General features: G+C 70.4%; 27 protein-coding genes and 2 pseudogenes (1 of these 29 running past the window's edge). 8 read left to right on the top strand and 21 right to left on the bottom strand.

Going from position 1 to position 57,671, the window contains the following annotated elements; all coding sequences use genetic code 11:
- The 7 genes and pseudogenes from D7Y11_RS07510 to D7Y11_RS07480 all read right to left on the bottom strand — a co-directional run.
- On the bottom strand, positions 1-1,573 hold the 5' portion of the coding sequence (locus D7Y11_RS07510) for a penicillin acylase family protein (protein ID WP_158641901.1). The gene continues 689 nt to the left of window position 1, outside the view; 1,573 of the gene's 2,262 nt are visible here — the first part of the coding sequence; the start codon lies at positions 1,571-1,573; its stop codon lies beyond the left edge, outside the window.
- 365 nt (positions 1,574-1,938) lie between these two features.
- Positions 1,939-2,964 (bottom strand): annotated as a pseudogene (locus D7Y11_RS44150) (MFS transporter); the annotation flags it as partial.
- A gap of 128 nt (positions 2,965-3,092) precedes the next feature.
- Positions 3,093-7,628 (bottom strand): type I polyketide synthase, encoded by a 4,536-nt coding sequence (locus D7Y11_RS07500; protein ID WP_158629072.1) that lies wholly within the window; start codon positions 7,626-7,628, stop codon positions 3,093-3,095.
- Complete coding sequence (locus D7Y11_RS07495; protein WP_121753508.1) at positions 7,621-10,944, bottom strand: non-ribosomal peptide synthetase; 3,324 nt, start codon at positions 10,942-10,944, stop codon at positions 7,621-7,623. Before D7Y11_RS07495 ends, D7Y11_RS07500 begins: the two co-directional genes overlap by 8 nt.
- Positions 10,945-10,946: 2 nt before the next feature.
- Positions 10,947-16,919, bottom strand: a complete 5,973-nt coding sequence (locus tag D7Y11_RS07490; protein ID WP_121753509.1) for a type I polyketide synthase — start codon at positions 16,917-16,919, stop codon at positions 10,947-10,949.
- Positions 16,920-16,958: 39 nt separating this feature from the next.
- Entirely contained in the window at positions 16,959-21,617 is a 4,659-nt protein-coding gene (locus D7Y11_RS07485) for a type I polyketide synthase (protein ID WP_121753510.1), read from the bottom strand.
- 44 nt (positions 21,618-21,661) lie between these two features.
- The gene (locus D7Y11_RS07480) at positions 21,662-27,043 is read right to left on the bottom strand and encodes a non-ribosomal peptide synthetase (RefSeq protein WP_158629073.1); all 5,382 of its coding nucleotides are present in this window, start codon (positions 27,041-27,043) and stop codon (positions 21,662-21,664) included.
- A gap of 741 nt (positions 27,044-27,784) precedes the next feature.
- Between D7Y11_RS07480 and D7Y11_RS07475 the strand changes: the two genes are divergently transcribed.
- The 3 genes from D7Y11_RS07475 (at position 27,785) to D7Y11_RS07465 (ending at position 29,650) form a co-directional block, all read left to right on the top strand.
- Positions 27,785-28,627 carry a hypothetical protein gene (locus tag D7Y11_RS07475; protein WP_126933348.1) on the top strand — a complete coding sequence of 281 codons (843 nt, stop codon included), beginning with the start codon at positions 27,785-27,787 and terminating at the stop codon, positions 28,625-28,627.
- A gap of 94 nt (positions 28,628-28,721) precedes the next feature.
- Positions 28,722-29,441, top strand: coding sequence for a YcnI family protein (locus D7Y11_RS07470; protein WP_126933347.1), 720 nt, complete (start codon positions 28,722-28,724; stop codon positions 29,439-29,441).
- Positions 29,442-29,449: 8 nt separating this feature from the next.
- Positions 29,450-29,650 carry a hypothetical protein gene (locus D7Y11_RS07465; RefSeq protein WP_126933346.1) on the top strand — a complete coding sequence of 67 codons (201 nt, stop codon included), beginning with the start codon at positions 29,450-29,452 and terminating at the stop codon, positions 29,648-29,650.
- Here D7Y11_RS07465 and D7Y11_RS07460 read toward each other — a convergent pair.
- The 7 genes from D7Y11_RS07460 to xdhC form a co-directional block, all read right to left on the bottom strand.
- A complete protein-coding gene (locus D7Y11_RS07460; protein ID WP_306770421.1) occupies positions 29,644-30,603 on the bottom strand; it encodes a hypothetical protein in 960 nt (319 codons plus the stop codon). The two genes, D7Y11_RS07465 and D7Y11_RS07460, sit on opposite strands and share 7 nt — an antisense overlap.
- 353 nt (positions 30,604-30,956) lie before the next feature.
- A complete protein-coding gene (locus D7Y11_RS07455; protein WP_233607222.1) occupies positions 30,957-32,693 on the bottom strand; it encodes a hypothetical protein in 1,737 nt (578 codons plus the stop codon).
- Between the two features lie 127 nt (positions 32,694-32,820).
- Positions 32,821-32,997 (bottom strand): hypothetical protein, encoded by a 177-nt coding sequence (locus D7Y11_RS44145; RefSeq protein ID WP_233607221.1) that lies wholly within the window; start codon positions 32,995-32,997, stop codon positions 32,821-32,823.
- Positions 32,998-33,027: 30 nt separating this feature from the next.
- Positions 33,028-34,176, bottom strand: a complete 1,149-nt coding sequence (locus D7Y11_RS07450; protein ID WP_126933344.1) for a methanobactin export MATE transporter MbnM — start codon at positions 34,174-34,176, stop codon at positions 33,028-33,030.
- 17 nt (positions 34,177-34,193) lie between these two features.
- Positions 34,194-35,060, bottom strand: a complete 867-nt coding sequence (locus tag D7Y11_RS07445) for an MbnP family copper-binding protein (RefSeq protein ID WP_126933343.1) — start codon at positions 35,058-35,060, stop codon at positions 34,194-34,196.
- 84 nt (positions 35,061-35,144) lie between these two features.
- Positions 35,145-38,978 (bottom strand): xanthine dehydrogenase molybdopterin binding subunit, encoded by a 3,834-nt coding sequence (gene xdhB, locus D7Y11_RS07440; RefSeq protein WP_126933342.1) that lies wholly within the window; start codon positions 38,976-38,978, stop codon positions 35,145-35,147.
- Entirely contained in the window at positions 38,975-39,805 is an 831-nt protein-coding gene (xdhC, locus tag D7Y11_RS07435) for a xanthine dehydrogenase accessory protein XdhC (protein ID WP_126933341.1), read from the bottom strand. Before xdhC ends, xdhB begins: the two co-directional genes overlap by 4 nt.
- 146 nt (positions 39,806-39,951) lie before the next feature.
- Here xdhC and D7Y11_RS07430 point away from each other — a divergent pair.
- Both D7Y11_RS07430 and D7Y11_RS07425 read left to right on the top strand, forming a co-directional pair.
- Positions 39,952-40,397: pseudogene (locus tag D7Y11_RS07430) on the top strand (DUF2383 domain-containing protein).
- A gap of 168 nt (positions 40,398-40,565) precedes the next feature.
- A complete protein-coding gene (locus D7Y11_RS07425) occupies positions 40,566-41,405 on the top strand; it encodes a hypothetical protein (protein WP_120575679.1) in 840 nt (279 codons plus the stop codon).
- 12 nt (positions 41,406-41,417) lie between these two features.
- Here D7Y11_RS07425 and D7Y11_RS07420 read toward each other — a convergent pair whose 3' ends face one another.
- From D7Y11_RS07420 to D7Y11_RS07410, 3 genes are all read right to left on the bottom strand, one after another.
- Complete coding sequence (locus tag D7Y11_RS07420) at positions 41,418-42,512, bottom strand: hypothetical protein (protein ID WP_121754004.1); 1,095 nt, start codon at positions 42,510-42,512, stop codon at positions 41,418-41,420.
- 12 nt (positions 42,513-42,524) lie between these two features.
- The gene (locus D7Y11_RS07415) at positions 42,525-43,082 is read right to left on the bottom strand and encodes a DUF2378 family protein (protein ID WP_120575681.1); all 558 of its coding nucleotides are present in this window, start codon (positions 43,080-43,082) and stop codon (positions 42,525-42,527) included.
- A 132-nt stretch (positions 43,083-43,214) separates the two neighbouring features.
- Positions 43,215-45,104 (bottom strand): M4 family metallopeptidase, encoded by a 1,890-nt coding sequence (locus D7Y11_RS07410; protein ID WP_120575682.1) that lies wholly within the window; start codon positions 45,102-45,104, stop codon positions 43,215-43,217.
- 258 nt (positions 45,105-45,362) lie between these two features.
- On the opposite strand from D7Y11_RS07410, the gene purL reads away from it, so the two are divergent.
- Positions 45,363-49,259, top strand: coding sequence for a phosphoribosylformylglycinamidine synthase (purL, locus tag D7Y11_RS07405; RefSeq protein WP_121754006.1), 3,897 nt, complete (start codon positions 45,363-45,365; stop codon positions 49,257-49,259).
- 30 nt (positions 49,260-49,289) lie between these two features.
- On the opposite strand, the gene D7Y11_RS07400 is transcribed toward purL, so the two are convergent.
- Entirely contained in the window at positions 49,290-51,182 is a 1,893-nt protein-coding gene (locus D7Y11_RS07400; protein WP_121754014.1) for a glycoside hydrolase family 18 protein, read from the bottom strand.
- 561 nt (positions 51,183-51,743) lie between these two features.
- Here D7Y11_RS07400 and D7Y11_RS07395 point away from each other — a divergent pair.
- The gene (locus tag D7Y11_RS07395; protein ID WP_121754007.1) at positions 51,744-53,165 is read left to right on the top strand and encodes a FadR/GntR family transcriptional regulator; all 1,422 of its coding nucleotides are present in this window, start codon (positions 51,744-51,746) and stop codon (positions 53,163-53,165) included.
- Between the two features lie 97 nt (positions 53,166-53,262).
- On the opposite strand, the gene msrB is transcribed toward D7Y11_RS07395, so the two are convergent.
- Entirely contained in the window at positions 53,263-53,685 is a 423-nt protein-coding gene (gene msrB, locus D7Y11_RS07390) for a peptide-methionine (R)-S-oxide reductase MsrB (RefSeq protein WP_120581381.1), read from the bottom strand.
- Between the two features lie 215 nt (positions 53,686-53,900).
- Between msrB and D7Y11_RS07385 the strand changes: the two genes are divergently transcribed.
- Positions 53,901-54,320 carry a CBS domain-containing protein gene (locus tag D7Y11_RS07385; protein ID WP_120581382.1) on the top strand — a complete coding sequence of 140 codons (420 nt, stop codon included), beginning with the start codon at positions 53,901-53,903 and terminating at the stop codon, positions 54,318-54,320.
- A gap of 71 nt (positions 54,321-54,391) precedes the next feature.
- Here the strand turns inward: D7Y11_RS07385 and thrS are convergent, their stop codons facing one another.
- Positions 54,392-55,594: a threonine--tRNA ligase gene (thrS, locus tag D7Y11_RS07380; protein ID WP_120581383.1), complete on the bottom strand. Its 1,203-nt coding sequence runs from the start codon at positions 55,592-55,594 to the stop codon at positions 54,392-54,394.
- Positions 55,595-55,848: 254 nt separating this feature from the next.
- Entirely contained in the window at positions 55,849-57,651 is a 1,803-nt protein-coding gene (locus D7Y11_RS07375) for an OPT/YSL family transporter (protein WP_126933355.1), read from the bottom strand.
- Positions 57,652-57,671: the final 20 nt, after the last annotated feature.

Raw genomic sequence — 57,671 nt, 5'->3', positions numbered from 1 at the left:
CGAAGCGCAGGTCCCACGCCTTCAGCGCGTCCACCGCCTGGCGCTGGAGGTCGTCCGCCGGGAGCGCCGCCGCCAGGAAGTAGGGGCGCAGCGTCTCCGCGGGCAGCGAGTACGTCTGCGCCTGGATGTCCCGCATGGACTCCACGGTGTGCTGCGTGCCCGCCTCCAGCAGGTCGGTGATGCGCTTCGCGCGGTAGCCGGGGAACCAGTTGTGCGCGATGAGGTGCGGGTAGTCGTCGGACGTAATCTTGTTGTTCGCCGTGGCCGCGTAGCCCGCGGGCGGGTTGAAGGACGCGGGCAGTTCCTCGAAGGGGATGAAGCCCGTCCACTCGGATTCGCCCGTCCAGCCCGGCATGGGGATGAGGCCCTGGTGTCCCTGGCGGATGGGAATCTTCCCCGTGGCCTGGTAGCCCACGTTGCCGGCCGTGTCCGCGTAGACGAAGTTCTGGCCCGGCCCCTCCCAGCACTTCATGGCGGCGCGGAAGGACTCCCAGTCCGTCGCCAGGTTGAGCTTGAGCACGGCGTTGATGAGCGGCTGGCATTCCCGGTGCGCCCACCTGAGCGACAGGGGCTCGCTGTCCTTCAGGTCCTCCGCCATGACGACATTCATCAGCGGGCCGTGGCGGGTGCTCCGCACCTCCAGCACCACGGGCGCGCCGCCCTTGACGGGGATCTCCTCGCGGCGCACCTCCAGGTCGTGCCAGACGTCCTGGTAGAGGTACTTCTTGGGCGCCTTCGGGTCGTCCAGCTTCTCGATGTAGAAGTCCTGGGTGTCCGGCCCCAGGTTGGACATGCCCCAGGCCACCTTCCCGTTGTGGCCGACAATCAGCATGGGCACGCCGGGCAGAGAGAAGCCCACGTGCTGGAAGCGGCCGCCGTGCAGGCCGTTCTCGTACCAGGTGGACGGCATGCTCAGCGGGATGTGCACGTCGTTGGCGAGCAGCGGCTGGCCGCTCTTCGTGCGCTGGCCGTGCACCACCCAGTTGTTGCTGCCGGAGACGATGTTGGGGTCGCCCAGCACATCGTCCACGCTGTCCAGGCCGGACATCGCCTTCACATTCTTCAGGCCCGGCAGGCGCGCCTCCTTCGGAACGATGAGCGGCGTCTCCGGCGCGTTCTGCGGCAGCAGCGCGTTGGCCACGTCTTCGCCCACCGCCGCCACCAGCCGCGCGCGGAAGAGCTCGATGCGGTGATTGCCGCCCAGCATCAGCGCCAGCATGTTGCCGCGCGCGAGCGAGTCCACGGGCGTCCACGGCGCGGGCGCCGTGGCCATCACGGTGAACTCGTAGGGCAGCGGCTCCGCGGCGATGCGCGCGTTCATGCCCGCGCTGTAGGCCTCCAGGATGGCGCGCGCCTCCGGGTCCACCTGCGCCCAGGCCTTTTCGGCCATGTCGCGCAGGCCCATGGTGAGCAGGAACGTGTCCGCGCCCACGCCCATGGGGCCCAGCAGGGTCCCGAGCCGTCCGTCCACCAGCCGGCGGCCCATCTCCAGCTGCCACAGCCGGTCCTGCCCGTGCACGTAGCCCTGGGCGAAGAACAGGTCGTGCTCGTCACTGGCGAAGATGTGAGGCACGCCCCACGTGTCGCGCAGCACCTCCACCTTGCCGTGCAGGCCGGGCAGGGTGAGCGTGCCTTCCTCGCGCGTCCAGCGGCGGCGGGCGGCGTGTCCGGGAGCGCGTCCGGCAGCTCCTTGTCCAGGTTGCGCAGGCGCGGGTTGAGCCACCCGACCGTGACGTTCGCGAGCGTCAGCAGGCCCAGGACGATGAAGATGACGGCGATGCCGCGCCCCGGGCCCACGCCCAGCAGGCGGCCCATGGTGCTGGCGAGCACGCCCCCCTCGCGCATGGCGGGCTCGAAGATGTCATCCGCGAGCGGCCCCGCGATGAGGCTCGCGAACGGCGACACGCAGAGGATGACCATCCGCTTCACGGCGGCGGCGCGACCCTGGAGGTCCGAGGGAATCTTGCGCTGCCAGATGGACTGGATGCCCGCCATCACGGGGGGCATGGTGAACAGATAGAGCGCGGCGGCGGCGGCGACCAGCGGCACGCTGGGCGACGGCGCGGCCATGAAGAGCACCACGCCCGAAAACGCATGGAAGCCGAGGATGCCGTACAGCGGGTTCTTGGGGCCGCCCCACACGCCCATGCCGATGCCGCCCAGGAGCGCGCCCACGCCCGCGATGGACGCGATGCGGCCCAGCGTGGAGATGTCCGTGAAGGCGAGCACCAGGGGGGTGATCAACAGCACCACCAGGTCCATGCACAGCACGGCCACGCCGGTGAAGGCCATCAGGGACAAGAGCCCCTTGCGCGCGCTGATGAAGCTCCAGCCCTGCTTCATCTCCGTGAGCAGCGACCCCTTGCCCTGCTGGCCCGCCTCGGAGGCGACGGGCCGAGGGAAGCGGACCATCAGCAGGGTGGTGACGGCGATGAGGAAGCTGCAGACGTCCACCGTCAGCACGCCCACCAGGCCCACGCTGTCGATGAGCGCTCCCGCGATGATGGGGGAGAGGATCTGGCTGGCGCCGCTGGCCACCTCCGCCATGGCGTTGGCGCGGCCCAGGTGCTGCTTGGGCACGATGAGCGTCACGGTGGCGAAGAAGGCCGGCCAGCGGAAGGCGCCGAAGCACGAGCCCAGGGAGACGGGCAGGTAGAAGTGCCAGGTCTCGAGCTTGAACATCCCCCGGTCGCTGGCCATCAACATGCCGAAGATGAGCAGGGTGGTGAAGCCGTTGCCCAGGTCCGCCAGCAGCATGGCGCGGCGGCGGTCCCACCGGTCGATGAGCGTCCCCGCGATGGGGGACAGCACCACCATGGGGGCGAGCGCGAAGAAGGACAGCAGCGCGAACTGCGTGGTGGAGCGCGTGTCGAGGAAGACCTTCGCGCCCACGCCGAAGGACGTGAGGCCGGAGCCGAGGATCGAGATGAGCTGGCCGAACCAGGTGATCCAGAAGACCCGCATGGGCTGGGTGATGGTCAGGCGTTGCGCGAGGCTCATTCCAAGTCTCTTTCTCCTGGGGGGCAGGAGGGTCAAGGGCCCGCGCACCGTACTACGGGAGTGCGCGCGGGCCCGGCGTTGCTAGGGGGATTTCAGCTCTGCTCCAGCTCCGCGAGCATGGCTTCCAGGGCTTCGGGGTCGAGCTGACTGGCGCTCGCCTCCACGATGGCCACCGTCATCACCTCCACGGTGGGGGACTCGAAGAGGGCGCGCATGGACAGCTCGACCTGGAAGGCCTCGCGGATGCGCGACAGCAACTGCACGCCCAGCAGCGAGTGGCCGCCCAGCTCGAAGAAGTTGTCGGTGATGCCCACCGACTCCAAGCCCAGCAGGTCCTGCCAGAGCGCGGCGACCTTCTCCTCGGTCTCGTCGCGCGGCGCGACGAAGGCGTTGGCGAGCGGGGGACGCGGGTGCTTGCCGCTGGCGCTTCCGCCCGCGCGGGAGGTGGAGGCACCGTCGCGAGCCACCTGACGCCGCGCCTCCAGTGACCCGAGCGACGCGAGGAAGCGTCCTCCGGTGGGCTGGGTGAGCAGCGCGCGCAGGAGGCGGAAGCCCTCGGTGGGGGAGATGACGGCGTCGGGCCGGAAGCCCTCGCCCACGCCCCACACGTCCCAGTCCACGGTGTACCAGCGGGTGCCGCCCAGCCGGGCCTGCCGGGCCGCCACCGCGTCCATGCCGGAGTGCGCCGCCGCTACCGCGCTGACCGCCATGCCGCCCAGCACCACGGTGAGGGAGGACTGCACGATGACGAAGTCCGGCTGCCGTGACGACAGCGCCTCCGCCAGCTGCGTGAGGCCTCCGAAGCGGCCGGACAGCAGCGGAGTGGTGGCCTCCGGCGTGGCCTCGGCCACGGAGATGCGGGTGGCCATGCCGCCGTCGCCGGCCGCGTAGAAGACGCCGTCGATGCGGCCGAACTTCGACTCCGCGACCTGGAGCGCCTTGTCGAGCTGACCGGGGATGCCCGCGTCCGCGCGCAGCGCCAGGACCTGTGCGCCTGAGCGCTCCAATGCGCGCATGCGGTCGATGGCCTTGGACGTCGCGTCCTGCGCGTCATGGCCCGCGCGCCACGCGTCCCATTCTCCGGGAGCGGGCAGCGTGCGGCGAGACAGCAGCACGAGCTTCGGCTTCACCGCCTGCGTGAGCTGCTCCGCGAGCGCAAGGCCCACGCGGCCCAGACCCCCGACGATGACGTAGACCCCACCGTCCTTGAGTCCGGCCTGCTCCGTGGAGGCCGGGACGTCGATGGTCTCGAACGCCTCGACGTGCCGGTACGGACCGCGCAGCGCGACCACGGGGTCCTTGCCGGCGGCCAGCTCCGTCACCATCCGCTCCAGCCACGGGCCGGACGCGGACTCGTCCGGCGCGGGCCAGGTGACGTCGACGGCGCGCACGGTGAGGCCGGGGTACTCCTGCGGCAGCACGCGGCTGGCACCGACCGCGGCCGCCTGCCAGGGCAGCAACGGCTCTTCACCCGTGACGTCCTGGGCGCCGGTGGTCACCACGTCCAGCATCACGGGCGTCTTCGCCGCGCCCGGGCCCACGGCCTTCGCCAGCGCGAGCAGTCCGTGGACGGACGTCGCGAGCCCCGACTCCAGGTCGCGCGGCTCCTTCACCAGCGGCCACAGGTAGGCGATATGCGCGGGCGTCCAGTCCTCGCCACGCAGGCGCTCCAGGTGCTCGCTCAGCGCGTCGGGCGAGGCCACATCCACGGCGAAGCGCTTCGTCACTGGATCCGACGCGCCCTGTCCCGCGACGAGCGACACCACGTCCGCGCCCGCCTGGCGCAGCCGCTCCGACACGCGTGCAGCCACCGGCGTGTCCGCTTCCAGCACCAGCCAGCGCTGGCCGGAAAGCGACGGCACTTGCGGCGAGGCGCGCGTGCGCGGCCACGCGGGGACGGTCAACTCCACGCCCTGCGTCGTCACAGTCCGCGCGGCGGCGGCGCGAGGCAGCGCGGGCGGCGGGCCCTTGAGCAGGTCGTAGCGCTCGCGCTGGAAGGGGTAGGCGGGCAGGGGGATGCGGCGGCGGGCCTCGCCCTTGTAGGCGCGGCCGGCAGTCGACTTCGCGCCCGCGAGCCACAGCTTCGCGAACGCATCCGTGGCGTGCGTGAGCGCGTCCTGTTGGGCGTCGCGCGGCGCGGGCAGCGTCGAGAGGATGGCCGGGAAGGTGCCTTCGGCGGCGTTGCGGCGCACCAGCGTGGCCAGCGCGTTGCCGGGGCCGAGCTCCAGGAAGACGTGCTCGGGGTCGTTCAACAGCAGCGTCGCCGAGTCCTGGAATCGCACGGCGTCGCGCAGGTGACGCGCCCAGTACGCCGGGCTCACCGCGTCCTCGCGCGTCACCCAGGTGCCGGTGACGTTGGACAGGTAGAGGTCCTTCGGCTCCTTGCGCGCGACCTTCGCCACCGACTGGCGGAACTCCTCCACGATGGGGTCCATCATGTGGGAGTGGAACGCGTGCGACGTGTGCAGCCGCGACACCTCCACCTTCTGCGCCTCCAGCTTCGCCTGGAGCGCGTCCACCGCGTCGGTGGGGCCCGCCACGACGGTGAAGCCCGGCGCGTTCACGGCGGCCACGGAGATGCGCGCATCCATCAGCGGTGCCAGAGCCTCCGGCGTCATCCGCACGGACAACATGGAGCCCGAGGGCAGCGACTGCATCAGCCGGCCGCGCGTGGCCACCAGCGCCAGCGCGTCGTCCAGGCTGAACACGCCGGACAGGCACGCGGCCACGTACTCACCGATGCTGTGGCCCACCATCGCCTGCGGCGTCACACCCCAGGACGCCCATAGCTTCGCGAGCGCGTACTCGATGACGAACAGCGCGGGCTGCGTGAGGGACGTCTGCTTGAGCTGCTCGGTGGCCTTCTCGCGCCCGTCCGCGGGCGGATAGAGCACGGTGCGCAGGTCCAGGCCCAGGTGCGGCTTCAGCTTCTCCGCGCACGCGTCCACCTCCGTGCGGAAGGCGGGCTCCTGCTCGTAGAGGCCCCGGCCCATGTCCACGTACTGCGAACCCTGGCCGGAGAAGAGGAACACCACCGGCCGGCGCGTATTGGTGCCGGAGCCACCCAGCAGCCGCCGAGCGTCCCGCAGCGCCGCCTTCGCATCCGCCACGTCCTTCACCACCACCGCGCGGCGATGCTCGTGCGCATGCCGGCCCACCTGGAGCGTGTAGGCCACGTCCGCCAGGGACACGTTCGGATTCGCGTCCAGGTGCGCGGCCAGCCGCTCCGTCGCCGCGTCCAGCGCCGCGAGCGTGCGGGCGGACAGGGGCAGCACGTGCCACGCACGGCGCGACGGCGCGGGGGCGGCGCTCTTCGGGGCCTCCTCCAGGATGACGTGCGTGTTGGTGCCGCCGATGCCGAAGGCGCTCACGCCCGCGCGACGAGGCCCGTTCGCGGACGTCCACGGACGGGGCTGCGAGGGCACGAAGAAGGGCCCCGCGTCGAAGTCGATGACGGGGTTGGCCTGTTGGAAGTGGGGGCTCGCGGGAATCTCGCCGTGCTCCATGGCGAGCACTGTCTTCACCACGCCCGCGATGCCGGCCGCCGCGTCCAGGTGGCCGATGGCCGCCTTGAGCGAGCCCAGCGCCACGCGCTTCTGGCCCGTCTCCTTTCCACCGAAGGCATGGTTGAGCGCGGCCACTTCAATCGGGTCGCCCAGCGGGGTGCCTGTCGCGTGGGCCTCCACGTACTGGATGTCGTCCGGCGTGACGCCAGAGATGGCGAGCGCCTCCGCGATGACCGCGGCCTGGCCCTCCACGCTGGGCGCGGTGAAGCCCACCTTGCCCGCGCCGTCGTTGTTCACCGCCGTGCCCAGCAGCACGCCGTGGATGGTGTCGCCGTCCTTCAGCGCGTCGGACAGACGCTTGAGCACGACCACCGCCGCGCCCGCGCCGCGCACGGTGCCGTTGGCCTTCGAGTCGAACGCGCGGCAGTAGCCGTCCGGCGAGAAGATCATCCCCTCCTGGTAGAGGTAGCCCGCCGTCTGCGGGAAGGACACGGACGAGCCGCCCGCGAGCGCCATGTCGCTCTCGCCGGACAGCAGGCTCTGGCACGCCAGGTGGAGCGCCACCAGCGAGCTGGAGCACGCCGTCTGCACCGTCGCGGAGGGGCCTCGCAGGCCCAGCCGGTGGGACACGCGCGTCGCCACGTAGTCCTTGTCGTTGGCCAGCATCACGCCGAACGAACCGGCCGCGTCCATCAGGTCCGGCTGCCGCATCAGTGCGCGCAGCAGGTACGAGCTCAGGCTCACGCTGGCGTAGACGGCCACCGCGCCCTTGAAGCGGCCCGGGTCGTAGCCGGCGTTGTCCAGCGACTCCCACGCGCACTCCATGAAGATGCGCTGCTGGGGGTCCATCAGCTCCGCCTCGCGCGGGCTGTAGCCGAAGAGGCCCGCGTCGAACTCCGTGGCGCCCTCCAGCACATAACTGGAGCGCACCCACTGCGGATGGGCGCGCAGGGCAGGGGGAACGCCCGCGTCGTCCAGCTCCGCGTCCGTGGGCACGCGGCGCGCGTCGCCACCGCGCCGGAGCATCTCCCAGAAGCCCTCCAGCGTCTGCGCACCCGGGAAGCGGCCCGACAGGCCGACGATCGCGATGCGCTCCTCGCCACCACCCACTGTGTCACTCATCCGCGTCTCCATCCGTTTCCACCCGACCGCGCGAGGCTCCCGCGCGGCGGTTGACCGTGCGTCGCGCCTCGGCACGGGAGCGGCCTGCCTGCGCCGCGTCCTCCGAGGGCGTGTCCTCCCGGCGCGACAGCCGCGCCGCCAGTGCCCGCACGGTGGGGTACTGGAAGAGGTCCGTGAGCGCCAGCGTCACGCCCAGCTCCGCCGTCAACCGGCGGTGGAGCTGGAGGGCGAGCAGCGAGTTGCCACCCAGCTCGAAGAAGGGGTCGTCCAGGCCCACCTGCTCCACGTGGAGCAGGTCCTTCCATGCCTGGGCGATCTGCTGCTCGATGGCCGTCCCCGGCGCCACGAAGGGCCGCGAAGGATCCGCGCCACCGGACTCTGGCGCGGGCAGCGCCTTGCGGTCCGCCTTGCCGTTGGGGCTGAGCGGCATGCGCTCCAGCACCACGATGTTGGACGGGACCATGTACTCGGGCAGCCGCTCCAGCAGGTAGGTGCGCAGCGCCGCGCCCTCCGGCTTCGCGTCCTTGCCGGTGACGTAGGCCACCAGCCGCTTCTGTCCCGGCCGGTCCTCGCGCGCGAGCACCACCGCCTGGCGCACCGTGGGGTGCTTCTCCAGCGAGGACTCAATCTCGCCCAGTTCGATGCGCAGGCCGCGGATCTTCACCTGGAAGTCCGCGCGGCCCAGGTATTCGATTTCTCCGTCCGGCAGCCACCGCGCCACGTCGCCCGTGCGGTACATGCGCGCGCCCGGCACCGTCGCGTACGGATCCGGAATGAAGCGCTCTGCCGTCAGCGAGGGCCGCGCCAGATATCCGCGCCCCACCTGCACGCCGCCGATGTACAGCTCGCCCGCCGCGCCTTGCGGCACTGGCTGGAACTCCGCGTCCAGGATGCGGATCTGCGTGTTGTCCACCGGCCGGCCAATGGGCACGGAGCGGCGGCCATCGTTCGCCTGGCACGCGTGGAACGTCACGTCCACCGCGGCCTCGGTGGGGCCGTAGAGGTTGTGCAGCCCCGCGCCGGGCAGCGTGCGCAGGCACAGCTCCTTCAGCTCCAGCGGCAGCGCTTCACCGCTGCACACCACGCGCTTCAGCGACGTGCACTCGGCCACGCCCGGCTCGTCCAGGAAGGCCTGGAGCATGGACGGCACGAAGTGCAGCGTGGTGACGGACGCGGAGGCAATCAGCGACTTGAGGTAGCTCGGGTCCTGGTGTCCGCCGGGCTTCGCGACCACCAGCTTCGCGCCCGTCATCAGCGGCCAGAAGAACTCCCAGACGGACACGTCGAAGCTGAACGGCGTCTTCTGGAGCACCACGTCCCGCGGCGTGAGCTGGTAGGCGGACTGCATCCACAACAGGCGGTTCACCACCGGGCCGTGCGCGTTCATCGCGCCCTTGGGTCGGCCCGTGCTGCCAGACGTGAAGATGATGTACGCCAGCGAGTCCGGCGTGGCAGTCGGCGCGGGCGCGGTGGTGGGCTCGCGGGCAATCTCCTCCCAGCCCGTGTCCAGCTTCACCACCTTCGCATCCGACGCCGGAAGCCGCGCGAGAAGCCGCTCCTGCACCAGCAGCACCGGCGGACGCGCGTCCTCCAGCATCCAACCCAGGCGCTCCTGCGGGTAGCCCGGATCCAGCGGCACGTAGGCGCCGCCCGCCTTCAGCGTGCCCAGCAGGCCCACCACCATCTCCAGCGAGCGCTCCACGCACAGGCCGACGCGGACTTCCGGTCCCACGCCGTGCTTGCGCAGCGCGTGCGCCAGCTGGTTCGCGCGGGTGTCCAGCTCGCGGTAGGTGAGGCGGCTGCCCTCGAACTCCAGGGCGACGGCGTCCGGCGTGCGCGCCACCTGCGCCTCGATGAGCGACGTGAGCGTCGCGTCCTTCGGGTGCGTGACGGCGGTGTCGTTCCAGTCCTTCATCACGCGCTGCCGCTCGGCATCGGGCAGCAGCGGCAAGCGGGAGATGGGCACGTCCGGCTGCGCGACGATGCCTTCGAGCAGCGTCAGGTAGTGGCCCAGGAGCCGCTCCGCGGTGGAGCGCTCGAAGAGGTCGGTGCTGTACTCGGCGATGACGCGCAGGCCCTGCGGCAGGTCCACCAGCAGGAGCGACAGGTCGTACTTCGTCGTGCCGGTGTCCACCGGCTTCGCCTCCATCACCAGACCCGGGGCCTCCAGGGCCGGCATGGGCGCGTTCTGCAGGACGAACATCACCTGGAAGATGGGCGAGTGGCTGAGGTGCCGCTCCGGCTTGAGCGCGTCCACCAGCCGCTCGAAGGGGATGTCCTGGTGCGCGTACGCGTCCAGCGTGGACTCGTGCACGCGGTTCAGCAGCTCCTTGAACGTGGGCTTGCCGGACAGGTCCGAGCGCAGCGCCAGCATGTTCACGAACAGGCCGATGAGCCCCTCCACCTCCGCGCGCGGACGGCCCGCGATGGGCGTGCCCACCACGATGTCGTCCTGCCCGGTGTAGCGGGACAGCAGCACGTTGAAGGCGGACAGCAGCGTGACGAAGAGCGTGCGGCCCTCGCGCTGGCCCAGCGCCTTGAGCGCCTGGGTGAGGGCGGGGGACAGGTGCATCACCTGCCGCTCGCCCTTGGAACTCATCAGCGCCGGACGCGGCTTGTCCTGGGGCAGCTCCAGCAGCGCGTTGGGGTTGAGCCGGTTCTTCCAGTAGGTGAGCTGGCGCTCCAGCTCCGCGCCCTGGAGCCATTCCTTCTGCCACGCCGCCCAGTCCGCGTACTGCAGCGGCAGGGGCTTGAGCGGCGAGGGCTGACCTTCCAGGCACGCGCGGTACAGCACCGCCAACTCGTGCACGAGCACGCCCATGGACCAACCGTCGGAGACGATGTGGTGCTGATCCACCAGCAACACCTGCTCGCCGTTGCCCAGGAGCATCAGCACCGCGCGCAGCAGCGGCCCCTGCTCCAGGCTGAACGGCTGCTGCGCGAGCGTGACCACGCGCCGCTGGGCCTCAGCCTCGCGCTCGGTCACCGGCAGTCCCTGGAGGTCCATCACCTCCAGCGGCACTTCGCCCGTGGAGGCGATGACCTGCGCGCCGCCGCCTTCGCGCTCCTGGAAGGTGGTGCGCAGCGTGTCGTGCCGCTCCACCAGCAGGGCCAGGGCGCGGCGCAGCGCGTCCGTGTCCACGGTGCCCGTCAATCGCACCGCGGTGGGCATGTGGAACGCCGCGCTGCCGGGGCTCCACTTGTCCAGGAACCACATCCGCTCCTGCGCGAAGGACAGGGGCGCCTGCTTCGAGGCAGGGCGCGACTTGTCCTTCAGGAGCTGCGCCAGGCGTGCTCGCTTCTCTTCGGGCGTCATGTTCAGGCCGCGTCCTCGCTGCTGCTGCTACCACCACCGTCACCGCCGCCCGCGTCTTCCAGCACCGCGAGCAGCTCCGCCACCTGTTCGTCCGACAGCTGGTCCATGTTCTCCAGCAACTTCTCCGCCTCCGCCGCGGACACCTTCTGCTTCGCGGCGGGCGTGGCCACCGGCTGCGCGGTCACCAGGGGCTGCGTGGGCGTGGCGCCCTCCACGGAGTAGCCCAGCCGCTCAATCACCGCGTGGGTGGAGGCGTCGAAGGGGCGGGGCCATTTGATCCGCTTCCAGGACTCGCCCATCTTCTTCTCGATGCCCTGGTGCTGGAGGATGTTCGGGTCGCCCAGGCCGCCCATCATGCGGTCCTTCTTGCCGTCGTACGGCTGGACCATGCGCTCGTCGAACTCGAGCCCCAGGAACCGGGCCACGCCGGTCATGACCTTCGTGGGGTCCGCGACCAGGTCCTCGTAGCGCACCCAGTGGCAGCGCTCGCGGCCGATGCCGTCGAAGAAGTTGAGCAGGTTCCGGTTGGACAGGGCCCACACCGTCTCCGCCACCACGTAGGGGTCCACGTCCGCGTCGCCGAAGAGGCCGGCGGCGAAGAGGCGGTCGAAGCGCATCCGGAGGATGGACTCCATCACCGGGAGCGGGTGGCGGTAGAGGTAGATGTACTTGTTGCCCTCGAACATCCGCTCCGCGCGCTCCAGCGTCTCCACGTCCATGGCGTACGTGGGCGTCTTGTCCACGAGCAGCCGGGGCGAGGACTTCTCCTGGAGGCGGCGGTAGACGTCCTGCGCGGACACGTCATCCGCGACCAGCCGGTCCACCAGCGCGGCGCCGGCGGGCGAGTCCAGCTTCTCCAGCTCCATGAGCGCCCACTGCAGGCCGCCCGTGGTCCACTCCATCTCGCTGCCGAAGCCGATGTTCTCGCGCCACTCGCGCATGCCCTCGAAGAAGAGCAGGTTCACTTCCGGCGGGCAGAACAGCCGCGGGTGTCCCGCGAGCATCACGCGGAACAGCGTGGAGCCCGCGCGCGGGCTGGAGTGCACGAACACCATGGGCGGGTTCTTCTTCGCCGTGTTGGTGCGCTGCATGCCGGACGTCTGCGCGCGATAGGGCTTGAGCGGATACGCGGACAGCGGCTTGTTCTCCGCGAAGCGCTGCGGGTCCTGCAGGCGGTCCATCTCCACCAGCAGGTACTTGGACAGCTCCGGGATGGACGGGTGCGCCTGCACCTCGTGCGGGTAGAGCTGGAACTTGAAGTCCTGCCGCAGGTCGTACTCCAGCTCCGCGCCCAGCGCGTGCAGGTCGTAGCCCTTGAGGCTGCCGTCGGCGGGCAGCTTGTCCAGCGGGATGCGCAGGCCTTCCGAGATGTGGTGGCGCAGGTACTCGGTGAGCAGGGCGGGGCGCTCGGTGGGGAACGCGGTGCGCAGGCGCTCCGCGATGGGCTTCTCCGTGGAGGCCGCGCGCTTGCCCAGCTCCTGCTCCACGCGCCCGGCGACGCCCGCGACGGTGGGCGTCTCGAAGAGGCCGCGCAGCGACAGGTCCACCTTCAGCACCGCGTGGATGTGGTTGCGCAGCTGCGTGGCCAGCAGCGAGTGGCCGCCCAGCTCGAAGAAGTTGTCGTTGATGCCGATGCCGCCGATTCCCAGCACCTGCTCCCAGATGCCCGCGACGGTCTTCTCCAGCTCCGTGCGAGGCGCGGCGTAGGGCGTGAGGATGGAGGGCCGCGCGTGCTTGTTGCCCTTCGCCGCGTCCTTCTTGCCCTTCTCCGTCTTCGCGGCACGAGGCCCCTGACGGCGGCGCGCGGCCAGGTCACCGGTGGAGACAGCCAGCCGGCCACTCTCGCCATGCGACAGCGCGCGGCGCAGCGCCTCCAGGCCTTCGGCGGGCTGGATGGCGAACTGGGCCAGCGTGGGGGACAGCTCCGCCATGGCCTGCGCGTCCGCGAACTGCCACGCGTCCCAGTCCACGCTCAGCCACGGGTAGGCGAAGCCCTCCGTGCGCGCTTCCGCGAAGGCGTCCATGAAGGCGCTGGCGGAGGCCTGCGCCACCTGACCCAGGCCGCCCAGCACGGACGACAGCGACGACACGAGGAGGCAGAACGCGGGGCCTTCCTTCGGGAGCACCTCTTCCAGCACCCGCACGCCGTGCACCTGCGGGCGGAAGTGCCAGGCGCACTCGTCCGGGCCCGTCTCCGCGATGGTGCCCAGCGTGGCGCCCTGCATGCCGCCCGCCGCGTGGATGACGCCGTCGATGCGGCCGAAGCGCGCCACCGCCGCGTCCACCACGCCGCGCATGGACTCCACTTCGGTGAGGGACGCCGGCAGCACCAGCATCTCCACGCCCGTGCGCTCCAGGGCCAGCGCGCGCTGGATGCGGCGGGACACCGCGTCCTCCACGCCGTGCTTCTCCACCCACGCCGTCCACTGGCCGCGGCTGGGGAAGTCCGCCGTCTCCACCAGCGTCAGCTTCGCGTGGTGAACCGTGGCCAGCTCGGACGCCAGCGCATGTCCGATGCCGGTGAGGCCGTCGGTGATGAGGTACGCGCCGCCGTCGCGCAGCACCTCCGCGCCGGCCGCCTCCAGGCGCACGGGCTCGAAGGTCTGCACCCAACGCTGGCGGCCACGCAGGGCCACCACCGCGTCACGCGGTTCGGCGCGCAGCTCCGCGGTCAGCCGGTCCGCCACCGCGCTTGCGTCGCCGGGCACCACGTCCACGAAGCGGCACGCGAGGTTCGGGTACTCCTGCGGCAGCACGCGCGAGGGGCCCACCAGCAGGGACTGCTCCGGCAGCTGCGCGTCCGCCTGCTCCACGCGGGCGGAGCGGCTGGTCACCACGGACCAGGTGAGCGGCTCGATATGGCCCGTGTCGCCCAGGGCGCGAGCGAGGAACAGCTGGCTGTGGAAGCCCAGGTCCAGCGACTTCTCCTGGGACACAGGCTCGCGCGACAGGCTCCACAGGTGCACCACGTTGGAGAATGCGCGGCCCTGCTTCTTCAGCGCCTCCAGCACCGCGCAGAAGTCCTCGCGGCGCGCCGGGTCCACCGTGAACGTGCCGTCCGGACGCTGCTCGAAGCGCGCGCCGGGGACGACGCGGAAGACGTCTCCATCCAGCTTCGGCGCCAGGGCCTCCGCCACGCCGGTGTCGTCCGCGAGCACCAGCCAGCCCGCGCCCGCCGCGTCCTTCGCCTTGGGTAGCGGGGACAGCTTCCACGACGGCGCGTAGAACCAGTCCGCCACGTCCGAGCGCTTCGCCAGCGACGCGGGCGCGTCCGCGCGGGCACCACCGCCCAGCGGCTTCGCGTCGATCCAGTAGCGCTCGCGCTGGAAGGGGTAGGTGGGCAGCGGCACGCGGCGGCGCTGCTCGTTGCCCGCGAAGCCCTTCCAGTCCACCGTCACGCCGCCCAGCCACAGCCGGCCCAGCGCGCCCAGGAGCACCTGGAGGTCCGGCGCCTGCTCGCGCGGGTGACGCGTGGAGGAGATGAGTACGCGCGCTTCCGCGCCCGGCTGCTGCTTCGCCAGCGTGGTGAGCACCGTGCCGGGGCCCACCTCCAGCAGGGCCGCCTGCGGCCACTTGCGGGAAAGCTCCTGGAGGCCCACGGAGAAGCGCACGGCCTGACGCAGGTGCGTGGCCCAGTAGCCCGGGTCGGTCGCCTGCGCCGCTTCAATCCAGGTGCCCGTCACGTTGGACAGGAAGGGCAGGGTGGGCGCGTTGAGCTTCACCTGGCGCACGCGCTCGGTGAAGGGCGCGAGGATGGGGTCCATCATCGCGGAGTGGAACGCGTGCGACGTGTGCAGCCGCGACACCTCCACGCCCTGCGCCTCCAGCTTTGCCTGGAGCGCGTCCACCGCGTCGGTGGGACCGGCCACGACGGTGAAGCCCGGCGCGTTCACGGCGGCCACGCTGACGTTCGCGGGGAGCAGCGGCTTGAGCGCGGACTCGTCCAGCTTCGCGGACAGCATGGCGCCCGAGGGCAGCCCCTGCATCAGCTTGCCGCGCGCGGCCACCAGCGCCAGCGCGTCATCCAGGCTGAACACGCCCGCGAGGCATGCTGCCACGTACTCACCGATGCTGTGCCCCAGCATCGCGGAGGGCTTCACGCCCCAGGCCATCCACAGCTTCGCCAGCGCGTACTCCACGGCGAAGAGCGCGGGCTGCGTCAGCTCCGTGCGCGTCAGCGCCTGCGTCGCCGCTCCCGCCTTGGAGGCTTCCGGGAAGAGGACCGTGCGCAGGTCCAGGCCCAGGTGCGGCGTCAGCTTGTCCGCGCACGCGTCCAGGTGCCGCTTGAAGGTCGGCTCGGACGCGTACAGGTCGCGCGCCATGCCCACGTACTGCGAGCCCTGGCCGGGGAACAGGAAGGCCACCGGCCGCTCGTGCACGTCCGGCGTGTTCGTCCACTGGCGGGGGCTATTCTCCACCTCCAGCGCGGCGAGCGCGTCGTCTCGGTCACGGCACACCAGCACGCGCCGCTTCGCCATGGCCTGACGGCCCGTCTGGAGCGTGAAGGCCACGTCCGCCAGCGCCTGCGCGGGGTGCGCCTTGAGGTGCGCGGCCAGGTTCTGCGTCGCGGCATCCAGCGCCGCGTCGCTCTTCGCGGACAGCACCAGGAGCTGCGCGGGCCGGGACGCGCCGGACGCGGGAAGGACAGGCGCCTCTTCCAACACGATGTGCGCGTTCGTGCCGCCCACGCCGAAGGAGCTCACGCCCGCGCGGCGCGGATGCTTGGGGTTCGCCTGCCAGTCGGTGAGCTTCGTGTTGACGAAGAACGGGCCGCCCGCGAACGGAATCTCCGGGTTCACCTCCGTCACGTGGAGGCTGGGCGGAATCTGCCGCTGCTCCAGCGTCAGCACGGCCTTGATGAGGCTGGACACGCCGGCCGCGTTGGCCAGGTGGCCGATGTTGCTCTTGAGCGAGCCCACCGGAATCCTGGGCGGGTTCGCCTTCGCCGCCGCCGAGCGGAACTTGAACGCCTTGTTGAGTGCACGCACCTCGATGGGGTCACCCATCTTCGTGCCGGTGCCGTGCGCCTCCAGGTAGCCGATGGTCTCCGGCGCCACGCCCGCCGCGCCCAGGGCCTCGGTGATGACGGTGGCCTGGCCCTCCACGCTGGGGGCGGTGAAGCCCACCTTCAGCGCGCCGTCGTTGTTGATGGCGCTGCCCTTGATGATGGCGTGGATGTGGTCGCCGTCTTCAATGGCGTCCGCCAGCCGCTTGAGCACCACCACGCCCACGCCGCTGCCGAACACCGTGCCCTCCGCCTTCGCGTCGAACGCGCGGCAGTGGCCGTCCGGGGACACGATGCCGCCGGGCACGAAGGGGTAGCCCTCCGGGTGCTTCACGTGCACGGACACGCCACCCGCCAGCGCCAGGTCGCACTCTTCATTCAAGAGGCTCTGGCAGGCCGCGTGCGTGGCGACGAGCGACGTGGAGCACGCGCTGGTGATGGAGTAGCTGGGGCCGCGCAGGTTGAGCTTGTACGCGACGCGGGTGGCCAGGAAATCGCCGCCGTTGTTCACGTCGATCTGCACCTGGTCCATGCCGCTCAACTGGTCGAAGTTGGGGACCAGGTGGAACACCAGGTACGTGTTGGTGGCCGCGCCCGCGAACACGCCGATGGAGCCGTCGAAGCCCTCCGGCGTGTGGCCCGCCTTCTCCAGCGCCTCCCACGCGCACTCCAGGAAGACGCGCTGCTGCGGGTCCATCAGCTCCGCCTCGCGGGGCGTGAAGCCGAAGAAGCCCGCGTCGAACAGCTCCATGCCGGCGAGCGCGGCGCTGGCCTTCACGTGGCGCGGGTCCTTGCGAAGGACCGGGTCCACGCCCAGCTTCTCCAGCTCCGCGTCGGGGACGGGCTGGATGGACTCCACGCCGTCGCGCAGGTTCTTCCAGAAGGAGTCCAGGTCGGGAGCGCCGGGGAAACGTCCGGCCATGCCGACGATGGCGATGGCCTGCGCGTCGATGTTCGATTCAGCGGACATGGGGTGTGCTCGGGCGGCGAAAGGTGGGAGAGGGGACGGCTACTCCTCGTCGGAGGCGCTGTCTCCCCGGCGGTTGGTGCGGCGCGCACGGCGGCGCTCCCCGCGGCTGAGCGCCTCGGTCTCCTCGGGCGCGGCTTCCGTGTCCTCGGTGCCGCTGGCGGCCTTGAGCAGCCTGGCCAGCGCCCCCACGGTGGGGCCTTCGTAGAGGGTGACGGCCGGCAGCGCGACGCCGAACTGCTCGCGCACGCGGGCAATCAGCTTCACGCCGACGAGCGAGTTGCCACCCAGCTCGAAGAAGTTGTCGTGCACGCCGACCTGGTCGATGCCCAGCGTCGTCTGCCAGAGGCGGGCAATCTTCTCCTCCAGCTCGTCGCGAGGCGGCACGTAGGCGTTCTGGAGCGCGGGCCGGGGCGTGGTGCCCAGGGACGAGCCCGCCTCCTGCTTCGCCTCCGCCTGCTCCTGCGCGGCGGCCGGCTGGGCCCACTTGCGCGCGCGGGCGCGCAGGTTGCTCGTGGACACGGCCACGTGCGACACGGCGCCCAACTGGAAGAGCTGCTCGAAGGCGTCCTCGCCTTCCGCCGCAGTGATGGCCAGCGCGCCGAACGGGCTCTGCGCGCCGCCCGCGCGGGACTCGTACTGCCACGCGTCCCAGCCCACGCTCATCCACGGCACCGGCGACGTCTGCGCCTGCTTCGTGGCGAACGCGTCCATGAAGGACGTGGCCGCCGAGTACGCCGCGAGCCCCAGGCCGCCCAGCACCGCCGCCAGCGACGACGACAGCACGCAGAAGTCCAGCGCGCGTCCGCGCACGGCCTCCTCCAGCGCGTACAGCCCGCGCACGCGGCCGTGGAAGGTGTCGCGCACGTCCTCGGGCCGGGTGTCCGGGATGGCGCGGAAGAGCGCCTGGCCCACGTCACCCGCGGCGAAGACCACGCCGTGCAGTGCGCCGAAGTGAGTCAGCGCCACGTCCACGGTCTCCTTCACCTGGACCTTGTTGCCCGCGTCCACGGACACGGTGTGCACCTGGGCGCCCAGCGCCTCCAGCTCCCGCACCTGACGGATGCGGCGGGAGACGGCGTCGTCCTCGCCATGGGCGGACAGATGCGCGTCCCACTGCGAGCGCTCCGGCAGCGCCGTGCGGCCCGCGAGCACCAGCTTCACCTTCGCGCGCTTCGCCAGCGACTTCGCGTGGGAGAAGCCCAGCGTGCCGAAGCCGCCGATGATCAGGTACACGCCCCCGTCGCGCAGCGGCAACTGCGCGGCGCGCGGCGCGTCCGCCGGCACGTGCTCGAAGTGCTGGACCCAGCGGGCCCCGCCCCGGTACGCGATGACGGTCTCCAGCTTGGACGGCGTGGCGGCCTCGGACAGCAGGGCCTCCACCAGCGCCGTCTCCTGCCAGCTGCCGGACGGCGGCAGGCGCACGTCCACGGCCTTCGCGGACAGGTGGCCGTACTCCTGCGGGATGACGCGCACCGGGCCCAGCACCGTGGCCAGCTCCGGGTTCGGCGCCTCGTCGCCCAGCGCCTGCATGCGGTTCGTCACGGCGACCAGCGACACGGGACGGGTGCCCGGCTGACGGCCCAGGGCCTGCGCCAGGGACAACAGCCCCAGGAAGCCCTTGCCCAGCGCGGACTCGAAGTCCGCTTCGCCGTGCGCGTCACCCAGGCCCAGCGTGCCCAGGTGCAGCACGTGGTCCGGGGCGCGGCCCTGCGCGGTGAGCGCCTCCAGCACCGTGGCCTCGCCGCCCAGCGCGAGCGACCAGTGGTGCTCGTCGTGCTTCGCGGTGACGGCGGCCGGGGTGATGCGCACCACGTCCTGGCCGGCCTCACCCAGCTTGAGCGCGAGCCGCGCGCCCACGCCTTCGTTGGCGTCGTCCGGGAGGAGCAGCCACCAGGTGGCCTTCTTCTCGCTCCAGGTGCCCTGCGGCGACGGCAGCGCGCGCTGCCACGACGGCAGGTAGAACCAGCGGGCCACGGGCTGCTTCTGATCCGCGGACGCCCACTCGGCGCGCTCGCCGTCGGCGGCGGTCTCCTTGCGCGGGTCCACCCAGTGGCGCTGACGCTCGAAGGGGGACGTGGGCAGCGCGATGCGGCGGCGCTTCTCACCGCCACGGAACGCGTCCCAGTCCGCCTCCACGCCCTCCAGCCACAGCCGGCCCAGCGTGGCCAGCACGTGGTCCAGGTCCGCGACCTGCTCCTTCGGGTGGCGCAGCGAGTTGATCAGCGCGTGCTTCGCGCCCTTGTCCGGGTGCTGCCGGGCCAGCGTGACGAGCGTGTTGCCCGGGCCCACCTCCAGCAGGATGGCGTCGGACTCCTTGAGCAGCTCGCCCACGCCGTCCGCGAAGCGCACCGCGCCGCGCAGGTGCTTCGCCCAGTAGTCGGGGCTCGTGGCCTGTTCGGCCGTCACCCAGGTGCCGGTGACGTTGGACAGGTAGGGCTTCGTCGGCGCCTTCCGGGCCACCTTGCGCACCGCCTCGCGGAAGGAGTCCAGGATGGGGTCCATCATCGCGGAGTGGAACGCGTGCGACGTGTGCAGCCGCGAGGACGCCAGACCCTGGAGCTTCAGCGTCTCAGTGAACGCGTCCACCAGCGGCGTGGGGCCGGCGACCACGCACGTGGCCGGGCTGTTCACCGCCGCCACGGACAGGCCCTCCGGCAACATGGGCGTGACGTGCTCTTCCGGCAGGGACACCGCGAGCATGGAGCCCGCGGGCAGCGACTGCATCAGGCGGCCACGCGCGGCCACCAGCGCCAGCGCGTCATCCAGGGTGAACACGCCCGCGAGGCACGCGGCCACGTACTCACCGATGCTGTGGCCCACCATCGCGTGCGGCGTCACGCCCCACGACTCCCAGAGCTTCGCCAGCGCGTACTCGATGACGAACAGCGCGGGCTGGGTGAGGCCGGTCTGCTTGAGGCGCTCCGACGCCAGTTCGCGCGACTCCGCGGCCGGGTACAGCACCGTGCGCAGGTCCAGGCCCAGGTGCGGCTTGAGCTTCTCCGCGCAGGTGTCCACCTGGGCGCGGAAGGACTTCTCCGTCTCGTACAGCTCGCGGCCCATGTCCACGTACTGCGAGCCCTGCCCGGAGAACATGAACATCACCGGACGGCCGCTGTTCTCCGCGCTGCCGGAGAAGACGCGGCCCGGGGTGCGCTCCGCCAGCGTGGAGGCCAGCTCCGCAGTGGTGCGCGCCACCACCGCCCGCCGCTTGCCGAAGCGCTTGCGGCCCAGCTGGAGCGTGTGCGCCACGTCCGCCAGGTCCACGTTCGGGTTCTCGCGCAGGTGCGCGGCCAGCCGGTCGGTGGCGACCTCCAGCGAGTTCTCCGTGCGCGCCGACAGCAGCACCACCTGCGCGGGCAGGCGGGCCTTGTCGGTGGCGGGCAGCTCCGGCGCCTCCTCCAGGATGGCGTGCGCGTTGGTGCCGCCCATGCCCAGTGACGTGACGCCCGCGCGGCGCGGCGTCTCACCGCGAGGGAAGTCGCGCAGCTCCGTGTTCACGTAGAACGGGCTGTTGGGGAAGTCGCAAGCCGGGTTGGGCTTCTTGAAGTTGAGGCTGGGCGGAATCACCTTGTGGTGCAGCGTGAGGGCCGCCTTGATGAAGCCCACCGCGCCCGCCGCCGAGTCCAGGTGGCCGATGTTGCTCTTCACCGAGCCCAGCGCGCAGAAGTTCTTCTTGTCCGTGCCCTGGCGGAAGGCCTGCGTGAGCGCCGCGACTTCAATCGGATCCCCGACCTTGGTCGCCGTGCCGTGCGCCTCCACGTAGCCGATGGAGTCCGGATCCACGCCCGCGACCGCCTGCGCCAGCGCGATGACCTCCGCCTGACCCGCGACGGCCGGGGCCATGTAGCTGACCTTCTGCGAGCCGTCGTTGTTCACCGCCGAGCCACGCACCACCGCGTAGACGGTGTCACCGTCCTTGAGCGCGTCCGACAGGCGCTTGAGCGCGACCACCGCCGCGCCGTGGCCGGCGACGAAGCCCGCGGCCTCCTCGTCGAAGGTGTGGCAGTGGCCGTCCGGCGCCGTGGTGCCACCCTCGTGGTACAGGTAGCCCGCCTTCTCCGGGAAGTGGATGGACACGCCACCGGCCAGCGCCATGTCGCACTCGAACGACAGCAGGCTCTGGCAGGCGTAGTGGATGCACGTGAGCGACGTGGAGGACGAGGACTGGACCGTGACGGCCGGCCCCTTCAGGTCCATCCGGTACGCCACTTCCGTGGTGAGGCTGTCCTTGTCGTTGCCGATGGACGCCTGGAGGCTCTCCACCGACGCGACGTGCGCCAGGTGCGAGTACAGGTTGGAGAGCAGGTACGTGTTCATGCTCATGCCGCCGAACACGCCCACGCGGCCGGGCTGGCGCTCCGGGCTGTAGCCGGCGGCCTCCATCGCCTCCCACGCGCACTCCAGGAAGACGCGGTGCTGCGGGTCCATCAGCGCGGCCTCGCGGGGGTTCATCCCGAAGAAGGCCGCGTCGAACTGATCCGTGTCGCCCAGCGTGCCGCGGGCCTTCACGTAGTTGGGCGCGCGGACCATCGCGGGGTCGGCGCCCTCCGCGATGAGCTCCTCATCGGTGAAGAACGTGATGCTCTCCACGCCGCCGGTGAGGTTCTTCCAGAACTCGGAGATGGTCTTCGCACCGGGAAGGCGGCCGCCCAGGCCGATGACCGCGATGCCATCCACTTCGGGAGTTTCAGTGCTCATGGAGCCGTCCTTCGAAATCTTGGGGTGTGCCTGAAAGTCGTTGGTTACTTGCCACGGCCGCGCGCCTGCTGACGCCGCGCCTGGGCGGCCCGGCGGCGCTCCGCCTCGTCCTTGATCTTCTGGGAGGCCGCGCCCGAGTCCTCGCCCTTGTTCGCCAGGTGCTGGGCCAGCGCGCTCACCGTGGTGAACTTGAACATGTCCACCAGCGCGAGCTCCGCGCCCAGCTCCTCCTTCAGCCGCCGGTGGGCCTGCGCGATGAGCAGCGAGTTGCCACCCAGCTCGAAGAAGTTGTCGTTGAGGCCGACGCGCTCCACCTTGAGCACCGCCGCCCAGATGGCCGCCACGCTGCGCTCCACCGCGCTCTGCGGCTGGGCGTAGGCGACGCCGGAAGCGAGGCGCGCCCCTTCCGGCGCGGGCAGCGCCTTCGCGTCCACCTTGCCGTTGGGCGACAGGGGCAGCGCGGACAGTGGCACGTACGCGGACGGCAGCATGTACGGCGGCAGCCCTTCCGCGAGGAAGGCGTTCAGGTCCGAGTGCGTGGGCGCGGGCTCGCCCAGCACCACGTAGGCCACCAGGCGCTTGTCGCCGGGCGAGTCCTCGCGCGCCATCAGGAACGCGTCCTTCACGGCCGGGTGACGGCGCACGGCGGCCTCCACCTCACCCAGCTCGATGCGGAAGCCGCGGATCTTCACCTGATCATCCGCGCGGGACAGGAACGTGAGCACGCCGTCCGGCAGCCAGCGCGCGCGGTCGCCCGTGCGGTACAGGCGCTCGCCCTTGTCGGAGCCGAACGGGTTCGCGACGAAGCGCTCCGTGGTCAGCTCCGGCCGCTTCCAGTACCCGCGCGCCACGCCCAGGCCGCCCACGTACAGCTCACCGGCGACGCCCACGGGCAGCAGGTTGCGCTCCGCGTCCAGCACGTACACGTCCGTGTTGATGACGGGCCGGCCAATGGGCACCCACGCGTGGCCCTGCAGGTCCTCCACCGCCATGCGGTGGTAGGTGGAGCACACGGTGGTCTCCGTGAGGCCATAGCCGTTCACCACCGGCACCGTGGCGAGCAGCTTCTCCACGTCGCTGGCCACCAGCGCCTCGCCGCCGGAGAGCACCAGCTTGAGCGGAGGCAGTTGCTCCAGGCGCGCGTTGAGCCCGGCGATGACCGCGGGCACCGTGCTCACGATGGTGACGGTGTGGCGGGTGATGAGCTGGTACAGCTTCTCCTGGTCGAGGATCTCATCCTCGGTGGGCAGCACCAGCGCGCCGCCCGTGCACAGGAGCGGGAGGATTTCGCCCACGAAGCTGGCGGAGGCCACCGACGTGAGCGGCAGCATCCGGTCCGTCGCGCCAGGCGCGTAGGACTCCACGAACGAGCGCACCAGGTTCGCGAGGCCCCCGTGCTCCAGCATCACGCCCTTGGGCTGGCCGGTGGAGCCGGAGGTGTAGACGAGGCACGCCAGGTCCCCGGCCGCCACCGTCGCGGCGGGAGCGGAGGACAGCGCGCCGTCCAGCGGCTGGTCCACGAACAGCGTGCGTGCGGACATGCCGGAGGGCAGCGTGCGCTGGAGCCAGGACTGCGTGATGAGCACCGGCGCCTGCGTGTCGCCCAGGATGAAGGCCACGCGCTCGGAGGGGTAGGCCGGGTCGATGGGCACGTATGCCGCGCCCGCGGCCATCACGGCCAGCACGGACACCAGCGTCTCCACCGAGCGCTCCAGGCAGATGCCGACGATGTCGCCCGGCTTCACGCCCGCGCCGCGCAGCCACGCGGCGAGCTGCCCCGCGCGAGCGTCCAGCTCACGGTAGGTGAGCTGCGCCTCCTTGAAGAGGACCGCGACGTTGTCCGGCGTGCGAGCCACCTGCGCCGCGAAGAGCGCGGGCAGCATGTCCGCCTGCGTGAGCGGCACGCGCGGACCCTTCCAGGTCTCCAGCAGCTGCTGCTGTTCGGCCTGCGTGAGCAGCGGCAGCCCCGCGAGCGCGCGGCCCGGCTGGGCGGCGATGCCGGACAGCAGCGTGGCCAGGTGCCCGGCCATGCGCTCGATGGTGCCGGCCTCGAAGAGGTCGGTGTTGTACTCGAAGGAGGCCACCAGCTCGCCGTCCGCCTCGCCCATGGTGAGCGTGAGGTCGAACTGCGCGCCGCCGTGCGACAGCAGCAGCGATTCGATGGGCAGGCCCGCCACGGTGGACTTCGCGCCCGGGATGTCCAGGGCGAAGGGCGTGAGACCGCGCTCGTCCAGCTTGGAGGCGCGCTGGTAGACGAACATCACCTGGAACAACGGCGAGCGGCTCTGGTCACGCACCGGCTGCAGCCGGTCCACCAGCGCGCTGAAGGGGTAGTCCTGGTGCTCCAGCGCGCCCAGCATCGTCTGGCGCGTCTGGGCCAGGTAGTCCGTGAAGGACAGCGAGGGGGACGGCCGCGTGCGCACCACCAGCGGGTTGACGAAGTAGCCGGTGATGCCCGCCAGCTCCGCGCGTCCGCGGCCCGCGCTCACCACGCCCAGCGTGAAGTCCTGCTGGCCGGTGTAGCGGTGCAGCAGCACCTGGAACGCCGTCTGGAGCACCATGTTCGGCGTGGCGCCGTTGTCACGCGCCAGCGTCTTCACCGCGCTCGCGACGTTCGCGTCCAGCCGGGTGGTGTGGACGCGGCCGTTGAAGGTCTGCACCGGGGGCCGCGGGTGGTCCGTGGGCAGGTCCAGCACCTGCAGCGTGCCGGACAGCTGCTCGCGCCAGTACTTCTCCAGCGCCTGGCCACGAGCACCGGCGAGCATCTCCGACTGCCAGCGCGCGTAGTCCGCGTAGGTGCGCGCGGGCTGCGCCAGCGTGGGCCGCTTGCCCAGCTTGAGCGCCGGGTAGAGCGCGTCCAGCTCCTCCGCCATCACCGCCAGCGACCAGAAGTCGGTGACGATGTGGTGCATCGCGATGAGCAGCGCGTGGTCCTCCGCGGACCGCGACACCAGCCGCACGCGCAGGAGCGGACCCTTCTCCATGTCGAACGGGCGGCGGGCCTCGGCGGACAGGTGCTCAGTGACCTGCTCGTCGCTCCATCCCTTCGCGTCCGTGGTGGTGAAGTCCAGCGGCAGCTCCGCGTGCACGCGCTGCACGGGGCCGGTGGCCGCCATGACGAACGTGGTGCGCAGGGCAGGGTGGCGGGCCACCAGCGCCTCGAAGGCCCCCTTCAGCGCGTTGGCGTCCAGCCCCGCGCGCACGCGCACCGCGACGGGCACGTGGTAGGCCGCGCTGTCCGGCGCGAGCTGATGCATGAACCACAGCGCCTGCTGCCCACCGGACAGGGGCGCGTCGCCCGTGGCGGACGAGGCGGCCACCGCGCTGGAGGACTGCTGGGACGGGGGCGCCGACATCAACGTCACCACGACCTCCGCCAGCTTCGACAGCGACACGCCCTGGAGCACGTCCGACAGCGGCAGGTCGATGCCCAGCCCCGCGTCCACCGCGCTCTTGAAGTCCACCGCCATCAGCGAATCCACGCCGTAGGCATGCAGCGGCTTCTGCAGGTCCACCTGCGCGGTGGGCAGCCGCAGCACCTGCGCGGCCTGCTCCTGGAGGAACACCGCCACCATGGCCCGGCGCGCGGTGACGTCCGTCACCACCGCCAGCATCTTCTGCAGCATGCTGGTGTCCGGGCCCACCGGCGCGGGCGCGGCGGCGGCTTCCGGAGCGGCGGTCTTCACGGCCTCGGGCACCTGCGTGGGAGCGGCGGCGATGACGCTCTTGTGCAGCGCCTCCAGCGTGTCCGCGACGTACTCCGCGCGGGTGGCGAAGCGCTGGATCTTGCCGCTGGACGTCTTCGGGATGGCGCCCGGCCCCAGCAGCACCACGCCCTGGGCCTGAAGGTCATGCCCGGCCGCGACGGCCTGCCGGATGCCCTGCGCCAGCGCGTCCAGGTCCACGCCGTCACGCTCCACCGCTCGGCGGTCCACCTCCGTCACGACGATCAGGCGCTCCTCGTCGTCCTGCTCGATGGAGAACGCCGCCGTGCAACCGGGGCGGATGGCGGGGTGGGCGGACTCCACCGTGCGCTCGATGTCCTGCGGGTAGTGGTTGCGCCCGCGGATGATGATCAGGTCCTTCAGCCGGCCGGTGACGAACAGCTCGCCGTCCGCGAGGAAACCCAGGTCGCCCGTGCGCAGGAACGGCGTCGGATCACCCGTGCCGGCCAGCGGCTGCTGGAAGGTGGTCCGCGTCTGCTCATCGCGGCCCCAGTAGCCCTGCGCGATGCTGGGTCCAGCGACGCGAATCTCGCCCACCTGGCCCGCGGCCAGCGGCGCGCCCGTCTCCGGATGCGCGATGACCAGGCGCTGATCCGTGAGGTTGCGGCCGGAGCCCACCAGCGTCTGGGCGCCGGGGCTCGCCGCCTCCTTCGCCACCACGCGGTTGTCCTTCAGCGCGCCCCCGTCCACGGTGCGCTGCACGGGTAGCTCGCGCTTGTCACCGCCAGAGGCGATGAGCGTGCCCTCCGCCAGGCCGTAGCAGGGATAGATGGCCTCCGAGCGGAACCCCTGCGGACCGAACGCCTCCGCGAAGCGCCGGAGCGTGTCCGGCATGATGGGCTCCGCGCCGTTGAAGGCCAGGTCCCAGTGGCTCAGGTCCAGCTTCGCGCGCTCTTCCGGCGTGGACTTGCGCACGCACAGGTCGAACGCGAAGTTCGGCCCGCCGCTCGTGGTGGCCTTGTAGCGGGAGATGGCCTCCAGCCAGCGCATGGGGCGCTTGAGGAAGTCCACCGGCGAGAACAGCGTCACCGGGAAGCCGCCGTACAGCGGCTGCAGGATGCCGCCGATGAGGCCCATGTCGTGGTACGGCGGAAGCCAGATGACACCCTGGCTTTGCGTCGAGTGACCGAAGCACGAGTGGATCAGCTTCGAGTTGTGCAGCAGGTTGCCGTGCGTCAGCACCACGCCCTTGGGCGACGACGTGGAGCCGGACGTGTACTGGAGGAACACCCGCGTGTCCGTGGCCACGCCGGGGTCCTTCCACCCTTCGGCGACCTCCGCGTCCAGCGTGTCCGTGGCAATCCAGTGCAGCTCCCGCAGCTCCGGCGCCTGCTCGAAGAGCATCTCCCCCATGCCGTAGATGAAGTCGGTGGTGAGGGCGATGGTGGCCTGCGCGTCCTGGCTGATGGCCAATAGGCGCGGCAGCGTGCGCGCCAGGCGCATGGGGTCCGGCGGATAGATGGGGACCGCGATCACGCCCGCGTACAGACAGCCGAAAAACCCGGCGATGTAGTCCAGCCCGGGCGGGTACAGCAGCAGCGCCCGCTGTCCCTGGGCTCCGCGAGCCTGGAGCGCCGCCGCGATCGCGCGAGCCTTCTGATCCAGCTCCGCGTACGTCAGGTGCGCTTCGTCCGTTTCCCCGTCCAGCAGGAACGTAAATCCGCGACGGTCGCCCTGGGTGCTTGCGCGAACGCGAAGCAATTCAACCAGGGTGGAAAACGCAAACTCGGGGACCGGGGAAGAACCGGGCGTGGTTCCAGTGGGCATTGACGCGACTCCTGCGAGGCGGGGGTGTTTCCGTGCACGGAGAGCACGGAGACGCGGATTCAGGGGCCGGGGGGCTGCTGTCTCCCGGCAAGACAGGGATTCAAGAGGTCAGTCGCAATCAGCACCCGCCGTGAAGGGGCGTTGTCTCGCGCATGTATCGCCTGGCGCGGGCGCGAGCAATCCCCCCCACCCACATTGGAGCCTTGCCGGCCGGTGGGCACGGCGGAGAGCTCGTGAATCAGGAGCGGAGCAGGGTGCGAATTTCATGGTGACGGAATTCGGAGAGCGTCTGGGCCGCCCGTCACTTCATCGCGCGAATGGAGGAACATTCAAATGACCCCCAAGGTCGGAAACCCGGGGACCTCCCCTGTTCGCGGGATAGTGCGCGCGGTGTCCGTGTAAACGTGACACATCGGATCATGCGACGGGAACACGCGGAGTGTATGGGTCCGTCTCCCCGCGAGCGTCTGGCCTCGGTGGGATCGCCCGGCGGCTGTCTGTGTCTGGGAATTGCCAGCGAAAATGGGATTCCTTGAATTCGTCTGATGAGTGTTTGAGGAGGATACGGGGTGGGTCCGACATGGCCCTGTGCGGTTTTGCCGCACGGGGGGAGCACTGCGCGCGTGGTAGACGCCGCCCGGGAGTGTGAGAGCCATGCCGGGATGGAGTCGGGACGTGACGCGGTGGACGTGGAAGGCGCTGCTCTTGTGTGGAGCGTTGGGGTGTTCCGCGGAGCCGGAAATGGCGGTGGTGTTGGACGCGGGCGTGGTGGATCCAGGCCCCGACAGCCTGCCCTGTGACGTGCAGGCCGTGATCGCGGAGCGTTGTGCGTACTGCCACACCACGCCCGCGAAGGCGTATGCGCCCATGGCGCTGCAGGCGCGCTCCGACTTCCAGCGGGCCTCGATGGTGGACGCCCAGAGCAGCATGGGGCAGCGCAGCCTGACGCGGATGAAGGACGCGCAGTCTCCGATGCCGCCGGCCTCCGAGCCGCCGATGCCGGAAGCGGAGCGGGCGTTGCTCATGGGGTGGCTGGAGTCGGGGATGCCGGCGGGGACCTGCGGCAGCCTGCCCGCCGGTCCCGCGCCCACGACGTGCGCGAGCGGGAGCATCTGGTCCGAGGCAAGCGGCACCGGGGCCTACATGGCGCCCGGCATCGCCTGCCGGAGCTGCCACCTGGAGCAGGCGCCCTCCGTGGCGTACTTCTTCATGGGCACGGTGTTCCCGACGCTCCACGAGGCGGACGGGTGTGATCCGCGGCTGCAGGAGCCGTCGAACGTGAAGGTGGAGATCCTGGACCTGGAGGATCAGGTGCGGCTCACGCTGGTGCCGAACTCCGCGGGCAACTTCATGTCCACCACGCTCCAGCCGTCCTTCCCGATGCCGTACCGGGCGCGGCTGGTGGGGCCGGATGGCACGTCGCGGATGATGGCCGCGCCGCAGAGCAACGGGGACTGCAACAGCTGTCACACCGAGCAGGGCGCCCAGAACGCTCCGGGGCGCATCGCGCTGCCGTGAGGATGCCCGGTGCGGGCGCTGCGACAAATGACCGCAGCGTTCGCGCCACGGGAGGCTGATATCCGGGATGTTCCTTTCTTCCCGGAGTCACCCGATGAAGTCTTCCCTGGGGCCGCTGTGTGTTGTCGCGGGTTCGCTGCTGTCCTCATCCGCCTTCGCGCACGCGGCGGTGGCGGGTGCCACGCCTCCCTATGCCGGGGCGACCTTCGAGGCTGACATCACGGTGAGCCACGGCTGTGACGGCGCGGACACGTACAAGATGCGGGTCCAGATTCCGGAGGGCGTGACGAACGTGCGCCCGGTGGACTCCGTGTTTGGCACGGCCGAGGTGGAGAAGGACGCCTCCGGCAACGTGACGGCGGTGACGTGGACGAAGCCCACGGGCAACGTGAAGGCGGCGGACACGCACTTCTTCCACCTGGGGCTGCGCATGAAGCTGCCCTCGAAGCCGTTCACCACGCTGTTCTTCCCCACGACGCAGACGTGCAGCACGCAGGGCGGCGCGCTGACGGTGGTGGAGTGGACGGGCACCGCGGGCGGTGAGCACAACCACGATGGGGACGCGGGCACGGGGCCTTCGGAGAACCCTGCGCCGTCGCTCTACCTGATGCCCTCTCGGCTGCCGGGCTGGAACCAGTACACGGTGGAGGAGCATGTGCATGACCTGACCGTGTTCAAGGACGCGCTCATTGTCTGGTCTGGCACGCAGGCGTACAGCTTCAACCCCGTCACGCAGGCGCTCATCGAGAAGGAGTCTGGTGTCACCGCGCTCACGCAGATCCATCCGGGCACGGTCATCTGGGTGAAGTACTAGGAGCGACCATGCGCCATTGGATCTTCGTGTTGTGCGTCGGTGTTCTCGCCGGCTGTTCTGACAAGCCTTCGCCGCCGCCCACAGGGCAGAGCGATGGGGGCACCATCGTGGAGGACGCGGGTACTGCCTCTGGCGTCGAGCGGCCGGGCGCTCTAGAGCGTCCGCCGTTGGAGCGGCTGCCGGACGACCTCAAGCCGCCCGCTCAGTAGCGGGCGTGGCGTTCGGCGACGCGGTAGAGCTGGGTGAGGGAGTGGTCCAACAGCGCCTGCGTGGACCGCATGTAGCGGTGCGCGCGGGCGAAGGGCAGCCACACGCGGTTACCGACTCGGACCTGGGCTTCCATCCATTGCTTGCGTGGGAGCCATTGTCCGCCCAGGTGTTTGACCAGCACTTCGCCCAGGTAGGCACCCACTGCGGGGACGGCGATGGCATCGATGTTGTGCCGCTCGAAGGTGTCCGGGAAGGTCTCCTTCCAGAAGTGGACGTCGATGTCCGTCAGGGATTCGGGGGACCCCTTGAGCACGGAGGGCACCGGCGTGTGGAGCAGCGCCACGAGGCGTTCCGCGAAGTATGCGTACTGATCGAGGGCGGCTTTCGGGTCGGCCACGTCTGAAGGCAGGGCCGCGTTCAGGGGGAGCCATTCGTCTGGCTCTGGTGGGACGTAGGCGTTGAGCTCCGCGATGCGCCGCTGGCGCTGGGCCAGGGATGAGTATTCGGGGAGGCGTGAGAGCAGCGCGGCGACGTCTGGAACGAAGCGGGGTTCGACTGGAGCGAGGGTCGCGCTTCGTTCGCGGAGGATGGCCATCACGGTATCGAAGTTGAGGTCCGGCCGAAGGTGGACCCACGCGCGGGCCTGGGCGACACGGGCTGCCTCAGTGGCGAAGTCCGCGGCGGTGGGCCAGGTGACGAGGAGGATGGAGCCGTCGGGGAGCTCTTCGACGCGGTGGGCGGGGGTTGATCGCATGCGCTCGCGGCCAACGGTGTCCACGAGCTTCGCGCCGAAGACGTTGAGCCAGCAGACTTCGTAGACCTTATCGAAGCCGTCCCGGAAGGTTGTCTCGTTGTCCCGGCCAAAAGAGGGGAAGTCCGCCAGTTCCTTGTCGGCCAGGCTGTGGGCCGAGGCGTGAGTGACGGGATAGTGGATGGCCCATGCACGGACCATCTCCACGAACGCCTGGCAGCGGGCTTCCTCCGCGAATAGGTCAATCGGGTTGACGTCGATCCATATGCGAAGGCTCGGAGGAAGAGGTGGAAAGCGAAGCAGAATCTCCATGTCCAGCTTGGGCCCCGTCGTGCGGTGGAGTCCGACGGAGGTAGTTCGCTCTTCTCGTGATTCTGTCAGGGCCTTCACGACCGCCGTGCGTGTGTAACGCTGCCGCCGTTTCCCCTGGGTGATGTCCGGCATCCATGGACCCGCACCTGACTCAAGCGCGGTGAGCAGCGGCGCCAATTCACGTATGTGATCCGCGAGTGTGTCGCAGGCTCCATTGAACGAGAGCAGCAGGTTGTCGTCTGTCACTGAATTACGACCTCCACGCCAGCGACGTTGCTAAGGACGGACTCCAACGCGCCTTTGAGCGTGCTTCCCTTGGCGGGTTTCAATCTGCCACCTTCATAGACAAGGCGAACCCTCTGGATTCGCACCGTTCCTTCGAGTCCTTGCCGACGGATGTTCACGGTCTCGCCGTAATACTGGACCGCTCCACGCGCGTCCGCCTTCATTTGAGCTGTCAGCTCGCCCAAGCTCAGCAGATGCAAGTCGCGGCTCTTGAAGCTGAAGGTCTCCATGCGTGGTGGTTGGCCTGAAGGTGGCTTCGTTTCAACGGCCAGCACGTCCGCGAAGCGCAGGTCCGCCTTCGTCATGCCCACGTGCGTTTCGATGCGGGGCTGATCGAAGTCCTTGAGCCACCGACGCTGCGCTCGGGGCAGTGCTGCATCCGCGCGGAGTTGGGCGACCATGTCTCGCTCGAACATCAGCCCGCGGATGAACTGCCCGCGCAGCTCCAGGTAGCCCTCCCATCGCAGGGGACCCTTGGCGGGCGCGCCCTGCTCCAGTTCCGTGAGCCGGGCCTCGCGATAGCTCGCGTACTCGGTCCAGAGGGGGTGACCTTCGGCTCCCGGCGGTGCATTCCGCTCCGGTGGATGCTCCTTCAGGAAGGACACATCGCGGGACAGCCGGGGTCCCGTGGCCTCCCATTCCACCTGCGCGAGCCGTGCCTCCAGGACTTCCGGTGGTACGCCCGCGAAGTCCTTCGACAGCGCTGCGGCGTCTCCACTTCTGCCGGTACTCTTCTGTGCTGCGCCCGGGCGTTCACGGCTTGCCTCCGCCAGCAGGGCCTGGGCCTTCGCTGGATTGCCTCGGGCCTCGTACAGCGCGAGCGCTCCCGCTTCTCCCCACTCGGCGGCGAGGAGGGCGCCTTCCCGGCTCGCTCGGAGCTGACGCAGCAGCTCCCGCGTGGCGTTCACCCCAAACTGGTCCTCCAGCCGCTCCACCGCCGCCTTGAGTGCCTCCAGGTCGAAGGTTGGCCGTTCTCCTCGCAGGGCTCGTGCGCCCTTGCCTCCCGCGTACAGCGCGACCATGAACGCGGCGGGTGCCAGCTCTCGCGTGGCCTGTTCGTATCGGCCCTTCGCCAGGGACGTTGCTCCCTGGGCCGTTCCTGCGACCAGATGGAAGAAGCCCATCGGGACGCCGAACGTCAGGTGATCGAAGCCACCCCGCACCACGTTGCCCGGTGAGAAGTGCCCTGCCATCAGGGCCCTCTCCACCGCGTCGAGCGCTTCCTGATAGGGCGGCGGCAACTGCGCACGCTTCGCGGAGAACTCCACGTAGCGGGCGCCTGCGCTCACGTCGGTGCTGGACAGCGCATCCCGCCCCGCGCGCCCCAAACCCCGCAGGACGTCACCGGCCTGCTCTTCCCGCTCCGGATACGTCGTGACCTTCAGTCCCCTGCGCAGCAACTCCTCGCGCACGGTGGGCATGCCGCCCAAGGTCTCCCCGAGCTGCTTGTCGCGGGCCAGGCGCTGGACCAGCTCGCGCAGTTCGTCATCGAAGGTGGCGTGGAGGATGAAGAGGGCGAACACCTCCGCGCGTGGCGCGCCATACTTCTCGACCGCGCTGACGAGGAACGCGGCGCGCTTGCGCTGAAGGATGCTGGAAGCCTTCGCATCCAACGGCCCCAACGCTCCCAGCCGGACGGCGTCCCAATCCTCAAGGGATTCCACCAGCCAGGCCATGTCCACGCCGCGCTGCATGGCCACGAAGGCCGCGGGCGAGGCACAGGCCAGGAACGGCGCGAGGCGCTGTTCGCTTCGGTCCAGGTCGGGCCAGCCAGGCGGCAGAGGCCGACTGCCACAGGACCCTCCCTTGTCGTCACGAGACTCAGCGGAAGCCTTCCGGACTCCTCCAGCCCAGGGGCGCCATGCTGCGCGCGCAGCCGGAGTGCCGTAGCTCCAGGTGCCTCCGTGTGTCGGTGACGATGCACAGCCCGCGATGAGCAGGGCCATGCAGGCCAGCACCGCCCACCGCCGCACGGTGGAGCCCACGAGGAATCGCCATGGCTGAATCACAGCCGATGACGATACCGGCTCACGGCACGGTGGCGGGATCCGCGAAGCGCGGGTCGGTCAGGAACGCCGTGTCCGTGAGCGACTCCAGGAACGCGACGACGTCCGCCTTCTCCTCGGGCGTCAGCTCGAAGCCGCGCACGAAGGCGCTCTGCAGGGGGCTCGGTTGTCCGCCGTTCGCCGCCCGTGCTCGGCCTCCCGCCGCGTAGTGGTCCAACACGTCGGAGAGCGTCTCCACGCTGCCGTCGTGCATGTACGGCCCGGTGACGGCTACGTTGCGCAGCGACGGCGCTTTGAAGCGCCCCATGTCATCCGGACGGAACGTGATTTCGAAGAGGCCTGTGTCCCCAGCGGGATACGCGCCCTGGCCGTCTTCGTTGTAGAGCCCCGTGTTGTGGTACGGCAGCACCGGCTCCTTCGTCGCCTCGTGCACGGTCGCGTCCTGGAAGTTGAAGCCGGAGTGGCAGTGGTCGCACTCCAGGCGCTCGGACAGGAACAGCTGCAAGCCCCGCTTCGCCGCGGGACTCAGCGCGTCCACCTCCTTGCCGTACAGATAGCGGTCATACGGCGACGTGCCGGAGATGAGCGAACGCTCGAACGCGGACAACGCCCGCGTCAGCGTGGCCAGCGACACCGGCGTGGCCTCGTTCGGGAATGCCTCCGCGAAACGGGCCGTCAGGTCCGGATCCTCGCGAAGCCGCTCCAGCAACACGTCCTGTTGATCCGCGAAGCCCAGCTCCACCGGCTCCCGCCCGAACAGCGGCACCAGCGCCTGGGCCTCCAGCGTGGTGAGCGCGGAGTTGGCCCAGGTGAGGCTGGTCGCGTACGCCACGTTCGCCAGCCCTTGTCCGTTGCGACGGTGCGCCTGTCCCGTGCTGCCCACCGCGTGCACTCGCCCGTCCGTGAAGGCCCGGGCCTGCTCGTGGCAGGAGCCACAGGACTGCGTGCCGTTCAACGACAGGCGCTTGTCGTAGAAGAGGCGCCGGCCCAGCTGGACCTTCGCCTCCGACATGGGGTTGTCCTCCGGCACGCGCGGCTTGGGGAAGCCCGCTGGCAGCTTCCAGTCGTAGGGCACGGGCTCCTCGGTCGGACCCGAGGGATCCGCGCAGCCCGCGCCCAGCAACGCCACCGTCGCCAGGGCCTTCCACGCCTGTCCTTGTCGTCGTGCCACGTCGGACGTCCTTCCTGCTACTCGGCCCGGATGAAGGTCTGCGCGGCCGGGTTCGCCGCCTGGCCGCCGAAGGCCAGCCCCAGGGGCTGGAAGAGGGCACCGCAGTCCGTGTCGTTGGGGGACGACATGCAGCCCGCGGCCGTGCCAGGCGCGTTCACGTCCAGGTTGGCGCCCGCGAAGAGCGTGCCCAGGTCCATCACCACCTTGTTCTTCGTCACGTCGAAGCCGTCCAGGTGGAACTCCGGACGGTTGTTGTTCGCACACCCGGCGGTGCCTTGCGTCTGGCCCTCGGGCGGCGGCGCGCAGGCCGTGCTGCCCAGGTGCAGGACATGCTGGGGAAGGCCCTGCGTGCGGCCTTCGATGCGCGTGAAGATGAAGCCGCTCTGCCAGCTCCAGTGCAGGCCCGTATCATCCATCGGCGCACCGAGCGTCGTGGGGTCGCCGTGGTTCACGTCCTCCGGCACGCCCACCGTGAAGCGCAGGCCCGCGTAGTCACCCTGGGGTGCCGTGCCCTTGATGGACGCGTTCATCGCCGCCGTGCCTTGCGTGCACAGCCCGTCCTTGTTCGCGAAGTCCAGCAGCACCACGCCCGAGTGCTGCCACGTGCCGTCCTCGCTCAGCGTCACGGGCACCTCCTTCCCGTCCCGCGTCACCAGCCGCACGTTGTGGACATACACGCGGAAGTCCATGGGCTCGTAGGTCGTCCCCGTCGTCCCGACGTTCGTGTACGTCTTGCCGCACTCGAAGGCCTCCGTGCCCACGCGGGCGACGACAGGCAGGTTCACCGTCAGCAGCTCGGGCGTCTGGGGTTCGTCGTCCCCACAGCCGAGCGCGCCCACGAGGGCCAGGGGAAGGAGGAGGCGGGAGCGGAGCACGGAGCGCATGGGAATCATCCTTGGAAGGTGCCCCCGTCTAACGCACTGGCTGGGAAAGCTTGCCGTGGCATGTTGCCGCACCCGCCGCCCGTCTCAGGCCACCTCGCGCGTTTCGTCCGGAACCGGGAGCCCCACGCCCCTCGCCTTGCGCCGCTGGATGGCCAGGAAGAGGGCCTCGTGCGTGGCGGGCGAGGGCAGGTCCACGTCGCCGCCCGGCGCTCCGAAGGCGGCCACCGCGTCGCGCAGCGCCTCCCGCACGGACAGGGCCAGCATCAGCGGCGGCTCGCCCACGGCCTTGCTGCCGTGGATGGTGCCCTTCTGCTCGGCCCGCTCCATCAAGGCCACGCGCAGGTCGATGGGCGCGTCGCTGAACGCGGGCACCGCGTAGGTGCTGGCGGAGTGCGTGAGCAGCCGCCCGTTCGCGTCCCACTTCAGCTCCTCGCCGGTGAGCCACCCCATGCCCTGCACGAAGGCGCCCTCCACCTGACCCCGGTCCAGGCCGGGGTTGAGTGAATCCCCCACGTCCTCCAGCAGGTCCGAGCGCAGCACGCGCTTCATGCCCGTGTCGCCGTCCACCTCCACCTCGCTCACCGCCGCGCCATAGGCGAAGTAGAGGAACGGCTTGCCCCGGCCCAGGGTCCGGTCGTAGCCGATGCCCGGCGTGCGGTAGTAGCCCGTGACGGACAGGCCCACGCGGTCGCGGTAGGCCTCCTCCACCACGGTCCCGAAGGGCAGCCCCTGGTCCGGCCGCGACGCCGCCGAGATGCGCCCGTCCTCGAACACCAGCGCGTCCGGAGACACCGCCTGCCCGTGCAACTGCACCAGCATGCGGGCGGCCACCGGAGCCAGCCGCTCGCGCACCTGGATGCAGGCCTCGCGCACCGCCGCGCCGTTGAGGTCGGAGCCGCTGGAGGCCGCCGTCGCGGACGTGTTGGGCACCTTGTCCGTCGCCGTGTGCGCCACGCGCACCAGGTCCGCGGGCAGGCCCAGTTCGCGCATGGCCACGCCCTGGATCTTGGTGTGCAACCCCTGGCCCATCTCCGTGCCGCCGTGCGACAGCAATACGGAGCCGTCGCGGTACACGTGCACCAGCGCGCCCGCCTGGTTGAGGAAGGTGGCGGTGAAGGAGATGCCGAACTTCATCGGCGTGATGGCCAGTCCGCGCTTGATGCGGGGGCTGGACGCGTTGAAGGCCTCCAGCTCCGCGCGGCGCTTCGCGAAGTCGGACGACTCCATCAGGTCGTTCCACAGCTTCGGCAGCCGGTTGTCCTCCAGCTCCTGGCCGTAGTGCGTGGTGTTGGTGTCGCCCACGCCGTCGTAGAGGTTGCGCTGGCGCACGGCCTCCGGGGCCAGGCTCAGGGCGGCCGCGATGCGCGCCAGGATGTCCTCCATCACCAGCATGCCCTGCGGACCGCCGAAGCCCCGGAATGCCGTGTTGGAGACCAGGTGCGTCTTCGCCACGCGGCCGGTGTAGCGCACCGACGGCACGTAGTAGCCGTTGTCCAGGTGGAAGAGGGCCCGGTCGGTGATGGACTCGGACAGGTCCAGGGACCAGCCGCCGTTGGACGTGAGGTCCGCCTTGAGCGCGAGCAGCCGGCCCGTGGCGTCGAAGCCCACCTCCCAGGCCGCGTGGAACGGATGGCGCTTGCCCGTGACGACCATGTCCACGTCGCGGTCCAGCATCCACTTCACCGGCCGGCCCGTGTGCACCGCCGCCAGCGCCACCAGCGCGGCGGGCGCGTTGCCTTGCGTCTCCTTGCCGCCGAAGCCGCCGCCCATGCGCGGCGCCTTCACCACCACGCGGCTGCGCGGCATGTGCAGCACGTGCGAGATGATGGCCTGCACCTCCGACGGGTGCTGCGTGGAGGACGTCACCGTGACGTCGCCGTCGTCGCCCACCTCCGCGAAGGCCGCGTGCGTCTCCAGGTAGAAGTGCTCCTGGCCGCCCATCGTCAGCTCTCCGGCCAGCCGGTTCGGGCTGGAGGCGAGCGCGCTGTCCACGTCGCCCCGGCGGATGATGTGCGGGTCGGTGTGGAAGCTGCCCTGCTTCAGGGCTTCGGTCAGCGTGAGCACCGCGGGCAGGGGCTCGTAGTCCACCACCACCTGGCGCGCGCCCTCGCGGCAGGCCTCGGGCGTCTCGCCGACGACGAGCGCCACCACCTGCGCGTGGAAGAGCACCTCGTCCTTCGCGAGCAGCGGCTCGTCATGGCGGATGGGGCCCGTGTCGTTCATGCCCGGGATGTCCTCCGCGAGCAGCACCTTCACCACGCCGGGCACCTTCAGCGCGGCGCTGGCATCGCGGCGGAGGATGCGCGCGTGCGCGTGCGGCGACAGCACCGGCCACACCGTCAGCATGGGCTGGCGCTGCGCGAGGTCATCCACGTACTGCGCGCTGCCCGTCACGTGGCCCAGCGCGCTCTCATGGCGCAGCTCGCGGCCCGCGTCCGCGGTGGCGACAGGCGCGCCCGGGGCGAAGCGGGGGCGTCCGTCCAGCGCGGCGCTGCGCTCGCCGGACGCGAACTTCTCCAGCAGGGACACCACCAGCCCGCGCCGGTACTCCGCGCTGCCACGCAGGTCCGTGAGGGGCGTGAACTCGCGCTCCAGCGTGGCGCGCACGCGGGCCACGGCCTCCGTGTTCCACGGGTGGCCCACGAGCTGGGCCTCCGTCTGCTTCGCCCGCGCCGGGGTGGCCGCGACGCCGCCGTAGCCCAGGCGCGCGGTGCGCACGAGGCCCAGCGCGTCCGTCTCGATGCAGAAGCCCGCCGCGACGATGCTGATGTCCAGCTCGCGGCGCTTGGACACCTTGAAGCTGTCCGAGTGCCGGGTCAGTCCGCTGTCCTTCGCCGGGGCGTGGGGAATGACGACGAAGCGGACCACCTCGTCCGGCTGGAGCGCCGTCTTGCGGTAGGCGAGGAAGAAGTCCGACAGCGCCACCGTCCGCTCGCCGCGCACGGACGCGAGCACCAGCCGGGCGTCCAGCGCGAGCAGCACCGGCGCCGTGTCCCCGATGGGCGAGGCCGTCACCAGGTTGCCCGCGAGCGTGGCGCGGTGGCGGATCTGCCGCGAGGCGAAGACGTTGAGCATCTTCGCCAGCTCCGGCACCTCGTGGCCCAGCGCGTCCTCCACGTCCACCAGCGACGCGGCGCCGCCCACGTACCAGCCGTCCTCCTCGCGGCGGATGGCGCGCAGGGCCTCCACGCCTTCCGTCGAGATGAGGAACGGGTAGCGACGGGACTTCTTGGTGATGTCCACGCCCAGCTCGGTGGCGCCGGCCACGAGCATCGCCTCCGGGTGCAGGGCTCGCAGCGCGAGCAGGTCCTCCCACGTGGTGGGGCGCAGGAACAGGCCGTCGCGCGCCTCGTAGCGCAGGGGAGGGGTGGGGGAGGGCGGCCCCTCCAGCGAGACGCCGGGAAGCCCGGGGCCCGCGCCCTTCGCGTCGCGGGTGGCGAGCGCGTCCACCATCGCGTCGCGGATGGGGCGGTAGCCGGTACAGCGGCAGATGTTGCCGCAGAGCTGATCCGCGATGGCCTCCGGAGAGCCCGCGTCCTTGCGACAGTACGCCTCCACCATGGAGACGACGAAGCCCGGCGTACAGAAGCCGCACTGCGAGCCGTAGTGCTTCACCATGGCCTGCTGCACGGGGTGGGGCGCGGCGCGGCTGCCCACGCCCTCCACGGTGACGAGCTCGCGCCCGGCCACCATGGGCAACAGCGCGATGCAGCTGTTGAACGCGCGCAGCGTCTTCTGGCCGCTCACGTCCCGGTCCACCATGGCCACGGTGCACGCGCCGCAGTCGCCCTCGGCGCAGCCCTGCTTCGTGCCCGTCAGTCCGCGCGCGCGCAGGTAATCCAGCAGGGTGGTGTTGGGCGACGCGTCGTCGACCTGGACCGTCTGGCCGTTGAGCCGGAATTCGAAGGGGGTGCTCATTCCCCCGAGGATAGCAGGGGCGCGGGCGCTGGCTGAGCGCCTGCTTCCTGGGCCAGTCCCGGAGTCAATCCATGGTGGAGCTGGAGCAGCCCGGCGGCGATGCTCACGGCCACCTCTTGCGGTGACTTTCCCCCGGTGGGCAGCCCCATGGGGCACTGGACGCGGCCCACCTGCCGGGCGGGCATCCCCTTCGCCTCCAGCCTCTGCCGGAAGCGGGCCCACTTCGTGTCACTGCCGATGAGCCCGATGTAGCGGGCCGGCTTCTGGACGGCGAAGGCGATGATGTCCTGATCCACGTCGTGCCGGTGCGTCATCACCGCCACGTAGGTGCGCTGCTCGTCCCAGACCGCGCGCGACGCGAACTCGTCCCACGCCTCCTCGTGACGCACCACGCCTGCGGGCACCTGCGGGGACTGGACCCACTCGGCGCGCTCATCCACCAGGTGCACGCGAAAGGGGGTGCCCTCCAGGATGCGGCACAGCGCCTGTCCCACGTGGCCGGCGCCGAAGAGGTACAGCTGCGGCCCGTGGTTGACGGGCTCGACGAAGACGTCCACGACTCCTCCACAGCACTGGCCCAGCTTCGCGCCCAGCGGATAGCGGAACGTGCGCGCCTCGCCCCTGGCCAGACACGCGCGGGCGTCCTGAAGGACCAACTGCTCCAGGTGGCCTCCGCCGATGGTGCCGTGGAAGGTGCCGTCCGCGCGCACCAGCAGCTTCGCGCCGGGGGGCGCGGGCGTGCTGCCCTTGCACTCCGTCACCGTCACGACGGCGAACGGCGTGTCCTCGCGTGCCCACTCCGCCAGCTGGTGAACCCAGTTCCACATGCCGCCGGTGAGTCTGCCACGGCCGCCATCCCCGTGGCGCTCCTCCGGACGCCTGCCGTGGGGACGAGGAGGCCAGCGCTCGTTGCCGGGCCGGTGAGGCGCACCACCTTTGCGCCAGTCGATTCCCGTTCACCGGAACCAAGGAGATGACGTCATGGCCAATACCGACATCGAGACGCTGAACTCCTTCCTGCGCGGTGAGCTCTCCGCCGTGGAGACCTACCGGCAGGCGAGCAAGCACATCAAGAGCGACCTGGCTCGCACGGAGGTGGACGCCTGCCTCCATGACCACGAGGCCCGCGTCGACGCCATCAAGGAGCGCATCCAGAAGCTGGGCGGCAATCCGGCGGAGAGCTCCGGCGTCTGGGGCGTCTTCGCCAAGGTGGTCCAGGGCGGAGCGGACCTGCTGGGGGAGAAGGCCGCCATCGACGCCCTGGAGCAGGGCGAGGACCACGGCCTGGCGGACTACAACCGCGACGTGGGCAAGCTCCACGGCGAGGCCCGCAGTTTCGCGCGTCAGCAGCTGCTGCCGGCCCAGAAGCAGACGCATGACCGGCTCAGCCGCTTGAAGCACAACCCGACCCTGCACTGAGCGTAGGGGTTGCGCGGTGCCGGACATCCCGAGGTACCCATCCCGGCTGCGGGGATGGGCGCCTTGTGGTGCATCGCACGTCCCCGCATCCAGGCCTGGAGGCTTTCAGGGGGCGTGCGATATTCGGAAGGAGGGGACTTCCACCGGCGAACGAGGGCGAAGAAGCACATGGCGCGCGAGCACACGGTGCCGGGGCCGCACGGGCCCGGGACCGTCACCGACAGCGAGGACGCGGGGACACCGGCTTCCCGCTCGCCCGACGTGCGCGCCGAAGTCGAGGGGACGCCCTCCGTCCCCTCTCCGACGACCGCCGACACCAGCTACGCCGCGGGCGCCCTGGGCACCGGCATCGAGGTGCTCTTCACCACCTCCGAGCGCGCCCTGCAGTGGGCCTGGCGCGTGCTCCAACTCGCGCGCGGCGTGGTGGAGGCCACGCCCCGGGGCGACGCGTTCATCCGCGAGGCCCGCGCGTCCGTGGTGGACTTCCTGGACCACATCCCGCCCCACGTGCGCCGCAGCGTCGAGGAGGTGCTCGTCTTCTGCAACCTGTGGCAGGCCGTGGGCGTGCGCCTGCGCCGCCGGGGTGGCTTCCCCGCGGGGGACGACGCGGCCTGGCGCCAGCTCTGCGAGGACGTGGAGTTGCTCCAGCGCGCCGCCCAGGCCCGGCTGGGCACCGCCGCCGCGCTGGAGCAGGGGCTGCTCAAGGACCTGGGCCACCTGCGCGCGCTGGCCCTGTCCTGCGGCGACAGCGCCAACGAAGTCACCGTGGGCATGGAGGTGTTCACCCGCTGCATCGCGGAGCTGATGGCCGTGGCCAGCGCCGTGCGCCGCGCCTGGGAGGCCGCCGCCCATGAGTTGGCCGAGTCCGCCGCGTGGCTGCGCGCGGGAGACCCGGCCTTCAGCGCGTGGCTGGCGGAGCACCTGGTCGCCGCGGAGCCCGCGTGGGAGCGCACCCAGAAGGTCGCTCGCTGGCTTCACGACGTGGGCGCCTTCGCGGGCCAGCCCTGAAGCGCGGCCCTCTCAAGGCTCGATGAGGATGCGGTGCCGGTGCAGCTCCAGGAGGATGTCTGGATCCAGGTCCGCCTGCTTGTGGTCGCGCAGGTGCTGGCGGACGGCCTCCACGGGCTTCTGGCCGGTGAACTCCACCAGCAGCGAGTAGGCCTCACCCGGCAGCGCCACCGCGTCGTATTCGCTGTAGAAGCCCAGCGCGACGCTCCCGTCCGGCAGCCACTTCACCGTCGCGTCCGGGTTGAAGCGCAGCACGCGCGGCAGCGTGGGCGCGGAGGCCTGGGTGTACAGCTTCTCCAGCACCTTCTGTTCGATGGTTCCGTCCAGGCCCAGCATCCGCTCCAGCCCGTCCCGGGACACGGCGCGCACGGCGTCGTAGCAGGCGCGGTAGAAGTCCTTCTCCATCCCGGCGTACCCCTTCCAGAGCGCGGCGTACACCTTCGCCGGGGGCGCCGCGTCGTCCAGGTCCTCCACGGACAGCGGGCCGGTGGCCACCTCCGCCTTGTCGCGGCCGTCCAGGAAGAACTCCGGCATCAGCTGGAGCAGCGCGTGGCGTGACAGCTGGAACTCCGCCAGCGTCAGGTACGTCTTGAGCGACATCCAGAAGCGCTGGCCGTCCCGGCCCGCCACGTACTTGCAGAAGAACGTGGAGCAGACGGACTCGCGGTACGCCCAGATGGTGCAGCCGCCGGACTCCAGCGCGTAGTACGGGCAGCGCAGCGACGACGCGCGGCCGAAGAACTGGTGCGCGTTCTTGTACAGGTGGTTGAACTTCGCGGGCGGCTTCACCCACTGCGGGCTCACGCCGATGCGGCTGTCGATTTTCGCCTCGATGCGCCGGCGCCCCTCCGCCATCTGCGGCGAGTCATCCGACAGCAGCGCGCCCACGAGGTAGTTGGGCAGCCGCGGCTGATACGTGCAGCACTTGGTGTCCGGCCGGAACAGGTGCTCCGCCCCGTCCACGGACTCCACCGTGGCCTGCGCGGAGGCGCGGCTCATGGCGCAGTTGGAGCAGGTGGCCTTCTCTTCCGTGGGCGCGTCCTTGCGGAAGAAGGCCGGCAGGAGGTCCTGGTAGAGGGCGGGCAGCGTCGAGAGGATGGAAGACATGAAGGCAGGGTGTCAGGAGGACCGGTCGGCCCACTCCAGGTGATAGGTGGCGGAATCGGGCGAGTGGCGGGTGCGGTGCAGGGTGAAGCCCTGGACTCCCACGCGCAACATCCCTTCTTCCAGCACGCCGTCCACGAAGCCCTCCAGGGCCTCCGGTTCGTTGAACCAGAGGTCCGCCTGGGCGGGGCCCAGCACGGTGAGGCGCGTCTCCGTGTAGTTGTTGCCGCTGCGGAAGTTGTGCTGCATGCGCTCCAGCGAGCGCATGGGTCCCACCACGCGGGCCAGCGTGAGGACCGCGCCGCCCACCAGCGTCTGCGCGTAGCCCTCCACCATCCGCCGGCCCATCAGGCGCCGGCCCTGCTCCACCGGCTGGTCGGGGTGGAGCGTGCGGGCCGTGTCCTCCAGGCAGTCCACCCAGACGGCCAGGGGGTACGCGGCGAGCAGCGGGGCGTGCAGGTTCAACCCCCGCGCGCGCAGCCGGTCCACCAGCTCGGGCGTCAGGGAGGGGGCCAGCACCTTGCGGTACAGGCTGTCCACGCTGCTGCTGAAGATGACGCGCTCGTCCCTCATGGCCCTTCTGTCCTTGCCGGGACCTGAACAGGCCCCGGGCGCGCATTCTTCGCCCAGGGCCCGGGAGGAGGCCAGCCCCCTGGCGCCCCCCCTCACCGCGGGTACGCGGTGAGGGGGGAAGCGCCCGGTGCGTCACCAGGCCACGGAGAGGCTCACGCCGCTGTAGGCGGTGAAGCCCCGGAGCAGGAGGTACTGCCGGCCGGCGATGGGCCGCGCCGCCAGGTTGCACGTCTCGTTGTTGCCCGTCAGGTAGGGACGGCAATCGTAAATCTGGGTCGTGGGCGCGAAGTCGAAGCGCGTGTAGAGGTCCACGTCCCCGGTGCCGCCGGAGATGCTCACCGTGGAGGGCGTGTTCGCCGGCACGTCGAAGCAGTAGTACTTCTGCGACGAGGCGTTGCCGGAGATGAGGGACACCGTGGTGTTGTTGGGCAGCGGAATGCAGGAGGGCGTCGTCGTGACGCCCACGCCCACCGCGCTCCACGCGGCATCCACCGCGTCCTGGACGGCGGTGTTGTAGCCCAGGCTCTGCGCCGCCACCCGCGTCGCCAACCTGGCCGAGTAGAGGTTGGTGGTGCGGGTGAAAAGGTTCATGTTGGCGTACCAGAAGATGTGGGCCGCGGCCTCCACGCCAATGGCTGGCACGTTCACCAGCGTCTTGCCTCGCGGGTGCATGCCGCCGGTGGCCATCAGCTTGAACGCCAGGTTGGCCACGCCGGAGCCGTAGTGCACGTCCGTGCCACCGTTCAGGTCCGGGGCGTAGTCCACGGAGGAGCCATCGGCCGCGGGGTCGTTCATGTAGCGCAGGGCATCCCCGGACGTGCCGGGAGTCCAGGCCGTCTCCGCGATGTGCCACACGGACGTCGCGGTGCTCCAGGTGCCCGAGGCCCAGCTGCCGCAGGTGGCGGCGTAGATGTCCGACAGCGACTCGCTGAGCGCGCCGGACTCGCCGCTGTAGATGAGGTCGGACGTGGTCTCGGTGACGCCGTGCATGAACTCGTGCACGACGATGTCCGGGTCCTCGCACGGCTGCCCGAACTGGGGCAGGCTGCCATCACCGCAGACCAGCTTCGTGCCGTCGAAGTACGCGTTCACGTAGCTGGTGCCGTAGTGCACCTGCGCCAGCAGCGGGGCGCCCATGCCGTTGTACGAGTCACGGCCGAAGTTCGCCTGGAAGCAGTCGTAGAAGAGGCCCAGGTTTTCGTACGTCGTGTCGATGGCCGTGTCGCCGGTGGCCACCTGTCCTTCAATCCTGCACGTGCCGTTGTTGGTGCCGCCCACCGAGCACACCGTGCGGTTGCGCGCGGCGTGGATCTCCGGCGCGCGCAGCACCTCCTGGCCGTCCGCCGCGCTCACGTAGACGCGGTCGCGCAGGGACATGCCGTCCGCGTCCTGTCCGGACACCACCACCTCGAAGGCGCGGACCAGGGACGCCTCCGGGGTCGGCCGGATGAAGACCTCGCGAGGCGCTCCCGCGCTGCTGCCCGCTGGGGACGCCGCCAGCGCCGCCGCGCTCGCGGTCTCCGGCGCGATGCGAGCAGGGGCTGGCAGGGGCTCGCCGTCACGCGCGGTGCCGTTCACCGCGTACACCTGGCCCCGTGCATCCACGTGGACGATGAGCTCTTCATTCTCCACCGGGAGCCCGCCCTTGGTCTGCGCGTAGCGCAGGTGCGTATTGCCCAGCTCGTCCGTGTGGATGCGCTTGGGCACCACGTCCTTCGCCGTCAGCCGGAAGGCGGGCAGCACGCGCAGCAGGGTGGGCTCCAGGAGCGCGTGTGCCTGCCAGGCGCTGGCGCCGGAGAGGGGCCGTCCCGTCGTGCCCAGCGCGCCCTGGATGAACTGGGGCACGCCGTCCGCATGCACCCCCCGCACCTCCGCGCTGGGCAGCGCTCCCAGCGCCGACTTCAGGTCTCCCAGGCGGGTTTCAGAAGGAGCGGCAGGCGCCTCGGCGTCAGGACCTCCCGAACTACATGCGGACAGCGTGAACGTCAGGCCGGCGAGGAGCCAGCGGTTCTTTCGCGTCATGACATGCCCCCAGTGTGACGAAACGAGTCTGTGAAGCCTCGCGAACAAAGCATGGAGCACCGACTGTCAGGTGAATTCCATGAAGACTGGGAGTGTTGGAAAGGAGTCCCAAGACGGAGGGGCGCCCACGTCGGCGGTGGTTCACCCACCTGGGTGCTGTGCGGGCGTCCTGGCACGAACTCCGGACGTTGTGACGCGAGGCGCGGTGATAAGGACGGCCCCGCTGTTACCTCCCGTCACCCGTTCGCAAGGACCTTCATGCTCACGCTGCGCGGGGCTCCGGCCCTCTCCGAATTCAGGCTCGCCAAGCTGCTCGTCCGTTGCCGGGAGCGGGTGCCGTCGGTGGCCACCCTCTACTCGGAGTTCGTGCACTTCGCGGACACGTCGGCGGCGCTGACGCAGGACGAGGCGGAGCGGCTGGGGCGCCTGCTGGAGTACGGCCCCCACACGGCGAAGCGCGAGCGCATGGGCACGCTGCTCCTGGTGGTGCCGCGTCCGGGCACGGTGTCTCCCTGGGCCTCCAAGGCTACGGACATCGCGCACCACTGTGGCCTCACGCAGGTGCGCCGCATGGAGCGCGGCATCGCGTTCTTCCTCACCGGCCCCGGTGGCCGGGAGCTGGACGCGAACGAGGCGGAGGGCGTGCAGGCGGTGCTGCACGACCGGATGACGCAGGCGGTGCTGCCCCGGCTGGAGGACGCGGAGGTGCTGTTCCGCACGGACTCGCCCCGGCCGCTCACGCGCGTGGACGTGCTGGGCGGAGGCCGCGCGGCGCTGGCGAAGGCCAACGGCGAGCTGGGCCTGGCGCTGGCGGAGGACGAAATCGACTACCTGGTGGCGCGCTTCACGGAGCTCCAGCGCAACCCCACCGACGTGGAGTTGATGATGTTCGCGCAGGCGAACAGCGAGCACTGCCGCCACAAAATCTTCAACGCGTCGTGGACGGTGGATGGCGAGCCGCGCGAGCGTTCGCTGTTCCAGGCCATCAAGAACACCTACGCCCAGAGCCCGGGCGGCGTGCTGTCCGCGTACAAGGACAACGCCGCCGTCATCGAGGGCTTCGAGGTGGAGCGCTTCTTCCCCCAGGGCGAAGCGCGCGAGTGGGGCACCGTGCGCGAGCCGGCCCACATCATGATGAAGGTGGAGACGCACAACCATCCCACCGCCATCTCGCCGTACCCGGGCGCGGCCACGGGCGCGGGCGGTGAAATCCGCGACGAGGGCGCCACCGGGCGCGGCGCGAAGCCCAAGGCGGGGCTCACCGGCTTCTCCGTCAGCCACCTGCGCCTGCCGGACTACGCGCGGCCGTGGGAGCTGGCCTACGGCAAGCCGGACCGCATCGTGTCCGCGCTGGACATCATGGTGGACGGCCCGCTGGGCGGCGCCGCGTTCAACAACGAGTTCGGCCGGCCCAACCTCACCGGCTACTTCCGCAGCTTCGAGCAGCACGTGCCCACGCCGGAGGGAGTGGAGGTGCGCGGCTACCACAAGCCCATCATGCTGGCGGGCGGCCTGGGCAACATCCGCGCGGGCCACGTGAAGAAGGCCCTGCTGCGCGCGGGCGACAAGCTCATCGTGCTGGGCGGCCCGGCGATGCTCATCGGTCTGGGCGGCGGTGCGGCGTCCTCCATGGCGCAGGGCGCGAGCGCGGCGGACCTCGATTTCGCCTCCGTGCAGCGGGACAACGCGGAGATGGAGCGCCGCTGCCAGGAGGTCATCGACCAGTGCTGGATGCTGGGCGACCAGAACCCCCTGCGCTCCATCCACGACGTGGGCGCGGGCGGCCTGTCCAACGCGCTGCCGGAGCTGGCGCACGACAACGACCTGGGCGGCCGGCTGGAGCTGCGGGAAGTGCCCAACGACGAGCCGGGCATGTCCCCGGTGGAAATCTGGTGCAACGAGGCGCAGGAGCGCTACGTGCTGGGCGTTGCGCCAGAGGACCTGGCGCGCTTCGCCGCGCTGTGCGAGCGCGAGCGCGCCCCCTTCGCCGTGCTGGGCGAAGCCACGGCGGAGCAGGTGCTCACGCTCACGGACCGCGAGCTGGGGGACACGCCCATCGCGCTGCCCATGGACGTCCTCTTCGGCAAGGCGCCGCGCATGCACCGCGAGTTCGCGTCGCGCCCCCTGAGGCACGCTCCGCTGAGCATCCCGTCCGATTTGAAAGCCGCGGCGCACGCGGTGCTGTCGCACCCGACGGTGGCGGACAAGTCGTTCCTCATCACCATTGGCGACCGCTCCGTGGGCGGACACACCGCGCGTGACCAGATGGTGGGGCCGTGGCAGGTGCCGGTGGCGGACTGTGCGGTGACGCTGTCGTCGCTGATGTCCAACACGGGCGAGGCGATGGCGCTCGGCGAGCGCACGCCGGTGGCGCTGGTGGACGCGGCGGCCTCCGCGCGCATGGCGGTGGGCGAGGCGCTCACCAACCTGGCGGCGGCGCGCATCGGGAAGCTGTCGGACGTGAAGCTCTCCGCGAACTGGATGGCGGCGGCGGGCAGCCCCGGCGAGGACGCGAACCTCTACGCCGCCGTGCACGCGGTGGGCATGGAGCTGTGCCCCGCGCTGGGCATCGCCATCCCGGTGGGCAAGGACTCCATGTCCATGCGCACGCAGTGGCAGGAGGACGGCCAGAAGAAGGCGGTGACGGCGCCCTTGTCGCTCATCATCACCGCGTTCGCTCCGGTGCTGGACGCGCGCGTCACGCTGACGCCGCAGCCGGTGGACGTGGCAGGGGACACTCGCCTGTTGCTGCTGGACGTGGCGAAGGGCCGGCAGCGGCTGGGCGCGTCCGTACTGGCGCAGGTGCACCAGCAGGTGGGCCCGGAGTGCCCGGACGTGGATGACGCGGCGGCCCTGAAGGGCTTCTTCTCCGCGGTGCAGGAGCTCCATGCGGCGGGCGTGCTGCTCGCGTACCACGACCGTTCCGACGGCGGTCTCTGGGCCACGCTCGCGGAGATGGCCTTCGCGGGCCACTGCGGCCTGGACGTGGACCTGGCCCCGCTGGGTGGCGACGCGGTGGCGGCCCTCTTCAACGAGGAACTGGGCGCGGTGGTGCAGGTGCGCGCGTCCGACGTGGCGCGCGTGCGTGATGCCTTCACCCGCCACGGCCTGGGCGCGCACGTCCATGAGCTGGGGCGCCCCACGTCCCAGCAGGTGGTGCGCGTGCGGCACGGCGGCGGGGAGTTGCTCGCGGAGGAGACGGTGGCTCTCAAGCGCACCTGGTCCCGCGTGAGCTACGAAATCCAGAAGCTGCGCGACAACCCCACCTGCGCGGAGGAGGAATACGCCGCGAAGTGCGACGCGCAGGATCCGGGCCTGTCGCCGGTGCTCACGTTCGACCCGGTCGTGGACGTGGCGGCGGCGTACATCGCCAAGGGGGCCCGGCCGCGCGTGGCGGTGCTGCGAGAGCAGGGCGTCAACAGCCAGCAGGAGATGGCGGCGGCGTTCACCCGGGCGGGCTTCGCCGCGGTGGACGTGCACATGAGCGACCTGCTGTCGGGCCGCGTGTCGCTGAAGGACTTCCACGGCGTGATGGCGTGCGGCGGCTTCAGCTACGGCGACGTGCTGGGCGCGGGCGGCGGGTGGGCCAAATCCATCCTCTTCAACCCGCGCACGCGCGACGCCTTCTCGGAGTTCTTCGCGCGGCCGGACAGCTTCGGTCTGGGCGCGTGCAACGGCTGCCAGATGTTCGCGCAGCTGAGAGAACTCATCCCCGGCGCGGAAGGCTGGCCACGCTTCGTGCGCAACGCGTCCGAGCAGTTCGAGGCCCGCCTGGGCACTGTTGAAATCGCGCCGTCGCCGTCGCTCTTCTACAAGGGCATGGAGGGCAGCCGGATGCTCATCGTCGTGTCGCACGGTGAGGGGCGGGCGGAGTTCGCCAACGCGGAGGCCGCCGCGCGCTTCAACGCCTCCAACCTGGTGACGACGCGCTGGGTGGACAACCGGGGCCAGGTGGCGGCGAAGTACCCGGCCAACCCCAACGGCTCGCCGCACGGCATCGCGGGCGTCACCACGAAGGACGGGCGCTTCACCATCACCATGCCGCACCCGGAGCGGGTGCACCGCACCGTGCAGCACTCCTGGCACCCGGCGGAGTGGGGCGAGGACGGCCCCTGGATGCGCATGTTCCGCAACGCCCGCGTCACCCTGGGCTGACGCGTCCGCGGGACGGGGCCTTCCTCGCCGCTACGGGAGGAAGGCCGCCTTCACCGCGTCCAGCAGCGGGTTGGCGCCGGTCTCCGCGTCCGTGCAGCCCTGGTTGAGCGTCCAGATGATGGTGCCGCCGTAGCCCTCCTGCCTCACGAAGGCGCCCTTGGCTGCGATGGCTTGCGGGCTGTCGTAGGAGATCCACGTCACCGTGCCGTCCTCCACGAGCTTGTCCGGGGCGAACGTCACGTAACTGGCCTGGGCCTTCTCGTCCCACTGGTACTTCCCCTGCTTCGAAAAGCGGAGGATCTTCTTGTAGGTGAACGAGTTGTCCCCGCCCACGTAGTCGGACCAGTTCGTGAAGGGCTGGTAGGGCCCGGTGATGTGGCGCCACGCGAGGCCATAGAAGGGGATGCCGATGCCCAGCTTCGCCTTGGGGATGCCGGCCTTCACCCACAGGTCCAGACTGGACGCGATGGACGTTGGGTGCAGGCCCTGTTCGCCCTTCAGCGCGGACGTGTGCCAGGACATCCAGCCGTCCCACGCGCCAATCATCTCGTAGGACATCAGGTTCATCTGGTCGAAGTACGTCGCCAGCTCCGCGAACCAGGGGTCTGCGTCAGTGGGGAAGTTGGTGTTGATCCAGTGGAGGGGGAAGGTGAGAAGCATCTTCGGCCGCGCCTCGCGCAGGGCCTTCACCAGGGCCAGCAGCTTCGGCCGGTCCTCCTTCTCCACGGGCTCCCAGTCCAGGTCCAGCCCGTCGTAGCCGAAGTCGTCCATCGCCTTCAGCAGCGAGCGGACGAACTTTGCGCGGTTCGCGTCGGACGCGGCGCCCACCCAGCCGTCGTGCTCACCGGATCCGCCCACCATGATGAGCGCCTTGCGGCCCGCCGCATGCGCGCGCTTCGACAGCGTGCGGGCGATCTCCGGCCCCCGGTCGTTGTCGAACTTCGTGCTCAGTGTTCCGTCCGCCTTCGGAGTGACGCGGCCCACGAGGATGTGCGTGAGCGCGCTGAAGTCCACCTTCTCCGGCGGATAGTCGTCCGCGTTCCAGCCCGTGTAGTAGCCCGACACCCACTTGCCACCCTGGCCCGGCGGACCCTTCACGGCTGGGGATGCACTCACCACCACGCTGGCCTGGGCGACCTGGCTCGGGTCCGCCTTGCTCCGGACCATCACCCGGTACGTGCCCGGCTTGCGAGGCGCGGTGTAGACGCCAGCGGCGCTGATGGAGCCCCGTTCGTTTCCAGGCTCCACGCTCCATGCCACCTCCGTGTCCGGGCTGTTTGTCACGGTGGCACGGAAGGCGTGCGTGGCGCCCGGAGCCAGGAAGACCGCAGGCGTCTCGAGCGTGAGGGTCACTGGCCGGAGGCCCTGCTCGATGCGGATGTCGTCGAAGGAGAGGGGCGGCAGCGTCTTGCCGCTGTCCTCCTGGAGCCACAGGCCCGTGATGCGCGTGCGGCCTTCAGGCAGCAGCTTCGCCAGGGGCACGCGGCAGGTCGTCCACTTCCGGGCCGGGATGGCGCCGCCCTCGCAAGTGGGGCCCAGCGGCACGCCCACGGGTTGCTCGGAGCCGATGACGACGCGCGCGCGCACCGCCGCGTTCGCGCCATCCTTCCCGCCGTTTACCTTCAGCACCAGCGTGTCATCCGGTGACACATCGAAGCCCGGATGGCCGAAGTACAGCGCCTCCCATGGCCCCATCGTCACGGTGATGGCGTGGCTGCCCGAGGCCCCTGCCACGGTGGCGCTCATCGCGTGCGCCCCGGCCCACGTCAGGTCCTCCCAGGGCGGGGCCAATCGGTCCTGATAGAGCCACGTCACCAGGGGCTGCGTGGGAGACGTTGCTTTCGGAGGGGGAGCCCCCTGGGAAACACCGCCCAGCAAGAGCGCGGTCAGCAGCACCCGGAGTCCAGCCGGAGGTCGTCGCATGGTCTCCCATCCTCGCAGAGGGAGGGGAGGCGCGTCCTGCATCGAGGCACCAGCCAGGCCGCCATGAGTTCGTCAAAGAGTCCCGCGACCCGAAGTTTTCCGTGAGCTCTCGATCCCACCGGAGCGCCGCGATGGGCCGCGATGTCATGAGTTCGCGGACGCCAAGGTTGACGCACCGACTGAAGCCTCTGCCCGGGGCCGGTTCCCTCAAAACCTGTCCGACTGTCGGACCGGTTTCCGCCGCACGAGTCCCCAGGTCGAGCCGACCCGGCAGGTGACGAGGACGGTTTGCTTGTCCGACAGTCGGACGGATCTCGCCGCATGGGCTTGAGGCCACGCCGAACCGACAGGGGCGCGACGATATGCGTGAGCGAACACCAAGGTAGGGCACGGACAGATGCCCCGCCCGGGACCGGTTGCCTCAAAACCTGTCCGACAGTCGGACAGGTTTTTCTCCGACCGGGCCCGGAGGGTGCCCCCTGGCTGGCAATGAGAAGGGTGGGCCCGCACGTCCATGTCAGACCCCTGTGGTTGGATGGCGATGCTGGGACGAGGAAGGGGATGGGGATGGAACGGCGAGGACTCGTGGCCTATGTGGAGGCGCAAATCGAGCGCGATATCGCGCTGGGGCGGCTGCACCCGAGCGGACAATTCGGCTCCGAAGCGAAGCTGGCGCGCCGCTATGAGGTGTGTCGGGGCACCATCCGCGAGGCGCTGCGGCGGCTGGCGGCGCGAGGCCTGGTGGTTCAGCGCCCCGGACGCAAGACGCGCGCGGTGCCGTTGGATGAGTCGCTGACGCTGGAGAACCTGGGCCTGGCGCTGCATGACGCGAGCAACCCGGATGCCCGGTGGCTTCTGGAGGGCTACTTCAGCCTCAAGCGGCAGGTGCTGGTGGAGCTGCTGGCCGACTGCTGCGCGAGGGCCTCGGACCTCGACCTGGACCGGCTGGGGAGCACGTGCTACCAGCTCCAGGACGCGGCGCGCTGGGAGTCGGGGGAAACCTGCGCGCAGGCGGAGTTCGAGTTGCTGCGGCATGCGGCGCGGGTGGCGGCGCGTCCGGGGCACGTGCTCCTTGTTCAGTCTCTGCAGCGGGCATTCCTGGGAGGAGCCGCCCAACTGCTGCCGCTCATGGGCGGAGAGGCGCTGCGCGAGTGGGCCTTCCGCGCGATGGCGATTCTGAACGAGCGCGACGTGCAGGCACTTCAGCATGAGCTGCCAGCGCTGCTGAAGGCGCGCGATGAGCGCGTGCTGAACGCATTCGCCCCCGCGCCCCAGGAACCTGCGTCCCCCGAGGCCCCATGCGCCCACGAGGGTGCACCAGTCACTCATCAGAACGACGCTTTGGGGACACACCTCAGCATCGAGGAGGGTGACGTCGGTCGCCCTGGGCCAGCCATCGCGCAGGACGAGATGCTGCGGGCACAACCCGGCATCGCGGAGGGGGACGTCGGTTGCTTTACGTCCGGCTCCGAGCAGGACGATGCGCCGGAGGCATGTCCCTGCTTTGAAGAGGGCGGACCTGGCCGCCTGACGTCATCCGTTGAGCAGGACAATGCACTTGAGGTGTGCCTCCTCGTGGATGCGCGTGACCCCGGTTGCTGTGTCGCTCCAACCGCCGAGGCTCTTGGGGTTGTACCTCGCCCCGATGGCGAGTCCTTCCCCTTGGAGTCGGACAGTGGGGCACTGTTGCCTCCAGCCGCCCCAACGTTCGTGCCCTGTGGTCAGGGTGGAGAGTGCGTCAGTAGGAATGTGATGGACGCGGTCTTGGGAAGCCTGCCCGACTGTCGAACAGGTTTTGTCGCCGTGTCTCAGGAAGGGGCCCCCAGCAATCCGAGGCTCCACCCACCGGCTTCTTCGGACTCATCCGCGTGGCGGTTCGCAAGGTGGGCGAGCCGCTTCATGGACTCCAGGGCTCATTGGGGCCGGTGGGCTGCTCGCCTCTGGGGCTCCATGGTTCGTTCACTGGGACCAGATGCTTCGTGAGCGACGACAGCCCATCGCGTCCGCTGTCTCCTGAAGTTCGCGCATGCCATCCCCTGAGATGGCATGCGGAGGTACCGACGAACTTCTGGCGACCTGATCAGGCCCGGACCAGCTCGATGGGGCTTCCTTCGGGGACGTGCTTCATCGCCACGGAGTTCATGCAGTAGCGCAGCCCCGTGGGCGGCGGGCCGTCCGGGAACACGTGACCCAGGTGGCCGTCGCAGCGCGCGCAGCGGACCTCGGTGCGAATCATTCCGTGCGACACGTCGCGGATCTCCGTGACGGAGTCCTCCGACAGCGTCTGGGTGAAGGACGGCCAGCCCGTGCCGGACTCGAACTTTGTCCCGGCCTTGAACAGCGGGTTGTTGCAGCCCGCGCACACGTAGGTACCCGGCGTCTTGGTGCCGAGGAAACAGCCGCTCCCCGGGTACTCGGTGCCGTGCTGCCGCAGCACCTGGAATTCCTCGGGGGTGAGGCGCTTGCGCCATTCTTCGTTGGAAAGATTGAGCTTGTCCGCCATGGGTCCTCCTCCACGTTTCGGGCCTGGAGCCCGGAGCACGGCCTTGGATGCACCGTGGGCCTTTGCGTCGCACCCTATACCAGGCAGGCAGCAGGGCGGCCGGCCGCCTTGTTCTCTACCTCACGGCACGGCAGGCCCTGCGGACCAGGGCTTGGAGCACCGTGCTTCGGTTGTACTCCTCCCGGACGCGGTGCGCGCCACGAGGAGGCCTGCTGATGCGGATTTCAGAGCTGATGCACAGAGACGTGAAGACCATCGACGCGAATGAATGCCTGCGCTCCGCCGCCGAGCGGTTGGACAGCGCCAGCCTGGGCGCGCTGCCCGTCACGGAGCACGGCCAGGTGGTGGGCCTGCTCACTGACTCGGAGCTCTCCTTGTGCTCCACCGTCCACGGGCACGACCCCGACGTCACCACTGTGCGGGAGGCGATGACGGCGCCGCTCGTTACCTGCTCGGAGGACGAGCCGCTGGAGGCCGGCGAGCGGCTGATGGAGGAGCATCACCTGAACCGGCTGGTGGTCGTGGACGCGGACCACCACGCGGTGGGGCTCCTCCGCCTGGATGACGTCGCCTCCGAGTCTCTCACGCTGCTGCGGCCCGGCGAGCCGCTGGAATACTTGAGCCTCTACTCCTGACCACAAGAAGGCCCGGCGCCCCCTTCGCAAGCTGGAAGGGAGCACCGGGCCGGTGTTTCATGTCCTGACGCTCAGCCCACCACGGCCGGTTGGCACGCGGAGGACAGCCACGCCACGGCGTCATCCCAGGGCAGGTCGCGCTGGGAACCGTCGCGCTGGCGCAAGCGGACACCCTTCGACTCCACCTCGCGGCCACCCACCACCGCGAGGAACGGCACGCCGTCCTCGTGCGAGCCCAGGACCTTCTTCGACAGCGACTCGTCCCGCACGTCCGCCCGCGCGCGGCAGCCGGCCTGCCGCAGCCGCGCAGCCAGTCCCTCCGCGTACGCGGCGGCCCCCGCTCCCACGGAGGCCACCACCACCTGCTCGGGCGCGAGCCACGCCGGTAGCGCGCCCCCGTGGTGCTCCAGCAGCACGCCGATGAAGCGCTCCAGGCTGCCGAACAGCGCGCGGTGAAGCATCACCGGACGCAGGCGCTCTCCGGACGCGCCGACGTAGTGCAGGTCGAAGCGCTCCGGCAGCACCAGGTCCAGTTGGATCGTGCCGCACTGCCACGCACGGCCCAGCCGGTCCTTCAGCACGAACTCCAGCTTGGGCCCGTAGAAGGCGCCCTCGCCGGGCTGGTCCTCGTACTGGAGGCCCGCCTGCTTCGCCGCGGACTGGAGCCACGCCTCCGCCTGGTCCCACAGCGCGTCACCGCCGGCACGCATCGCCGGACGGCTGGAGAAGGCCACCTGCACGTCGTCGAAGCCGAAGCCCGCGTAGAACGCCTTGAGCGAGCGCACGAAGCGGACCACTTCCGCCTCCACCTGCTCCGCCGCGCAGAAGATGTGGCCGTCGTCCTGCGTGAACTGGCGCAGGCGGAACAGCCCATGCAGCGCGCCGCTGGGCTCGCTGCGGTGCACCAGCCCGAACTCCCCCAGTCGCAGGGGCAGGTCGCGGTGGCTGGGCGCCATGCGCTGGACGATCTGGATGTGGCCCGGGCAGCTCACCGGCTTCAACGCCAGCTGCCGGTCGCCTTCCACCATGCAGAACATGTTCTGGCGGAAGTTCTCCCAGTGGCCGCTCTGCTCCCAGAGTGGCTGGGAGCACAGCTGCGGCGTACGGACTTCGCGGTAGCCCTCTTCGAGCATGCGCTGGCGGACGTGCTCCTCCAGCAGCCGGTACAACCTCAGTCCGCGTGGGTGCCAGAACACCATGCCCGGGGCCTCCTCCTGCATGTGGAAGAGGTCCAGACGCTGGCCCAGCGCGCGGTGGTCTTGTTCATCAAGCATTGTCGTCTCCGTGTGTCGGTCGGGATGAAGCAGCCGGGGCCGGACACGGGGCGTGTGAGGTTGCACGGTCGCCCCGGCCGGAACTCGGCGGGGCGGGAAACCGTGCGCTCGTCAGGACACCGACACGCGCACCGCACCCACGCCCGCCGAAGCGGTGGTGGTCGTGGTCGCGGTGGTGTTGATGACGAGGTTCACGGGACAAGAAGTGCTCCCGAGCGCACGGAAAGTCAAGTCGTGCGCCGGGACGGGGTGCGTCAGCCCAAGAGGGCCAGCAGGCCGGCGAGGCCCACGAAGAGGTAGAAGAGCGACTCGCCCGCGATGAGGCCTCCGCCCACCAGCGACATGGTGCTCATGTCCTCCGGCAGCACCGCCTCGCCCGGAGCGGGCTCGCGCCGGAAGCGCTTGGACACGGTGTTGAAGAGGGACGTGAGGATGCCGCCCGCGCCGAACCAGATGGTCGCCGGCAGCGCGATGAAGCCGCCGAACGCGGTCGCGTAGGGGCTGGCCAGCACCAGCGAGTCCATCGCCCAGCCCACGCCGAACCCCGTGCGCGAACCCTGCACGTAGCGCAGGTAGGCGGGGTGGCGGCGGACCACCTTGCGGATGACCTCCAGCGTGAAGCCGATGGACAGGCCCACGAGCAGCGCCGTCACCTTGTGCGCCGACAGCGTGCCCAGGTCGCGGATGGCGCCCACGAACTTGTACGTCATCGCGGAGCCCCACTGGCCCACCTTCACGTCCGGGTGATCCAACTGGTTGACGGACAGCACCGGGTACGCGCCCATGAACACGCGCGCCAGCACCACGCACAGCACCGCGCCCATGAAGATGCCCAGCACCTGGTAGCGGAACTGCACCACGCGGTTGGTTCCAAGGCGCCACCCGGTGGAGCGGTCCTGCTGCATGTCGCAGCCCACCGACGTGGAGATGAGCAGGATGGAGGACGCCATCAGCCCCACCAGCGGATCCTTCAGGCCGAGCAACGACATCAGCAGCACCGACATCACGAAGGCGCTGGAGATGGGGTTGTTGTCGCTGATGCCGTAGGCGATGCCGTTGATGAGCACGAACAGGAGCGACAGCGCGAGCCCGAAGATGATGAAGCCCGCGGGCTGGTGCAGCACCTGCGTGGCCACCACGACGACGGCCGCGCCCCAGCCCACCACCCAGGCGATGAGCCGGGGCACGTTGACCTTCTTCCACGCGGGCTCGGTGTCCGCGGGAGCCTGCGCGCGGCCCCGGATGCGGTCCACCGCCTGCACCGCGAGCAGCGCCAGGTCCACCAGCGCCGCGCCGCAGATCATCGCCAGCGAGATGAGGAAGCCAATCTTCCGGTACGGATCACTCGGCCCCAACCACCCGATGCTCCGCAGATAGGGCGTGATGGCATAGCCGGTGATTCCCATGAGCATGGCGGGCACGGTGATGCGGCTGCCCACCACCATGCCGGCGCCCACCGTGGAGCTGCTCACGCTCAGCGCGGCGACCGCGGCCACCTTCTCCGTGAGCCACGCGGCCAGGATGCCCAGGCCGGTGCCGCCGCCCAGCTTCGCGATGGAGGCCTTGAGCAGGCGCTTGTCCGTGAGCGCTCGCAGGATGTTGGCCACCGCGTAGCCGGACGGGTAGTCCAACTGGAGCCGGTCCACGAGCAGCGGCGTGTAGAGCATGCCCACGCCCACGCCGAACATGCCCACGCACCCCACGAAGAGCATCAGCTGCCACGCGGGCGGCTGGGGCATGCCCAGCCACACCATGGATTGGATCAGCACGGACATGGCGCACAGCGAGGCCACCGACGCGGCCATCGTCTGCATGTAGTTGGCGCCGTGCTTGCCCTCCGCGCCGTAGCCGTAGGTGACGACGCTGCCGAGGATGCCGGACAGCACCTGACTGGCGACGAAGAAGCCCAGGCTGAAGTTCATGTACGACGCGGCCACACCGCCCAGCGGGCCCAGGAAGAAGATGGCCACCGACGCGAGCAGCAGGTGGTACTTCCACGTGCCCACCGCGGGGAGGAAGCGGAAGCGCGGCGTCACGGCTTCGGGCACGGAGGACAGGGGGGCGGAAGGCTCTGGCG

It is taken from the genome of Corallococcus sp. AB018 (assembly GCF_003986945.1).
GTDB lineage: Bacteria > Myxococcota > Myxococcia > Myxococcales > Myxococcaceae > Corallococcus > Corallococcus exiguus.
Note: the sequence above shows the minus strand (reverse complement) of the source record. Positions and strands in the feature narration are given on the sequence as shown.

Coding starts and splice junctions, on each gene's coding strand:
- xdhC (WP_126933341.1), bottom strand. CDS start 39,805: ATGTGGAACTGGGTTCACCAGCTGGCGGAGTGGGCACGCGAGGACACG.
- D7Y11_RS07455 (WP_233607222.1), bottom strand. CDS start 32,693: ATGCAGCGCGGCGTGGACATGGCCTGGCTGGTGGAATCCCTTGAGGAT.
- D7Y11_RS07400 (WP_121754014.1), bottom strand. CDS start 51,182: ATGCGACGACCTCCGGCTGGACTCCGGGTGCTGCTGACCGCGCTCTTG.
- xdhB (WP_126933342.1), bottom strand. CDS start 38,978: ATGAGCACCCCCTTCGAATTCCGGCTCAACGGCCAGACGGTCCAGGTC.
- purL (WP_121754006.1), top strand. CDS start 45,363: ATGCTCACGCTGCGCGGGGCTCCGGCCCTCTCCGAATTCAGGCTCGCC.
- D7Y11_RS07395 (WP_121754007.1), top strand. CDS start 51,744: ATGGGGATGGAACGGCGAGGACTCGTGGCCTATGTGGAGGCGCAAATC.
- D7Y11_RS44145 (WP_233607221.1), bottom strand. CDS start 32,997: ATGGCGATTCCTCGTGGGCTCCACCGTGCGGCGGTGGGCGGTGCTGGC.
- D7Y11_RS07495 (WP_121753508.1), bottom strand. CDS start 10,944: ATGACGCCCGAAGAGAAGCGAGCACGCCTGGCGCAGCTCCTGAAGGAC.
- D7Y11_RS07420 (WP_121754004.1), bottom strand. CDS start 42,512: ATGTCTTCCATCCTCTCGACGCTGCCCGCCCTCTACCAGGACCTCCTG.
- D7Y11_RS07500 (WP_158629072.1), bottom strand. CDS start 7,628: ATGAGTGACACAGTGGGTGGTGGCGAGGAGCGCATCGCGATCGTCGGC.
- D7Y11_RS07415 (WP_120575681.1), bottom strand. CDS start 43,082: ATGAGGGACGAGCGCGTCATCTTCAGCAGCAGCGTGGACAGCCTGTAC.
- D7Y11_RS07445 (WP_126933343.1), bottom strand. CDS start 35,060: ATGCGCTCCGTGCTCCGCTCCCGCCTCCTCCTTCCCCTGGCCCTCGTG.
- D7Y11_RS07410 (WP_120575682.1), bottom strand. CDS start 45,104: ATGACGCGAAAGAACCGCTGGCTCCTCGCCGGCCTGACGTTCACGCTG.
- D7Y11_RS07425 (WP_120575679.1), top strand. CDS start 40,566: ATGGCGCGCGAGCACACGGTGCCGGGGCCGCACGGGCCCGGGACCGTC.
- D7Y11_RS07490 (WP_121753509.1), bottom strand. CDS start 16,919: ATGTCCGCTGAATCGAACATCGACGCGCAGGCCATCGCCATCGTCGGC.
- D7Y11_RS07470 (WP_126933347.1), top strand. CDS start 28,722: ATGAAGTCTTCCCTGGGGCCGCTGTGTGTTGTCGCGGGTTCGCTGCTG.
- D7Y11_RS07465 (WP_126933346.1), top strand. CDS start 29,450: ATGCGCCATTGGATCTTCGTGTTGTGCGTCGGTGTTCTCGCCGGCTGT.
- D7Y11_RS07485 (WP_121753510.1), bottom strand. CDS start 21,617: ATGAGCACTGAAACTCCCGAAGTGGATGGCATCGCGGTCATCGGCCTG.
- msrB (WP_120581381.1), bottom strand. CDS start 53,685: ATGGCGGACAAGCTCAATCTTTCCAACGAAGAATGGCGCAAGCGCCTC.
- D7Y11_RS07385 (WP_120581382.1), top strand. CDS start 53,901: ATGCGGATTTCAGAGCTGATGCACAGAGACGTGAAGACCATCGACGCG.
- thrS (WP_120581383.1), bottom strand. CDS start 55,594: ATGCTTGATGAACAAGACCACCGCGCGCTGGGCCAGCGTCTGGACCTC.
- D7Y11_RS07460 (WP_306770421.1), bottom strand. CDS start 30,603: ATGGTCCGTGCATGGGCCATCCACTATCCCGTCACTCACGCCTCGGCC.